This is a genomic window from Paenibacillus rhizolycopersici (assembly GCF_014947195.2).
Lineage (GTDB): Bacteria > Bacillota > Bacilli > Paenibacillales > Paenibacillaceae > Fontibacillus > Fontibacillus rhizolycopersici.
The window spans coordinates 173,015-230,685 of record NZ_JADCNN020000006.1 but is presented as its reverse complement, the minus strand read 5'-3'; the positions used below and the strand labels follow the sequence as shown (position 1 = coordinate 230,685).

The following is a 57,671-nucleotide window of genomic DNA, read 5'->3' as shown; positions in this document are numbered from 1 at the left end:
CTTGATCAAAGGTGATCTTAAAGTAGCTATGTTTAACATCCTTAGAATCAACAAATGATGTACCGCTTTGTCTAGGAAGGTTGATAAATATATCCCCATCCTTATCGATCAGATAGCCATAAAGGTTATCAACGGCTTTCACATCCTCAGAATTGACCATCGAATAAAATACCACCACCGTCCGCCCATCGGCCAGTACGCCGTCGACGGTGACCTTTGTTCCAGCCACCTCTGTCGACTTGTTGATTGGCTGGTATAAGCCGTGTTCGGCGGCTCTCTCCATCTCGGAGGTCATCAAGGATGAGACATAGCTTGGAATGACTTTATTCGGACTGGCTGTTGTGGAAAATAAGAATGAGCCAACAAACGGGCTCCCACTTGGCCAAACGAACAGCAACAACAGGCACACGGCCAGCGTCCCTGCTGCTCCGGCTGTCCAGGCCAGACCCCGGCGTAGCTGCCATTTGCCGCGTAGGCTTCTTCCCTGTTCCAAGCCGCGCCGGATCGCCGCGTCCAGTTGCTCGTTTCCGATCTGCTTCTCGGCCAACCGAACCCCGTCAAAATAACGAGCCAATCGCTGATCTTCCTCCCGATCAACCATAATACAATTCACCTCCCACATCCATATGGCGGCGTAGCTGCTTCAGGCCCTGATGCTGCCAGGTCTTGACGGTCCCCTCTGGACAGTTCAGCACCCGGGCGATCTCCGCCAGGGTCATGTCTTGATAATACTTCAGCGTCAATACATGACGGTATTTGGGCTTGAGCCGATCCAATGCCGAATCTAGATCCATTTTGAATACGCTGACCATTTCTCCAGTTGCCTGCACCGTTTCCGCCACGTATGGAAGAACTCTTTTCCGCCGTTTGAGCTCATCGATGCAGCAGTTGATCAAGATCCGGATCAGCCAAGGAATGAAGGCCTCAGGATCCTTTAGGCGCCGGCATTTGATCCAAGCCTTGCACACCGTTTCCTGAATCGCCTCCAAGGCGTCCGCTTCGTTGCGCAGATAGCTGTAGGCGATGCCGTAGAGCTTTCGCCGATGGATGGATATCAACTGATAAAAGGCTTGTTCGTCTCCGCTGCAGGCAGCGGCAGCCCATTCTCTCTCTTCCAATTCGGGCCCCTTCCTTCCCATATGAAATGCAGCGAATAGGGATTACCGGCCGGTAATTTCATTCCCTGTAGTTAAAGACGGCGAAGAAGGTCAAACGGTTTTACGATGGACCAACTTCTGGTATAGTGAAAAGAGCACACGATAGAAACTTTTGCCAAAAACGGGCGTCTAGTACATAAATAAGGCTTCTTCTTAATTATGAATAGGGGTTGGTTGAGTGAGCAAGGTGGTCAAAGAGCGTTTGCCGCAGCTGGACATCTTTCGGGCATTAGCCATCATCAGCGTGATCCAGGTACATGCTTCCTCGTTCGCGGCGGCGGAACAAGCGTTGAATTCACCGGTCTACTACTTTTATAATTGGATGAACATTTTTTTCAAAATCGGAACCCCGTCGTTTATCTTCCTCAGCAGTTTCGTGCTCTTCTACAATTACTACGATCAGCCGATCAGTCGCAAGTTGGTGGGCAAGTTCTACAAGAAACGCCTAACTTATATCCTCTTGCCATATGTATTGGTCTCCTGCTGTTATTTTCTGCTTGTGGCGTTCTACCGCCATGATTTCATCAATAATTCCAAGATGTACGAGCTAAAGTCGCTGGGGACGGCGCTGCTGACCGGCACGGCCTACACCCATCTCTATTTCGTGTTTATCAGCATTCAGTTTTATCTGTTGTTTCCGCTCTTCTTGTGGTTATTTCAATCCTTTCGCAATCACCGCGTGCTGCTCGCTCTGATTCTCCCCTGCGGTCTCGCGCTGCAATGGGGATTCGTGTTCTTGAACAAATACGAGCTGCATTTACCGAATAAAGCAAGCTTCGCGATTTCTTATATGGGTTATTACATGCTTGGTGCAGTATTGGCCATCTATTTTGGCAAAATCAAAATCTGGCTCACGATGGAATGGAAAGCGCTGCCGAAGCTCCAAAAGGGATGGACGGCTGCTTTATGGATGGGATGGCTGGCAATCGCCCTGGTTCATGTCCAGCTCTGGTATTCGTTCCGTCAGGGCCTCAGTTCGCCGAACTCTCTTTGGTTTGAGTTATTATGGAACGTTCACTCCTTATTTTCCGCATTGGTATTAATGAAGGCGGCATTTTATATCCAGCGAAAAGGCTCAGACTTCTGGACCCGATCGCTAACCCGACTGGGTGAGCTCTCCTTTGGCATCTATTTGTTTCATCCGTTTGTCCTGTTCGTTTATCGGCTTTTCTGGAGCGAACAAAGGCTGCCCGGCGCTGCGTTCGGCTATCTCTTCTATATCGTAGTCGGCTCGTTGGGAGCGTTGTTCTTATCCTGGGCGTTCGTGCAGTTCTGCTTCCGGCGGTTGCCGTTCGCTGCGTGGTTTCTCGGGAATGTGCCGGCTTCCTTGCGCAAAAATAAACCGTCCGGGCGGCGGGAAAGCGGCCAAAGTTCCTCGGTTGGCGTAAATATGTAACTTTGAGCATCCTCTGCCGGTCTGGGTTACCAGACCGGTTTGTTGCGTTTTTTCGGCAAGGAGCAAGGGTTTCGGCACCGGCTTGGGGAATACTTTAGGGAAGGACATAGAGAGGAAGAAGCGATTGACGGTCCAAAAGAAAATATGATAAAATTGGGCTACTCTTTACTTTGGTAGTATGGTAGCACTTTAATATAATAAAGAAAAAATTGATGTATGACAGAAGAACGGTGAGGTGAAACACTTGTCGAAACCAAAAGGCTTTGAAAAACCGGCGGGTGTCCGCGACTATCTGCCTTTTGCCGTGGATAAACTGCGGGCCATCGAACGGCGCGTGCTGGATTGCATGGCCGGTTGGGGTTACCGGCAGATCATGACGCCAACAATGGAATATTACGATACGGTAGGCGTAGCCAGCTCGACGTCGGATCAGAAACTGTTTAAATTGCTGAATAATCGGGGCACCACGATGGTGCTCCGTTCCGATATGACGGCGCCGATCGCCCGTGTCGTCTCTTCTTTGCTCAAAGAAGAACCGCTGCCGCTCCGCTTGTCATATCACGCCAACGTGTTCCGGGCGATTGAGGAAGAGGCGGGACGGGAGGCGGAGTTTTTTCAAACCGGAGTGGAACTGGTCGGAGATGATTCCCCGGATGCGGACGCCGAGGTGATTGCCTTGGCGGTAGCTTCGCTGCAGGCCGCTGGCGTAAAGTCGTTTAAGATCGCCGTCGGGCATGTCGGCTTCCTGAACGGCCTGCTGGAAGATGTGGTTCCAGGCCGTGAAGATATTCAAGAGGCGCTCAAAGACGGGCTGCTGCACCGCGATTACGTCGGTTACCGAGAGACGCTGGCGGAATTATCCCTGTCGCCGCAGCAACGTGACGAGCTGGAGGGAATTCTCCGCTTGCGCGGTGGGAAGGAAATCTGCGGCCAAGCGTTGGAGCTGAGCGGAAATCCGCTCGCCCAAACGTCGATCCGCCATCTCTGCCAGGTGTGGGAGGCGCTGGAGGATTTTGGTGTAGCCGAACATGTGATGATCGACCTCACGATGATCGGGGACTTTTCCTATTATACAGGCATGACGTTTGAAGGATATGCGGCGGAGCTGGGTTTCCCGGTGTGCAGCGGCGGACGGTACGACAATTTGCTGCAGCAGTTCGGACGCCCCGCGCCGGCGACGGGCTTCTCGCTGAAGACGAACCGGATTCTGGACGGAGTGGGGGGCCTTGCAAGCGAACCGGAGTTACCGGTCTTGCTGCAGTATGATGCGCCGAACCGGAAGCGGGCGTTCACCGAAGCGGAACGGCTGCGCGGAGAAGGTCGCAGCGTGCTGATGCGCCGTGCCGAGGGTCCGGAGGATTTGCTAAGTGCGCCGGAATCCGCACGAAAGGCAGGACCGCTCGGAGCATCGTACGGCGATATCCTGACGTTTATTAGCTTTTGACTCAAGGCAAGATAGTGCCTGCAAGGAGGTCGCAATCCATTGAAACAGATCATCAAAGTCGCCATGCCCAAGGGGCGTATTTATAAGAAAGCATCCGCCTTGTTCCGCGAGGCGGGCATTCAGATTCCGGACGATGTGGACGAAACCCGCAAGCTGGTCATTCCACTTCCGGACATCGGCATGGAGTTTATTCTGGCGAAGCCGGTTGACGTGCCGACTTATGTGGAATATGGGGTGGCCGATATCGGCATCGTCGGCAAAGACGTATTAATGGAGGAGAACCGGGACGTTTACGAGTTACTCGATCTCGGCATTGCTCGCTGCCGCATGTCGGTCATCGCGCTGCCGGATTGGAAACCGGGGATCCAGCAGCGAGTCGCGACGAAATATCCGAACGTGGCATCGCAATTTTTCCGTGAGCATGGGCAACAGGTTGAAGTGATCAAGCTGAACGGCTCGATCGAGCTGGCGCCGTTGATCGGTTTGGCCGATCGGATCGTCGATATGGTTGAAACCGGGCAGACGCTTAAGGAGAACGGGTTGGTCGAGATGGAGAAGATTTTTGACATCACCAGCCGTTTGGTCGCCAACCGCGTCAGCTACCGGATGAAGAACGCCGAGATCCAAGCCGTATGCGATGCGCTGAGCAAGGTGATTCGGCGGGATGAGGTCAAGCAGGCTTAAGGTGCGACGAGAAACGATATAAGTGAGGAAAGCAGGGGGATGCCGGATGATGAAACTGGTATCGGCAGAGGAGTTTGATTTGCGGCGGGAAGTGGAATACGGATCGCCGGAACAGAACGAAGCGGTGAAGACGATCGTCCAGACGATCAAAATGGAAGGCGATGCGGCGTTGCTTCGTTACACAGAGCAATTTGACGGCATGAAGCTGGAAGCGTCGGGGCTGCGTGTGACGAAGGAGGAGCTGAAGGCGGCTTATGACGTGGTGGAGCCGTCGTTCGTTACCGCGATTCAGGCAGCGGCCGCGAATATTCGGGCGTTCCACGCCCGGCAGAAACGCAATTCCTGGATGGATTTGCAGCCGGACGGGAGCTTGCTGGGACAAATCATCCGGCCGCTGAAGCGCGTCGGGGTTTACGTTCCTGGCGGGAAGGCGGCCTACCCTTCCTCCGTGCTCATGAACGTGATCCCCGCGCAGGTGGCGGGCGTGCCGGAGATCGTGATGGTGACGCCGCCGGCGACGGGCGGCAAAGCCGGGATCGACCCGTATATCCTCGTGGCCGCGGCGGAAGCCGGCGTGCACGAAATCTACCGGGTCGGCGGGGCTCAAGCGGTTGCCGCGCTCGCGTACGGCACCGACACGATCCGGCCCGTCGATAAAATCTGCGGGCCGGGCAACATCTACGTCGCGTTGGCGAAACGCGAAGTGTACGGCGTCGTCGATATCGACAGTATCGCCGGTCCTAGTGAAATCGCCGTGCTAGCCGACGACAGCGCCAATCCCGCCTATGTGGCGGCGGATCTGCTGTCCCAGGCCGAACACGACGAGATGGCGTCGGCGATCCTCGTGACGCCGTCGGAGGCATTTGCGAAGGCATGCCAGGCCGAGCTGGAGCGGCAGCTGGCCGCGCTGCCGCGCAAGGCGATTGCCGGAGCTTCGATCGAGCGTTACGGCGCGATTCTACTCGTCGATTCGATCGAAGAAGGAATCGACGTGATTAATCAGCTGGCGCCGGAGCACTTTGAACTGATCGTAGAGAATCCGATGGGTTATCTGGGGCGGGTGGAGAATGCCGGGGCGATTTTCCTCGGGCCGTACAGCTCGGAGCCGGTTGGCGATTATTTCGCCGGACCGAACCATATCATTCCGACCAACGGCACGGCACGATTCTCGTCGCCCGTCGATGTGGACGATTTTATTAAGAAATCCAGTTTGATTTACTATAGCAAGGAAGCGCTGCTGGAGAACGGGGCGACCATTATGGAGCTGGCGCGGCGGGAAGGCCTGGAAGGCCATGCCCGGGCGATCGAGGTCCGGCTACAGCAGGAAGGAAAGGCGGGGAACGAACATGGCTAATTTGAATAACGAGGGAACGGCGGCTCGACAATCGAGCGTCAGCCGCAAAACGAATGAAACCGATATCCAGTTGAGCTTTGCGGTGGACGGTAGCGGGAGCGCTCAATTGGAAACGGACGTGCCTTTTTTGAACCATATGCTCGATTTGTTCACCAAACACGGACATTTTGATTTATCGGTCCAAGCACGCGGCGATATTGAGATCGACGACCATCATACGGTGGAGGATATCGGCATCTGCCTGGGTCAGGTGATCCGGGAGGCGTTGGGCGACAAAAAGGGAATCAAACGCTATTCGAGCGTGTTCATTCCGATGGACGAAGCGTTGGCCCAAGTGGTGATCGACGTTAGCAACCGGCCGCATTTCGAATATCGCGCGGAATATCCTTCCGATCGGGTCGGCAGCTTCGATGTGCAGCTCGTGCATGAGTTTCTGTGGAAGCTGGCGCTGGAGGCGCGGATCACGCTGCACGTGATTGTGCACTACGGTCAGAACACGCACCACATGATCGAGGCGGTGTTCAAAGCGCTCGGGCGGGCGCTGGATGAGGCGACGAGCATCGATCCGCGAGTCAGCGGGGTGCCGTCGACGAAAGGAGTGCTGTAACGCAATGAACATCGCCATCGTCGATTACGGGATGGGCAACCTGCATAGCGTTAGCAAAGCGGTAGAGCGCCTCGGCTACGAAGGCCGCGTCACCGCGGACGAGGCGGAGATCCTGGCGGCGGACGGCGTGCTGCTGCCGGGCGTTGGGGCTTTCGGCGACGCAATGGAGCATTTGCGCGCGTCGGGTCTGGACGCCGTGGTGCGGCAGGCGGCCGGTCAAGGTGTGCCGCTGCTCGGCATCTGCCTCGGGATGCAGCTGCTCTTCGGCGAAAGCGAAGAGCATGGGCGGAACGAGGGGCTAGGCTTGCTGCCGGGCCGAGCGGTGCGGTTTGCGGGCACCGAAGGGTACAAGGTGCCGCATATGGGCTGGAACCGGCTGGCGTTCCGGCAGCCGGAGAACCCGCTGCTCGCGGGGCTGGAAGAGGGACATGTCTACTTCGTCCACTCCTACCACGTGTTAGCCGAGCAGCAAGAGGATGTGCTGGCCGTGACCGACTACGGCCATCCGGTGACCGCCATCGTCGGCCGCGGCAACGTGTTCGGGATGCAGTTCCATCCCGAGAAGAGCGGCGAGCTTGGCATGGCGCTGCTGCGCAACTTCCTGACGTTGGTGGAGCGGCGGCAGGTGGAAGCGTAGGTTTCACATTGCATCCGATCCGTTTTTAACGGTAATTTATGGCTTTGTTTTTGCGGGTCGGCAGGGTTTGCGGGTGATTAGCGGTATATAGTGGCGTTATTATGGGGCAAGTTACTTCAAAACCAGCGATTTGGCTTAAATAACGCCAGAAAATACCGCTATTTTCGCTCAAACTGCATGAACGCGCCGAAATAGCGCCATAAATTACCGTTATTGCAGGTGTTGCTTCAAATCCGATTATTGCTGTCACCACATCAATTCCTACGATTGCAGTCAACGCAATCATTACACGATTACATCGCAGTTTTCAGATCAACTACGACGGGAGGTCGTTTTCATCCATGTCATCTTTTATGATTTATCCAGCTATCGATATTCGCGGGGGGCAATGCGTGCGTCTGGTCCAAGGCGATTACGATCGCGAAACGGTGTATAATGCCAATCCGGTGGAAGTGGCCCGTTCCTGGGAAGCGCAAGGCGGGTCGTTTATTCATTTGGTCGACTTGGACGGCGCCAAGGCCGGACATCCGGTCAACGACGAGCTGATCGGCGAAATTGCCCGCAGCGTGCAAGTGCCGGTGCAGGTCGGCGGCGGGCTGCGCACGTTGGATGACGTTAAACGCCTGCTGTCGCTGGGCGTAAGCCGGGTCATTCTCGGCACGGCGGCGATCGAAGACCGCGCGTTTACCGAAGCGGTGCTGGGCACTTACGGCGATCAGGTCGCCATCGGCATCGATGCCCGGAACGGCCTTGTCGCCACGCGCGGCTGGCTGGAAACATCCGAGGTCCAAGCCGAAGTGCTGGCGAAGGAGTTGGCCGCCAAAGGGGCGGAGACGTTTATCTTCACGGACATTTCCCGCGACGGGATGATGCAAGGTCCTAACGTTGAAGCGATCCTATCGCTGGCTCAGGCATCCGGCAAAACCGTGATTGCCTCCGGCGGGGTGACGGTGCAGGACGATTTGCTGCGACTCGCGGCGCATGCGGATCAAGGGATCGGTGGGGTGATCGTGGGCAAAGCGCTGTACACGGGAAACATCGATTTGACCCAAGCGATCACGGCGATTGGATCCTTGAAATCCTCGAACGTAGAATAGATAGAAAGGAAGTCGAACCAGCATGCTCGCAAAGCGAATTATCCCCTGCCTGGACGTGAAGGACGGGCGGGTCGTCAAAGGCGTGAATTTTGTGAACCTGCGTGATGCCGGCGACCCTGTAGAGCTGGCGGCGTTGTATGATCGGGAGGGAGCGGATGAGCTCGTGTTCCTGGACATTTCCGCATCGCACGAAGGACGGGCTACGATGGTCGAGGTCGTGAAGCAAACGGCAGGCGAAATTGCCATCCCGTTTACGGTTGGCGGCGGGATCTCCCAAGTCGATGACATGAAGCGCCTGCTGCGCGCCGGAGCCGATAAGATCGGCATTAATACGGCGGCGGTGGTGAATCCCGAGCTGATCTCGGATGGGGCACGGCGCTTCGGTTCCCAGTGTATCGTGGTGGCGGTAGATGCCAAGTTTAACGCCGAGTGGGGCGAGTGGGAAGTGTACACCCACGGCGGACGCAAGCCGACAGGGATCCGCGCCCTCGCTTGGGTGCAAGAAGCCGAGAAGCGGGGAGCCGGGGAAATTTTGCTGACGAGCATGGACGCCGACGGCACCAAGGACGGATTCGATTTGCCGCTGACGAGCGCGGTGAGCCGGTCGGTAGGGATCCCGGTCATCGCCTCCGGGGGGGCCGGAAAGGCGAACGATTTTTACGAGGTATTTACCGAAGGACAGGCAGACGCGGCGCTGGCGGCGACGATTTTTCATTATAAAGAAATTGCGATACCGGATTTGAAACAAGAGCTGAAAGCCAAAGGGGTGGAAATACGATGACCGTAGGAAATGAACAACCGCTGCAATTATCGCTATCTGTAGAGGGACTGGAGCAAGCGGTGAAATGGGATGCATCCGGGCTGGTTCCGGCGATTGTGCAGGATGCGGGCAGCAAGGACGTGCTGATGCTAGCCTACATGAACCGCGAGTCGCTGCGAAAATCGGTGGAAACCGGATTAACCTGGTTCTGGAGCCGGTCGCGCGCTGAGCTGTGGAACAAAGGGGCGACCTCCGGCAACACCCAGCGGATCACGGCCTTGAAATACGACTGTGACGGAGACACGCTATTGGTCGAGGTGATTGCGAATGGGCCAGCTTGCCATACCGGGGAGCCGACTTGCTTCTATCGCACGGCAGCTGAGGCTGAGATAGCGGCAGCTTCAACTGGGTTAAATGGCGGGGCCGAGGATCGCTTCAAGGTGCTCGCAGAGCTGGAACAGCTGATCGCCGAGCGTTACGCGGAACGTCCGGAAGGGGCGTATACCACGTATTTGTTTGAGAAAGGTCTCGATAAAATCCTCAAAAAAGTCGGCGAAGAGACCGCCGAGTCGATCATCGCGGCCAAAAACGGCGATAACGACGAGCTGCGTTACGAAGTGAGCGATCTGATCTATCACTTGCTGGTGCTGCTGCGCGAACGCAACCTGCCGCTCGATGATATCATGCAGGAGCTGGAGCGGCGTCACGAACGGCCGCGGCGCGACTAGAGCGGGGTGCATAAACGGATGTTGATCGATTACCATACGCATCATGAACGCTGCGGACATGCCGTTGGCGCGTTGGAGGAGTACGTTCGCCGGGGGATCGAAATCGGCTTGTCCCAGCTTGGCGTCTCCGACCATATGCCGCTGCTGCATGTCGATCCGGCTACCTATTATCCGGAAATGGCCATGCCGATGGAGGAGTTGCCTCGTTATGTCGAAGAAGCGTTTCGGCTGAAGGAGAAATACCGCGGGCAAATCGATGTTCGGGTTGGTCTGGAAGGCGACTATATTGAAGGCTGGGAGGCGCGCATCGAGCAAATCATCACGGCTTATCCGTGGGATTATGTGATCGGTTCGGTGCATTTTCTCTGGGAATGGGATGTATCGGATTTCCGCCAGGTTCACAACTGGGAAGGCCAGGATGTGTTTGCGGTATATGAGCGGTATTATGATGCCGTGACGAAGGCCGCACAGACAGGATTCTACGACTTCCTCGGCCACCTCGATGTGATCAAGCGGTTTGGTTATACGCCGGGACCCGAACGGGAAGAAGAGACGATCCAGTTAGAACGTAAAACTTTGGCTGCCGTTAAGAAAGCCGGGATCGCGATGGAGCTCAACGCCTCGGGATTATCCAAGCCGTGCGCCGAGATGTTTCCGAGCGAAAGGATTTTGCGGGCCGCGATTGAGCTGGGTATTCCGCTCACCATCGGGTCGGATGCCCATGATCCGCAGAAACTGAGCGAACACCTGGATCAGGCACGTACCCTGCTATATAACCTGGGCGTACGGGAGTTGGCGACCTTTGAAGGACGTCGGCGGACGATGATTCCTCTGGAAGAGGGAAGTCGTAAATAAGGATTCGGGAGGATATTATGGAAGCCAAAATGCGTGTGTTTTCCGGTTCGTCCAATCCGAAGTTGGTGTCAGATATCTGCGGCCGGTTAGGTGTCGAACCCGGAAAAGTGAAGTTATCGCGATTCAAAAGCGGAGAAATTTATGTGCATTATGAAGAGAGCATCCGTAATTTCGATGTGTTTCTCGTTCAGTCGTTAGCCCATCCGATCAATGAGCTGTTCGTTGAGCTTCTGGTGATGATCGATGCGGCGAAACGGGCCTCTGCTCGAACGATCAACATCATTATGCCCTATTACGGTTACGCCCGGCAGGAACGCAAGTCTGCGCCGCGGGAGCCGATTTCGGCCAAGCTGCTCGCCGATGTGCTGACGACGGCGGGGGCGAACCGGGTGGTGACGATCGATTTGCACGCGCCGGCGATTCAAGGCTTCTTCAACATCCCGGTCGATCATTTGACCGCGCTGGACTTGATGACCGACTATCTGAAGGCCCAGCAGATCCCGAATCCCGTGATCGTCTCGCCGGATGCGGGACGCGCTTCGATGGCCGAAAAGCTGGCCAATGGGCTGGATTCGCCGTTCGCGATCATGATCAAGAAACGCCCCACGCACAACGAATCGGTGATCACGCACGTCATCGGCGACGTCGCCGGGCATACGCCGATCATTATCGAAGATTTGATCGATACCGGGACCACCATCGTTAACGTTGTGGAAAGCCTGAAAGAACGGGGGGCGGCGGACCCTTACGTGTGCGCGACGCATGGGCTCTTTTCCGAAAATGCTCTGGATAAGCTTCAGCACCCGAACATCCGCCAGGTGGTGGTCACCGATTCGATCGCACAGCCGGAGCTGCATTCGCCCCATGTACAGGTGCTCTCGGTCGCGCCGATGCTGGCCCGGGCCACGCAGTTTATCCTGGAAGGCGGATCCATTGCCGCTTTGTTCAAGGATCGGGGAATTTAGTCTAAACCGATTCGAGTAAATGCCGCCCTAGGGGCGGCTTTTTTTATGTTCTAACGTTTCTTCGCGGCTTTCTCTTCCGCGATCCGTTGGTTTTCCGCCACGCGGAAGAGAACGATGCGGCGAATCAAGTCCAGCGGCAGCGGCTGATTCAAGGGGAACTGTACGGACCCTTTGCCGCCCTTATAAACGGACAACTCCTCTGCAAATTCCTCCGTACCGCTAGGCGTTGGGTAAAAGCCGATATGCTTCTTAAAGGCCGCGAAATGCACCAGATTTTTGCCATTCGTTTCAAACGTCGGCATTTGGTAGCTGATTTTCTCTTTCGCGTCAGGCGCAACCTCCCGAACCAGCTTGCGGATTTGCTGCAGTCGGTCCTGAATCTCCGGCTGGAATTGGGCGATATATTCATCGATTGTGGCAAACGAGGGGTTATTCGCTTCCATCGTTTTACAAGGCCTCCTTCTCATGATTGCAGATATAGGGCGGTTTTTATTTTCGATGTCGCATATTTCTGAATATGGACCAGACGGCAAAGACCACAAGAGCGAGTGCTAATGCAGCAATGATCATGTTCTCCCAGACGAACCCCATGATGGAAATAACTCCTTTCTCTGCAAATATCTTATTTATTCGGCTGTGAGAGGCGGTTTTCCTCCCCCGCTTTGCCACATCCGTTATTTTCCGGCAGGATTCCCCGTGGGAGGACAGCTTCTCCTATGTTATACTGTGGAATGGAGAGTTTACCTGAGTGTACGGGAAGTAGACTTATCAGAAAAGAAATCAAAGGAGGTGCCTTGCTTGAACGAAAAAAAGCGACCAGCCAAAACCAAACGGGGAAAAGTACTGCCCTTCTCGATGGATGCGGGGTTTTTCTTTGAGAGAGCTGTCTCTTCGTTGGACCGCTATCGCTATGACAAGGCATTGAAATATTTTCGCAAAGCCGTGGAATACGAGCCGAGCAACCCGGTGAATCACTGCAACATGGCCGGGATTTTATCGGAAATGGGAGATTACGAGGCTTCCAATGAGGTGCTGCAGACCGTTTTGGAAGAGGTTGACCCGGCCATGACGGAATGTTATTTCTACATGGCGAACAACTATGCCAATATGGATATGTTCGAAGCGGCCGAAGAGGCGCTCGTCAGTTATCTGGAGCAGGATGAGAGCGGCCAGTTTCTGAGCGAAGCCGAAGAGATGATCGATTTGCTGCAATACGAGCTGGATCGACCAACCAAGCTGAAGAGCATCAAGTCCCGGCATGGCGTCTACGAGCATGATCAGGCTCGCGCGTTGCTGGAAGAAGGCAAATTTGCGCAAGCCGTGAAGATGCTGGAGGAACTCGTGCGAAACCGGCCTGATTTCTTAGCAGCCCGCAATAACTTGGCCTTAGGGTATTACTACCTAGGGTTGTTCCGCAAAGCGTTGGATACGGTGGGAGAGGTATTGGCACAAGACCCCGGGAATTTGCATGGTTTGTGTAATCTGGCGATTTTTTACCAGCATGAAGGAAACCACGAGGCGTTGGAGGAGTTGGCCGGACGATTGGAAAATATCGTGCCCTTCCACCAGGAGCACGTATTCAAGCTGGCGACGACGATGGGCATTTTGGGCCGTCACAACGCGGCCTTCGGCCATTTCAGACGGCTGCTGCGCGGGGAGGATGCGTCCTTTGAAGCGAGCCTCTATCACTACGCGGCCGTGGCAGCGTATTATACCGGACGGCGATCTGAAGCGGAACAACTTTGGAATGCGGCCAAAAGGCTGGACCCCGGCTCGAGCGTGTCGGACTATTATTTAAACTGTCTCGCCCAGGAGCGTGAGCATCCCGAAGCGGGGCCGTTTCCGGTGAATTATCAGTACCTGCTGCCGTTTGAGGAGCAAATGAAGCGCTGGGAGGTCACGGATCAAGGCATCCCAACCGAGTTGAAGGAGAATCCGTTGATCCGCTCTTCGTTCTTCTGGGCACTACGCCACGGGGATGCGAAGACAAAGCTTCAGGTGATTCAGGCGTTGGGCCTGATCGCTGATCGGGAAGTCGAGGAAGCGTTGCAAGGCTTTTTGCTGGAGCCGGAGGAAGATGCCTATCTGAAGGAAATGGCTCTGTTCGTGCTCCGGAATCTCGGCGTAAGCAATCCACTGCCCGTTCGAACCGGGGCGACGACGACCATGGTCGATCCCAGCCGTGTGTCGACAGAGCTACCGGTATGGCAGAACGAATGGCAGGCGGTCGTGGATTTGGCGATGGAGCGGATGAAGCGGAGCTTCGATCTTCAACAGCAGCATGATATGGAGACGTTGTGGGCGGATTTTCTCACCCGGTTATATCCGGATACGCCAACGATTTCCCATTTGGAAGGTTGGGCTGCGGCACTCGAGTATTTGACGGCCAAAATGCACGGCCTGGCGGTCACCTACGAACAGGTAGCGCAGAATTACAATATTTCGGCATCGACGGCACGCCGTTACGTTCAACGTGTGGATGAGGTGTGCGGGGTGAAAGAGAAGATTGAGGCGATTTTTCCGTCGGTCCAATAGTTTGTTTGCGGGTAAAGCGGGTCCAACTTGGGGAAAATTTGATGGAGCATTCCATTTACATAGGAATCGAGAGGTCGAGCAAATTCCTAGGAACCAAGGAGGTACGAACGAATGCATAAAGTGTTGGTGATTGGAACGGGGCCAGCCGGACTGACGGCGGCGACTTATTTGGCGCGGGCGAGCTTGAGCCCGGTGGTGATCGAAGGCCTGGAGCCCGGCGGGCAACTGACCACGACGACGGAAGTGGAGAACTTTCCAGGCTTTCCGGAAGGCATTATGGGGCCCGAGCTCATGGACAACATGCGTAAGCAGGCGGAGCGCTTTGGCGCTGAGTTTAGGAACGGTTGGGTCGAGGCGGTTGATTTCTCGAAACGGCCGTTTCAAGTGACATTAGAGGGCGGCGAGAGGCTGGAATCCGAAACGGTCATTTTGTCGACGGGAGCGTCGGCTAGGTATTTGGGGATTCCCGGCGAGCAGGAGAACGTTGGCCGGGGGGTCAGCACCTGCGCAACTTGTGACGGATTCTTCTTCCGCGGCAAGAAGCTTCTCGTTGTCGGAGGCGGCGACTCCGCGATGGAGGAAGCGAACTTCTTGACCCGATTCGCCACGGAGGTGACGATCGTGCATCGCCGGGGAGAGCTGCGCGCTTCGAAGATTATGCAGGATCGGGCCAAGGCCAACGAGAAAATTCGCTGGGCCTTGAATCGCACGCCCCTGGAAGTGGTGACGGAAGACGGCGGCAAGGTGAAGGGCCTAAAAGTACGCAACAATACCGGCGATCAGGAACAGCTGCTGGAAGCCGACGGGGTGTTCGTGGCGATTGGCCATACCCCGAACACCAAGTTCCTCGGCGGCGCGGTCGCGACGGATGAGCACGGGTACATCGTCGTCAAGCCGGGAACAACGGAAACGAATGTACCCGGAGTCTTCGCCTGCGGTGACGTGCAGGATACGCGGTACCGCCAAGCGATCACCGCGGCCGGGTCTGGATGCATGGCGGCGATGGATTGCGAGAAATTCCTCGAGGGCAGCATGGTGCACGATTGGAGCGGTCCGACGGGGAGTTGAGCGAGTGAATGGACAGGGGCGCAGAGCAGATTGTGTTGTTCTGGTCAGAATGTATGCGAAAAATCGATTACAATGTGGGAGTTTTCGGCGATTTCAAAGGAATGTATACGAAATTTCATACAGATTTAGGCAACCTCTAAACGAAGTCCTAGAATCTATATGAAAAACCGAATATATTTCGGACTTTTCGTCGTCTGCGCCCTATTGTATGCGAAAAATCGTATATAACTTTAAAAGGACGCCGATCTTCGGCGTCCTTTTGTGTGTCTTCGTGTCCAGCGAGCTGCTCAAATCCAGCCGTTCTCCTCCGCGAGGCGTACCGCTTCAATACGGGTTTTGACCTCCAGCTTGTTCAAAACTTCCGAAATATAATTGCGGACGGTGCCGTAGGACAAGTGCAGGGATCCGGCAATTTCCCCAGCGGTACGGCCTTCGGCAGCCAGCCGCAGGATCTCCTGCTCGCGAGCGGTCAGGGGGTTATCCCGGCGGAGGCTGCCGAAGACAAGCTCCGGCGAAGCTTCGCGGTGTCCGGCCATCACCCGGCGGATCGCTTCCGCCAGGCGATCGCTGGACTCGTCCTTGAGCAGATAACCTTGAACGCCGGTCTTGACAGCTCGCTCGAAGTAACCCGGCCGGGCAAACGTCGTCAGAATGATCACGCGGCACGGCGATCCCTGAGCTTGCAGCTTCTCGGCAACCTCGAGTCCGCTCATCAACGGCATTTCGATGTCCATCAGGCAGACATCCGGGCGCAGGGTCTCGATAAGCGCCAGCGCCCCGGCCCCGTCTCCGGCCTGGCCGACGACCTCAAGGTCGTCCTCCAGATCGAGCAGAGAGGCTAGCGCTCCCCGCAACATGCGTTGATCCTCGGCAATCACGATGCGGATCATGCTGTTTCCCCCTCTTTGTTGGCTTCCTTCACGATGAGCGGGATCGCGATCCGCAGCCGGGTGCCCCGGCGGGAGCCGGATTCGGGAGTGTCCGAGCGCCCCGGGACTCCTGGACCAACGGTTAATGCGCCGTCGATCAGCGACAGCCGCTCGGCCATGCCCTTCAGGCCGTTGCCCGCGACGCTGTCGCCCGGCGGCGTGAACGGCCCGTCGCCGTTGCCATCACCATCGCCCGCGTTCCGCGCGGCCAACCCAATGCCGTTGTCCTCGATTTGGAGCCGCACCTCGGCCGGGGCGATCTCGACCGTGACGGAGCATCGCGTAGCCCGGCTGTGCTTGACGATGTTCGTCACCGCCTCTTTGATGCAGAGGCTGACGATGTTCTGCGTCAAGTCCGACACGCCGGTTAGCCGTGGATCGCCCTCTACGTCAAAGGCGATGTCGGCCGCCCGCAAGATTTCGCCGGCTTCGGCCAGGGCCTCCGCAACCGTAATCGTCCTCATGTCGGAGACGAGCTCCCGCACCTGACGCAAAGCCGCTCGGGAGGTTCGCTGGATTTCACGCGCTTCGGCCTGGGCCCGCTCGGAGTCTTTGCCTGCGAGCTTCTCGACCAGTTGGCTCTTCAGCGTGATCAGGGACAAGGTATGCCCCAGCGTGTCGTGCAAATCGCGGGCGATCCGCATCCGTTCCTCGCGCTTGATCAGCTCTTTGATTTGTTCGTTTGCCCGGTCAAGTTCCTGCTCCAGATGCTGCCGTCTTGCCATGGAACGGATGCCGTACGGCATCACCAGCATGATGAGCAGAAAGGGCACCAGGAACGGTAGGTCAGTAACCAGCAGATCCCGGGAGCCAATCAGGAGCGACAGCAATTCCACTGCAGCAAAGCAAGATATCGCGATATTAAATTTCTTATGGTCGGTGTACCAGCCGATAAAGTTCGAGGTGAAGAAACCCAGATAGAAATTGTATGGACTATAGAATGCGCAGAGCGCGAGAATCAACCCTAATTGAAGCGCAAGCCATAAGTTAAATGTTTGACCGGTAGCCCAGTATAACTGGCGGTACGTCACCGCAAAGAGGGCAATCATGGCACAGCCGATAAACAGTTTGACGCCTTCCTCTCCGCGAATATTAACTATGGGAAGAGCGAGATAAATCGGCCAAATGTAAGGAAACCAGCCGTATTTTTTCGGAAATAATTCGAACTTGCCGAACCTCATGTGAAATTACACCGCTTCCTGTTTTTTTCGGATATATGTGGATAGTACCATAAACAGGAAGAGGTAGCCCAGCAAAATCAACACGTTGCGCCAGCTCGGTGCAACGCCCTGAACGATCGACCAGGCACCGCCGCCGAACTGGTAGGAGGGTAGCCATTTGCCGATGGCCTGCATCGCTTTAGGCAGCACTTCGATTGGCATCCACATCCCGCCCGTGACAGCTAGTGCGAGGTACAATACGTTACTGACACCGCTCGCCGTATCGACGCGTTTCATCAGACCGACCAGTGTGCCCAACGCGAGGAAAGGGAGCGAAGCCGCCACAATCCAAAGTCCGCTGTAGATCCACAGGTGCCAAGGCAACGATACCCCGTTAATCAAATACCCTGCGATAAAAATAAACACGACGGAAAACAGGTGCATCATCGTTTGGCCGAACATTTTGCCGAAGAAGTATACCGGCCCGGGGAGCGGCGTGATTCGCATGAAGGTGGACCACCCTTGGGTTCGCTCCTGTACCAGCCGGATGCCGAGTGTCATGATCGCAGAACCCATGACGCTGAACGTTGTCATCGACATCAGGTAATGCGCTTGCCACTCGCCCGGATTGTCGGCTCCGGTATTGACGACCCGAGTGAAGATAAAATAGAACATGACCGGCATTAGCAGCGACCAGAAAACATAATAGGGATTGCGAAATACCCGTAGCATTTCCGCTTTGCATTGCATCGTTATCGTGCGCATCGTTAGACCGCCTCCTCTTCATGATTGGCCGTAAGCTGCTCGAATGCTTCGTCCAGACGACCCTGTTCGATTCGTATGTCGTGGACGGGAAGTCCGGCTGTAAACAAGGCAGCGAGCGCCGCATCCGTGTCGTCCGTCGTCACATGGATTCGGCCGTCTTTGTTGAAGCACTCCGCGACTGGGGAGAGCGCCAAAAGCCGGCTTCGCAGTTCGGTACCGTCGCCGTCGGTGAGGAAGGAAACGGAACGCTTGACGATACGCGATTTAATCGCTTCCGGCGTGCCGTCCGCAACCAGGCTGCCCCGGTTAAACAACAGGATCCGATCGGCGATATCGTCAGCTTCCTGCAAGTAATGCGTCGTGAAGACGATCGTCTTCCCTTGCTCGGCCAGTTGACGGACGCTGTCCCAGAAGCGCCGCCGGGCAGTGATATCAAGCCCGACAGTCGGCTCGTCGAAGAACACCAGCTCGGGGTTGCCCGCCAAGGCGAGGGCGAAGCCCAGGCTGCGTTTCTGTCCGCCGGACAGCTTCTCGGCATATCGGTTCAAGTCAGCCGCTCCAAGCCCGGTCAGGCGGACCAGTTCAGCCAGCTCCATCGGATTCGGGTAGTAGCTGCGGATTAGTTCCAGCACCTCGCGTACCTTTAGCCGGTCCATGACGCTGACCTCTTGCAGCATGGCGCCGGTCTGCTGACGGACCGTCCGGTCCTTTGGTGACTTACCGAACAGCTTTACGGTTCCAGCGGTAGGCTCGAGTAAGCCGAGAAGCATAGAGACTGCGGTTGTCTTCCCGGCTCCGTTCGGACCGAGAATCGCGGTGATGGAGCCTTTGGGAATGCGGAAGGATAGGTGATCGACCGCCTTTTTATCTTTGAAACTTTTGCTGACGTCGTGCATTTCAATGATGGATTCCACGTTAATTTTCGCCTCCAATTTCTGGTTTTTTATCGGTTAACTCTAGGATAATGGAACGCTCCGAACCTCGTTAGTAAGGATTGTCATGAGTTAAAGATGACAATTGTCACAAGGGGTTAAGCGGTTACAGGCTTCCTCCTGGCAAGACCCAAAAATAGTTGAACTTTTCCCAATAAGCGCTTACTTATGGAGAGGGGCAAGATGTATTAAAATATGAATGCGGTTACAAAATACCGAGTAGAAAACAAAAAGGGGAGGCAAAGCATGAAACGCATGAAACGCATGAAACACCTGTTGATCGGGATCTCTGCATTGCTGGTGATGACGACAGCCCTCACGGCTTGCGGAGGCAACAACTCCAAGAACGAATCGTCCTCGAATACGAATACGCCGACGGAATCGAATTCTTCCGCGGGTACAGGTTCTAAGGGTGAAAAGGTTACCATCAATCTGTGGAGCTTTACGGATGAAATTCCGAATATGACAACAAAATATTTGGAACTGCATCCAGATGCAAACGTTGAATTCAAAACCACAGTTATCGCTACTACTGATGGCGCTTACCAGCCTGCGCTTGACCAAGCTCTGGCCGGCGGCGGCAAAGACGCTCCGGACATCTATGCGGCTGAAGCAGCATTCGTCCTGAAGTATACGCAAGGTGATGCTTCCAGTTATGCGGCAAACTACGCTGACCTGGGCTTGACTGACCAAATGGTTAAGGACGCAGGCATCGCTCAATACTCTGTAGATATCGGTAGTAAAGAAGGCGCGTTGAAAGGCCTTGGCTACCAAGCAACTGGCGGCGCGTTCATCTACCGTCGTTCGATTGCGAAGGACGTATTCGGAACAGACGACCCAGCTGCAATCAAAGCTGAAGTTGGTCCTGGTTGGGATAAGTTCTTCTCGGCAGCTGAGAAGCTGAAAGCTAAAGGCTACGGCATCGTATCCGGTGACGGCGATATGTGGCATGCGATCGAGAACAGTTCCGAACAAGGTTGGATTGTAGACGGCAAACTTCATATCGATCCAAAACGTGAAGAGTTCATTGATCTCTCCAAAAAGTTGAAAGACAACGGTTTCCATAACGATACACAAGACTGGCAAGAAGCTTGGTTCGCGGATATGTCCGGAACCGGCCCTCAACCGATCTTTGGTTTCTTTGGTCCTGCTTGGCTCATCAACTACACAATGAAAGACAATGTAAAAGATACGAATGGTGACTGGGCAGTTACTGAACCACCAACAGGCTTCTTCTGGGGCGGTACTTGGCTCTTGGCTAACAAAGATGTAACCAAAGACGAAGCGAAGAAAAAAGCAGTTGCAGACTTTATCAATTGGGTAACGCTTGACTCTTCCGAAACGGGCCTCCAATATCTGTGGGCTAACGGCACGATGAAAGAGGGCGAGCAAGGGACGAAGGATAGCGTAGCTTCCTCCGTAGTTATGTCGAAATCGAATGGCGAAGTTCCATTGCTCGGCGGCCAGAACATGTTTGACATTTTCGTACCGGCTAACGCGAACGCTTCCGGTAAGAACTTGACGCAATACGACGAAACAATCAACAAACTCTGGCGCGATCAAGTTCGTGATTACACGGCAGGCAACAAATCCCGTGACGATGCGATCAAAACCTTCAAACAACAAGTGAAAGACCAACTTGGCATCGAAAGCGAATAAGAAGTTATAAGCGGTAGATGCGAAGGGGCGGGGTGTTTCCCGCCCCTTTATATCCATTAAAAAGAGGTGAGAGCCATGCGTCACAAAGGAGTTAATTATTCGAGATACGGGTATATTTTTTCTTTACCCTTTATTTTGATTTTTTTAGTTTTCTCGCTGTATCCCATTGTGTACACTCTAATCATCGGTTTCACGAATATGCAAGGTATTATCCCAAAACCGCTTGAAATTCTCGATAACCCTTTTCAAAACTTTAAAGATCTGATCCTTGAGAATGCTTCATTTAAGAAGTCTCTCGTTAATACAGGGCTGCTATGGGCTATCAACTTTGTCCCACAGATTGGCCTAGCACTCTTGCTCACCGCTTGGTTCACTAACAAGCGCCTAAATATTAAAGGACAAGGTGCATTCAAGATCTTGCTCTATATGCCGAATATTATCACTGCAAGTACGATTGCAGTGCTTTTTAGCTCCCTGTTCGCTTATCCAATGGGACCAATGAACAGTCTATTCCAAATGTTCGGTTGGTCCGATGCGCCGATCTTCTTCCTTCAGGACAAGACGACGGCGCGGGGGATCGTGGCATTCATCCAGTTCTGGATGTGGTATGGGAACACCATGATCATTCTGGTAGCAGGCGTTATGGGCATAAATCCTGCTTTATTTGAGTCCGCGGCAATTGACGGCGCGAACGGTTGGCAAACCTTCTTCCGCATCACGTTGCCAAGTCTTCGTACCATCTTGCTCTACACATTGATTACATCGATGATTGGCGGTTTAACGATGTTTGATATTCCGCAATTGTTCCTGCAAGGTGGACCTAGTGATGCTACACTTACGACTTCCGTCTTTATCTACACGCAAGCGTTCAAGGGAAGTTATATGTACAACAAAGCTGCAGCAGCAAGTATGATCTTGTTCTTGATCGCGGCCCTCTTGTCCGCAGTCTTGTTCTACCTCATGCGTGATCGGGATGCGGCGAAATTGAAAAAAGCACTGAAACAGCAGAAAAAGGCTGATCGTGCAGCTCAAGGGGAGGTGTAAGCCGTGGAAAAAATTAAAGAGGGTAGTGTCGTCGCGTTAAGAGTGAACCGGACGATTATTTATATCGTGTGTATCTTGTTGGCTCTACTCAGCATTCTTCCTTTCTGGATCATGTTTGTGAACGCTACACGTTCCACTCCTGAAATCCAGAGCGGCCTCTCGTTGCTTCCTTCATCTCATATGATGAACAACTTGCGTGTGCTGCTGGACAAGAGCTTTGACCCGATTCAAGGGTTCGTGAACTCGTTTACGATCTCGGGTGCTGCAACCATCCTGACGGTGTATTTCTCGTCCCTGACGGCTTATGGTCTTGTGGCTTATAATTGGAAGTTGCGTCAACCGTTCTTTACCTTTATTATGTGCGTGATGCTGATCCCAGCCCAAGCTAGCTCCATCGGTTTTTATCAGTTCATGTATAAATTACATTGGACCAATAACTTCCTTCCGCTGATTTTGCCAGCGATTGCAGCACCGGCTGTGGTATTTTTCATGCGTCAGTACTTGCTTGCTACGTTGTCGTTGGAGATCGTCGAGGCAGCACGTGTAGACGGTTCCGGCGAATTCAAAACGTTTAACCGAATCATTCTGCCACTGATGATGCCGGCGATCGCAACTCAGGCCATTTTTGCCTTCGTAGCGAACTGGAACAACCTGTTTATGCCGCTCATTTTGCTGACGGATAAGAGTAAGTATACGATGCCGATCATGGTAAGCTTACTTCGCGGTGATATTTATAAGACGGAGTATGGTTCCATCTATATGGGGCTAGCGTTGACCGCGTTACCATTGTTCATTGTGTACTTCCTATTGTCCCGGTACATTATTGCCGGTGTCGCTTTAGGTGGCGTCAAAGAATAACCTGGTGTTTTAGCATTTCATAATACCCCCCCTATAAATAGAGGCCTCTAGATTGGCTTGGATGAGTAATGGCTCATCCGGCTAATCTACAGGCCTTTTTGTAGTTGTGTGTTCCTACACCGCTTTGCGTCGGAAGTACAGCAGGCCGGCTGCCAGGAACAATAGGAAGCTGCCGAGAACGGTGATAAACAGGCTCTCATACGGCAGATTAAAGGCGCCGTAATCCGCCTGACCGCGCGGCATCATGGCCAGTAGCGGCTGGGCCCATGGGTAGTATGGGCCGATTTTAGCCGAGTTGATGATCAACAGGTTCGGAATCGTCAGCGAGACATTGACCGCGAGTGGGGCGGCAAAGCTGGTCCAAACCAGCGATACGCCCATCTGCAAGGCGACAAGCGGCAAGCAGGCAATTAGACCGCCGAGAAGACTCGTAGCGATCATTCCCCAAGGTAACGGGCCGGAAATGCCCTGGACCTGCGCCACGATCAGGAGAGCGGCTAAGAACAGCAACTGGGAGACGGCTAGCAACCCGAAGACAACGGTGAACTTGGCCATGTATACTGCGCTGCGTGAGACAGGTAATACAAGCAGCTGCTTCCATCCGCCGCCGGTATGCTCGTAGCGGCACAGGAACGACGGGAACAAGCCGGACATAATAGGCAAGAACAACAGCCCGTGAAGCATTGACATACCGCTGATCAAGAGCGGCCAGGCGCTCGCATCCAAGCCGTCCGGAAGATCGATCAAGACGCCGATCAGGGCGGATAAGGCCGGGCTGGCTAACAGGACGAGCCACACGCGGGATCTCGCCATTTTTAGGCGTTCGGCGGCCAAGACGTTCAGAAAGGTTCTCATCTTAGTCCACGTCCTTTCGGTTGAAATGAATTAACCCGATCAGGAGGATGACCGCGCCGACGGCCAGGCCAGCCGCCACGAACCATTCGCGGTGCGGTCCGAGGAGCCCGAACATCGGCCAGTTCAGGGGGAACCATTCCGACAGATTCATCGTAAACGGCGAGATGATCGAAATGGTCACACCAAGGGACACCGGAAGCGCTTGGTTGCGATAAGCCAGTGAAAGCCAGAGCTGCAAGGCCAGAAGCGGAAGTACGGCAAACAGCGGATAAAATCCCAGGCGTGCCAAATCCGGAAAAGGGATCGAGCCGGGTTTGAAGCCGAAGGATACCCCAAGAATCACTGTGGCGATTGATAACAACACGCACGATACGCATAGCAACAGGAAGCACAGCAGGAACTTGGCGCTGAACACCGCGGTTCGGGAGATCGGCAGAGCGAGCAGTTGCTTCAAAGAGCTCACCTGATGCTCCACATTGGCGACCAGCGAGCTAATCAGCGTGCATCCGAGATAAAGGGCAATGGGAACAAAAAACGAGATGTTCTCTAATAATCCGCCCCATGGATCACTCGCATGCTGCTTCATCATCCAGTCAAAGCGCAGCCCATAATTGAGCGCCTGCATGACGATCAGCCCGATCGGAGCCAGGAAAATCAAGAACCAAATGCCTTTGCGTCGAATCTTCAGGAAGTCGGAGGATAGGGAGCGCAACATCATAACGCTGCCCCCTCCCCGATCACCTGCATGAAGATGTCCTCGAGCGATTTTTTCTTCTGTTCAACGCGATAAACGGAATGTCCATTTTCCACCAATCGTTTGACCAGATGGGCCACCTGGGCATCAGCCATGCCCGGAAACGAGAGGGTTCCGCTCTGCAGCTTGCCGGCTGCGCCCAGATCGCGGGCAATCCAGAGCGCCTCGTCCGGCTCCGATACGACGAGTTCCATATCATGCGCCGATCGGAGCCTCAGATTGTCGATCGTATCCTGAAACACCATCCGGCCTTCGCGGATGATGCCCACTTTACTGGCCATCAGTTCCATTTCGCCGAGCAGATGGCTGGATACCAGTACGGTGATGCCGTACTTCTGAGGCATGCTCTTGATTAATTCACGAATCTCGTGAATGCCGGAAGGATCCAGCCCATTGGTCGGCTCGTCCAGGATGAGCAGCTCAGGATTACCGAGCAACGATGCCGCGATGCCAAGACGCTGCTTCATCCCGAGGGAGAAGCCCTTCACGGGCCGGCGTGCTTCGCTGGTTAGCGAGACGATCTCCAGCACCTCGTCGATCCGCGATTTCGGCACCTGCAAAATGCGGCGAATCGCCTCCAAATTATCAATCGCGCTAAGATGGCCGTAATAAGACGGGGATTCGACCAGCGAGCCGATGCGGCGCAGGATGGCCAGCTTGTCTCGTTGCAGCTCGCGGCCGAAAATGTGGATCGAACCAGAGGTCGGCTGAATTAAGCCAAGCAGCATGCGGATCGTCGTTGTTTTCCCAGCGCCATTAGGCCCCAGGAACCCGTAGATGTCTCCTTTGGCGATCTCCAGGTTTAAATGGTCTACCGCGGCGCGGCCACGGTATTTTTTCGTTAAGCCTTCTGTTTGAATGATCATTTCATTCACGATCTATCACCTCGGAAATGATCATATCGTCCGGAGTTTAAAGACATAGACAGAGGAAGTTTAAGATTCGTTTAATTTTATGGACGGATAAATATATATCTTCGTTCCCTCATCCGTGGATACCGTGTCCCGGGTAAGCCCCATTTCCCGCAGCAGCAGATCGACGATCTGCAGGCCTAGCCCAGCTCCTACAGCGGCTGAAGCGGACTCCATCCCAGGGCCGCGGTCCCCGATCACGAGGGCTGTAGCATCGCCACGAGGCTCTACTGTAATCCCCGCATAACGTCCGGAACCCGCATGCCGTACGAGGTTCTGGAACAGGTTATCCAGCACGCGGCGGAAGCCCTGGGCATCAATGTTCCAGTAGAGCGGCTGCTCCGGCAACTCGACATCGGCCGTGATCCCGGCCTTCTCCCAAACGGGATACCAGGCGGCGGCACTCTCCCTTACCAGCCGCATAACATCAAGCCGCTCCAAGGACATGGCATAACGCCCGCTGGAGAGCAGGTTATACGATAATAGATGGTCCATCAGGCCGGACAAATCGCTGATTTTGGTCTCCATCAAAGTTAGCGATTGCCGGCCCTGATCACTTAATGACTCTTGGCGGAGCGAATACAAATGGCTCCCCAGCACAGTCAGCGGCGTACGCAGGTCATGCGATAAATGGCTGATCAGGCTCTTGCGCAGTTCTTCTTCCTCGCTTTCGCGCTGGCGGCTGTCCTTCAGTTCGAACACCATGTGGTTAAAAGCTTGCTCCAACCTGCCGATTTCGTCCGGTCGCCCTTCATGGATAAGAGAGGGAAGCCCATCGGGGCCCGGACGGGTCATGCCGGCCTCCAGGAGCAGCAGCCGTTTGCGAATATCGCTGAAGAACAGATAGGACAGCAGCACGAACGCCCCCAGCAGAATCGCTAAAAAAACGCCGTAGAAACGGCTGTCGCTTTGCCGGTCCACATCTTGGATCACCATAAATTTACGCGGTAGCTCCAGTACCATGAAGCCCTGCTTGGCCCGTTCGTTCCCGCCAATGAAAGCGACGACCGTAAAAGGGTCGGCGTCCACGCGTTGCTTCATGAAGGCGATGGTGTCTTCCAGGGACCACTGCTTCGGCACCGTTCCCTGTTCCGGCAGCTGCAGACGGGTTTGTCCGGCTGTGTCGACCCAATACAGCGCGGCGTCGGGATAACGCTTCTTCAGCTCCTTGAGTTTCCCGTCGATGGTTTCGACAGAAGCTCCTTTCAGCCCGGCGGCAGCCTGGTGCCAAGTGGTCTCGATGTCCATACCCGTCCCGTAGGGGCGTTTGGTTTGTTGCCATAAATGTCCCGGATTCATCAGCAAATTGATACTCCAAGACGCGAAAAAACTAACCGGAATAAGAACGGGGATGAAGACAAAAGCGATTACCAGGATCAACACGTATCTCGTGAGCAGCGATTTGCGGAACTTGCGAACCGGACGGAATCTCATGCTCTCACCCGATACCCGATCCCGCGAATCGTCTCAATGACTTCGGGATTCGCGGGATCGCGTTCCAGCTTCTCGCGCAGGTGGCGGATATGGACCATCAAGGTTTTGTCCCCGTCCAGATAGGGTTCATTCCATACCGCTTCGTAGATCTGCTCTTTGGTCAGGATTTGCCCGAGATGGCGCAGCAGGTAGGCAAAAATATGAAACTGCTTACCGGTCAACACGATTTCTTCGCCGGTGTTCTGATCGATGATCCGATTTTCTTTTTCATACACAAGCAAATGTTTAAGGCGCAGCGGCTCCGGGTCGGCGGAACCCCCGCTGCGGCGCAGCAGCACCTCGATCCGGGCCGCCAGCTCGTCGGGGTGGAACGGCTTCGTCAAATAATCGTCGGCGAATTTGAGCCCCTGCAGCTTGTCGTCGATTGAGGTTCGGGCCGACAGCATCAGCACCGGAAGCTCAGGGTACTGCTGCTTTAAACGTCCTCCTATGGTGAAGCCGTCCAAGCCAGGAAGCATCACATCGAGAATGACCAGCTGGCACTCGGCAGCCTTCTCTACGGCATGTTCCCCGCTCTTCAGCCAGGTAACGGCGTAACCGCGCTCCTGCAAATTTGTGCTGACCCATTCGCCGATTTCGAGATCGTCTTCAATATATAGCAAATTTGTTATAGGCATGATGGCATTCCTCCTCCTTCTATTTTGGCAAAAGACGGAGAAAAAAGAAACGGGAGGAGCCATGATTCGCTCGGAATATTTGTGATTGCAATCACAAGTCGGCGATTTTCCCTGTGCTACCTTGTTCTTGAGAATGGTTATCAGCGAGAGAGTCGGAAGAGACAGAAGTTAAACCCTATAAGGAGGGACTGGACCATGAGTGAATTGATCAATAATCGGGAGTTTGGCGCTCCGGAACTGAACCGGCGTCAGCAACTGCTGAAAGAAATCATTAAAGAGCTGCATCAGGGCAAGAGCGTAGACGAAGTAAAGGCGCGGTTTGAAGCGGCGGTCGGCGACGTGACCGTATCGGAAATCTCCGCGATGGAGCATGCGCTGATGGAAGAGGAAGGCATCCCCGTTGAGGAGGTGCAGCGGTTGTGCTCGGTCCATACGGCGATATTTAAGGGCTCGATTGAAGATATTCACCGCTCGTCCAAGCCGGAGGAACAGCCAGGCCATCCGGTGCACACCTTTAAGCAGGAAAACCGAGAGATCGAGCGACTGGTCAATTTCAAGCTGCGGCTGCATCTCGACAAGTACCGGAGGGAAGCCGGCGAGGAGCTGGTATTCAAGCTGTTGGAGGATTTAAGCCTGCTTCTGGACCTGGATAAGCACTACAGCCGCAAAGAAAACCTGCTGTTCCCGTATTTGGAGAAGTACGGCGTCTACGGACCGACGAAGGTGATGTGGGGAATTGATGACGGAATTCGCATGATGATTAAGGAAACAAAGGGCAAGCTGGCGAACGGCAGCGCAGATCAGGAGACGATCCTCCTGGATCTCGAACGGATCATTAAGGAAGTCAACGAAATGATCTTTAAAGAAGAGAATATTTTGCTGCCGATGGCCCTTGAGAAGTTAACGGAAGACGAATGGGTCAGCATCGCCAGGGAAAGCGAACAAATTGGCTTCTGCTTGACGGCACCGGAGCACGAATGGATTCCGGAGCGTGTGCCGCTTCAGCTTTCAGACGGCGAATCGGGAGCAACTGCGGCCGAAGCCGGGGGAACCGCCCCAGAGGGGACGGCAGTCCCGCAGGGCTTCGTCAAATTCGAAACCGGCATTCTGTCGATGGAGCAGCTGGAGGCGGTGATGAACCATCTCCCGGTCGATTTGACGTTTATTGACGAGAACGATGTCGTCCGTTATTTCTCTCACGGTAAGGAACGGATATTTGCCCGGACGAAGGCGGTCATTGGTCGAACCGTGCAAAATTGCCATCCGCCGCAAAGCGTCCATGTCGTCAACCAATTGTTGGAGGATTTCAAAGCAGGGCGGAAGGATGCCGAGGATTTCTGGATTCCGATCAAGGACAAATTCGTTTACATCCGCTATTTTGCCGTTCGCAGCGAAGATGGCCGTTATTTGGGAACGCTAGAATTCACGCAGAATATCGCTCCCATTCGTGAGTTGGAAGGGCAAAAACGGATTTTATCCTAAATCCGCACGTCACGCGACATACCCCCGGCATTCGTATTGCGAATGCCGGTTTTTTTATGGGCATTGTTGAGGTGACGAGGTCAAAGGGAATTAGTGGGTTTTGGGGTCGCATCCACCTGTCTGTGATCTACGTCATTTACGCAAAATCCCTTATCGTTACTGGGATTGCCGTTTCCCCCCTTCTCTTGACCGAACCGAAGGGTTCGCTTATAGTTGGTACGTAGGAGTAAACTACTTGCGAAGGCGTTTTCAGTCATGGCGCGGTCAGCGTGGTGATGGATAGAGAATGGCCTTTTTGCACGTATGGACACGTAAATTATCTATTATTTAAGAAAAAGGTGGCTTGTGAAAATGTCTGAAAAAATCTACATTGGCGTTGACTTGGGCGGTACGGCAGTCAAGGTTGGCATTTGCAATGAAGAAGGTCAACTTCTTCATACGTATGAAGGCCCAACCGAAGTCGATAAGGGCGCGGATACGATCGTCGCGAACATCGAGAAGTACGTCCGGCGCGTCGTGGAAGAATCGCCGTTCGCCTGGGAGCAGGTCGCGGGGGTAGGCGCTGGCGTGGCTGGGTTTACGAATGTCCGCGAGGGGATTATTATTTTGGCGCCGAATGTAGGTTTGAAGGATTTCCCGATTCGTGAGATTTTGGAACAGCGACTGGGCAAGCCGATCAAAATAGACAACGATGCCAATGTGGCGGCGCTGGGCGAAGCCTGGGGCGGAGCCGGCAAAGGAATCGAGAACTGCGTATGCTACACGCTGGGCACTGGCGTTGGCGGCGGCATCATCATGAACGGTAAAATTTATCAAGGGTTCTCCGGGATGGCCGGCGAGCTTGGGCATATGTCCGTCGTTCCGGACCTGGAAGCGATCGGCTGCGGCTGCGGACAAATGGGCTGCCTGGAGACCGTCTCTTCGGCTACGGGCATTATCCGTATGGCTAAGGATGCCGTGGCACGCGGGGACCGGACGTCGCTGTCGCATGTGGAGAACATTATGGCCAAGGACGTCTTTGATGCGGCTAAAGCCGGTGACGAGGCGGCGATCCGTATCGTGAACCGTGCGGCCTATTATCTGGGCAAATCGATGGCGGCGGTTGCGGTCGTTCTGAATCCAGAACTGTTTATCGTCGGTGGAGGGGTATCCAAAGCAGGCGACATTCTGTTTAACGAAGTCCGCAGCGTATTCGCCAAATTGACGCCGGAGCCGGTGCAAAGAGGCATGCAAATCGTACCGGCTACGCTGGGCAATGATGCGGGGATGGTTGGTGCCGCCGGCCTCTTCCTCCGCTCCTAATTATTAAGGAAGTTCAAAAAGTCGTCTTTCCATCACGAAGCTGAGTCAGTGCGGTGTATGCCTGCAGGCTAACGGACACCAGAGACGCTATTCGTCCGTTGCAGACCCACTGCGGATTCTAACGGACCGAGGGTACCCTATTTCAGGCAAATGCAGCGAAATGGCCGACCTACGAGCCCAATAAGGTCTCTAAGGTCCGTTACAGCGGAAAACCGCCGGAAAATCGGCCAATAAGGTCATTACGGTCCGTTAGGATCAGTGACGTTCAAGCAGGCCTGGCTAATGGTTCGCTAAGGAGAAAAAAAGAACATGGGACAAGGAGAAGTTTGCGAGGAGGGACAACAATGCCGGAGAAGGAAACAGGTTCGGTCGCCAATCTGATCATTATCACGGGCATGTCGGGGGCAGGTAAATCGCTAGCCGTACGGAGTCTGGAAGATCTCGGATTTTTTTGCGTGGATAATTTGCCTCCGGTGCTGATTCCCAAATTCGCCGAATTGATTGAGCAGTCCAAAGGGAAAATCGCCAAGGTCGCGCTCGTCATCGACTTGCGCGGCCGGGAATTCTTCACGGCGCTGTCGGAGTCGCTTAGCTTTATTAAGGAACATTTCACCATCAAGTGTGAAATCCTGTTCCTCGATGCCACCGACTCGATTCTTGTACAGCGGTATAAGGAAAGCCGCCGCCGTCATCCGCTAGCCCCAGAAGGCATGCCGCTCGACGGCATTCGGCTGGAGCGTAAAATGCTGGATGAATTGCGGATGTCGGCAACCCAGGTGATTGATACCAGCAACATGAAGCCGGCGCAGCTCAAGGAGAAGATCATTTCCCGCTTCTCACATCTGGAGAGCAGCAATTTATCGGTAAATATTACTTCGTTCGGATTCAAATACGGCATCCCAATCGACGCTGACCTGGTGTTCGACGTTCGCTTCTTGCCGAATCCGCATTATATCGAGCAGCTTCGTCCGCACACGGGACAAGACAGCGATGTATATGAATATGTTATGAAGTGGCCGGAGACCCAAACGTTCCTGGCCAAACTGCTGGATATGCTGCATTTTCTGTTGCCGCAGTACCATAAAGAGGGGAAAAGCCAGGTGATCATCGGGATCGGCTGCACCGGCGGGAAACACCGCTCGGTTGCGATTGCCGAATACCTCGGTCGGATGCTCGGCGTCAGCGAAACGGAAACGGTTCGCGTGAGTCATCGCGACGAGGGCCGAGACCGTTAATCTAGCTCCCCTGCAAGTATAGAGGCTATTCAGAAGGAGAATCCGATCTCCTTTGAACCCTCATTAAGAGGTGAACCAAGTGATACATCGGGCTAAGGAGAACAGAGTTCCGCGGATCGTCGTGATGGGCGGAGGCACCGGATTGTCTGTCATGCTTCGCGGGTTGAAAGAGAAACCGCTCGATATCACGGCTATCGTAACCGTAGCCGACGATGGGGGCAGCTCCGGGATTTTGCGCAACGAACTGCAAATGCCGCCACCCGGCGATATCCGAAACGTATTAACCGCGCTGGCCGACGTCGAGCCGCTGCTGTCGGATATGTTGAACTACCGGTTTGCCTCGGGTTCGGGGCTGGCCGGCCATAGTTTGGGCAATTTGATTTTGGCCGCGATTACAGACATTTCCGGCGATTTTGTGACGGCCGTTCGCGAGCTCAGCCGTGTCTTTGCCGTGCGTGGGCGCGTACTGCCCGCTGCCGGTCAGGCGGTGGTGCTGCATGCGGAGATGGAAGACGGCACGATCGTGACCGGGGAATCGAAGATTCCCGAAGTGCGGGGCCGAATCAAGCGCATCTTCCTTGAACCGGAGGAAGTCGAGCCGTTGCCGGAGGCCGTTGAGGCGATCCGGGAGGCCGACGCGATTCTGATCGGACCGGGCAGCTTGTATACCAGCATCATTCCTAACTTACTCGTACCGAAGCTGGCGGAGGCCGTATTGGAGAATACTTCTGCGATCAAAATATTCATATGCAACGTCATGACCCAACCGGGCGAGACGGACGATTACACGGTCAGCGACCATTTGCAGGCAGTGTATAACCATGTCGGCAAGCATTTGTTCGACTACGTGATCGTGAATGACGGCGAAATTCCGCCGCAGGTTCAGGATTTCTACGCAGAGAAAGGTGCTAAGCCCGTCCAGGTAGACTGGGATAACGTGACGGGTCAAGGGTACAAGGTCATCGCCGATACGTTGGTGTTGTTCCGAAGATACCTGCGGCATGACGCTGATAAATTAAGCCATCATATTTACCAACTGGTTGATAACTGGATTTTACGAAAGAGGTGAGTCCCTTGTCATTTGCGGCGCAAACCAAAAAAGAGCTGACGATGGTCGAAGCCTCGGACTGCTGCGAGCAGGCCGAATTATCCGCCTTGATCCGGATGAACGGATCGGTGCAGGTTTCGAACAAAAAGATCATTTTGGATATCTCCACCGAAAACGCCGCGATCGCAAGGCGGATCTACTCCTTGCTGAAGAAGCATTTCCAAATTCATACGGAGCTACTGGTCCGGAAAAAGATGCGCCTCAAGAAAAACAACGTCTACATCGTCCGCATTCCGGCCCGGGTTGAGGAGATTTTACGGGAGTTGAAAATCGTCTCCGAAGGGTTTATTTTCAACTCGGGGATTAATCCGGAGCTCACCCGGAAAAACTGTTGTAAACGGGCTTATCTGCGCGGGGCATTCATGGCCGGAGGTTCGGTCAACAATCCGGAGGGTTCTTCTTACCACCTGGAGATTGCCTCGATGTACGAGGAGCACTGCAAGGCGCTAGTCGATTTGGCGAATGAGTTTCATCTGAACGCACGCTGCATCGAACGGAAGAAAGGGTTTATTTTCTACATCAAAGAAGGCGAAAAAATCATCGAGCTCCTCAGCATCATCGGCGCACATCAGGCGTTGTTCAAATTCGAGGACGTGCGGATCATGCGTGACATGCGGAATTCCGTGAATCGCATCGTGAATTGCGAGACCGCTAATTTGAACAAAACGATCGGCGCTGCCGTTCGGCAGATCGACAACATCAAGCTGCTTCAGAAGGAAATGGGTTTGGAGAATTTGCCGGAGAAGCTGCGAGAAGTTGCCGAGGTCCGCTTGGCCCACCCCGATATGAACCTGAAAGAAGTGGGCGAGCTGCTCAAAGGAACGGTTAGCAAATCGGGAGTGAACCACCGGCTGCGCAAAATCGACGAGCTTGCCGAAAAAATTCGCGGGAGCTAAAAAGGTTTTGCTGCTAGTGTCTTACGTACTCCGTATGCTATAATGATAGAAATTATAATGTCTACGAATATGATGATGTGGATTGAATTCGTATAGGGGGTAAGTTTTCATGGTTAAACACCCGGTTACCGTTCGTCTGAAGACGGGGCTGCATGCCCGGCCGGCTGCGCTTTTCGTTCAGGAAGCGAATAAATATTCTTCCGAGATTTTCGTTGAGAAAGACGATAAAAAAGTCAATGCCAAGAGCATTATGGGGATTATGAGCCTCGCGATCAGTACCGGTACTGAGATTTTCATCAGCGCGGAAGGTGCGGATGCTGAGCAGGCTGCAAACGCTTTAATCAATTTGGTCAGCAAAGAGGAGTTGGAGAACCAGTAAACACTGGTTTTGCCATTCGGAACAAGGGGATGTTTCCGTGGATTTACTGCGGAATCATCCTTTTTTTGCGTGAACTGCAACATTTGTACGCGGTTTGCGTTTAGAAGGGTAAATTACCAATGTCTATCAAATAAATGGAGGTCATGAACATGAGAACATGGATGAAGCCTGCGGCATCGCTGCTGGTTGCGGGGACACTGATTGCTGGAGGAATGTTTGTAAGCGGTACCCTGAATGCGCCGACGCCGGTCTATGCGGATGGCGAGATGCAGAAGAATGTGGTTACGGTTGTGGGCAGTGGCGAGTTATCCGTGAAGCCGGATGTAGCGTATCTATCGATTGGTGTAGTGACGGAAGCCAAGACGGCGAAGGAAGCCCAAAGCGCCAATGCGACCAAGGTTGCTGCACTGACCAAGCTGTTGAAAGAGACATGGGGAATTGCCGATAAGGATATCCAAACCGGCCAATTTTACGTACAGCCGAATTATACGTACAGCGATAAGGAAGGCCAGCAAATTAAGGGGTATTCCGCTCAGCATTCGCTTGAAGTGACCTACCGCGATTTGGCGAAGGTTGGACAGTTGCTCGATGCGGCATCGGCGGCGGGAGCCAACCGGATCGACAATATTCGCTTCAGTACCGAAAATCCGGATCAATATCAGGATCAAGTGATCCAAAAGGCGATGAATGACGCCAACAAGAAAGCGGCGTCGATCGCTAAGGCAGCGAACCGCCAGGTGGGCATCGTACTGAGCATCAGCCAGGCTAATGCTAGCACGCCAATCTTCACGCAGAATTATAAGATGATGGAAATGGCCGCGGCCGATTCCGCAGCTAGCACGCCGGTGGAACCGGGCGAAATCGACTTGCAAACGACATTGACCGTGATGTACGAACTGAAATAAACCGAGCAATAGGAACCGCCCCCGATTTCGATCGGGGGCGGTTTTGATTTGACTCCCTTGGTACCCAACAAAAACTATTGTAACCCGCGTCAAAACAAGGTATAGTGAATATGCGAAAAAATGATCTAGGACCCGTTAAGCCATACCAATGGATATGGCTTTTTTTTCTTAGGAAGACAAGCCTACATTGAAGGAGTTGATGCAAAGATGATAGAACTGGCCGCGGTGGAGAAACGCTTTGCGGGACAGGTCGCCTTGCATCCGCTAACGCTCACGATTAAGGAAGGGGAATTCCTCACCTTGCTGGGCCCGAGCGGCTGCGGCAAGACGACGATTTTGCGCATGATCGCCGGGTTCGAGCAACCATCCGCTGGAAAAATCCTGCTCGACGGACAGGACCTGACGAATTTGCCACCAAATCGCCGGGATTTGAACCTTGTTTTTCAACATTATGCTTTGTTTCCTCATATGACAGTGGAAGAGAATGTCGCCTTCGGGCTTAAGATGAAGAAGATGCCAGCCAAGCAGCAGCAGGAACGCGTGCGGGAGGCGGTCGAGATGACGCAACTGACCGCGCTCACCAAGCGTTACCCGCATCAGCTGTCCGGCGGGCAGCAGCAGCGGGTGGCTATCGCGCGGGCGATTGCCAACAAGCCTCGGGTGCTGCTGTTGGATGAGCCGTTAGGTGCGTTGGACCTACAGCTGCGCAAGAGCCTGCAAGGCGAGCTCAAGCAGCTGCAGCGCAGTCTCGGCATCACGTTTGTGTACGTGACGCATGACCAGGAAGAAGCGATGATGATGTCCGATCGCATCGTGGTCATGAACAGCGGTCAGGTGGAACAGATCGGCACGCCGCGGGAAATTTACGCACAGCCGGCCACGTTGTTTTCGGCCACCTTCGTTGGCGAGAATAACATCTTCTCCCGGGACGGGCGGTTGTTCGCCGTGCGGCCGGAGAAGCTGAAGGCCGTGCGGGGCGGTGAGAACGGCGAATCCAAGCGAAGCGGCGAGCTGCAAGACGTGCTGTATCTCGGCGGGGTTCACAAGCTGATTGTCCAGCTCGACAACGAACCGATGACCGTCTCGGTGGTGCTCGACGTAAACGATGAGCGCACGTGGCAAATCGGAGAGACGGTTGGGGTGGATTGGAAGCCAGAAGACGAGGTGGTCATCGGATCATGAAGAAATCTGGCTTGAGCATGCTGCCGGTGCTCCTGTGGTTATGCCTGTTCCTGGTCGTGCCGATGCTGATCGTGGTGGGGATCTCCTTTATGGGGCGCGACGATCTTGGCAATGTCGTGCTGGATTTTAATCTGGATGCCTATGCGTTATTTTTCGACCCGTTATATTTGGGGATTTATTGGGACACGATTCTGTTATCCGTATTGACGACTGCATTATGCCTACTGCTCAGCTACCCTTTGGCCTACTATATCGCGAATGCCGGCCCGAGAATGCAAACCTGGGGCCTGGTGCTTATTACCGTGCCGTTCTGGATTAACTTCCTGATCCGCACTTATGCCTGGGTGCTGCTGCTGCGTACGCAAGGGATTGTCAACGAGCTCCTACTTGGCATCGGGCTGATCTCCGAGCCGCTGCAGATGCTGTACACCAAAGGGGCTGTGTTGCTCGGCATGGTGTATACGTTTATTCCGTTTATGGTGCTGCCAATTTATGTGGCGCTGGAGCAAATGGACAAGAAGTTGCTGGAGGCAGCCAGCGATCTTGGAGCAACGCGCTGGAGATCGTTCTGGCACATTACGCTGCCGCAAACCAAGTCCGGGATTATGACCGGTTCGGTGCTGGTGTACGTATCGACGACGGGGATGTTTGTCGTGACCGATATCCTGGGCGGGGCCAAATCGGCTATGATCAGCAACATTATCCAGAGCCAGTTCCTAGGAGCCCGCAACTGGCCGTTTGGTTCGGCGCTGTCGGTGATCTTCGTGATCACGTCGTTGATTCTGATTGCGCTGTTTAATCGGGCGATGACCTCGCGATATCAAAAGGTGCGGGAGGTGCGTTCATGAAAACCAAAAGCCATCCGCTGCTGGGTGTTCATTCGCTGGTGATGATGATATTTATCTATGTGCCAATCCTGTTTATCGTCGCTTATTCGTTTAACAGCTCTAGGTTGGCGGCGGATTGGAGCGGGTTTACATTCGATTGGTATATTTCGTTGTTCGATAACCGCCATGTCATGGAGGCGCTGGCCAACAGCTTGACCGTGGCAGTTGTCTCGACAGTAATTTCAACGGTGCTTGGCACGCTGGCGGCGCTGGCGATGCGGAAGCTGGGTCGCCGCTTTAAGGCGGGAATGGGCGGCCTGTTGTATCTGCCGATTATTATCCCGGACATCATTATGGGCTTATCCTTGTTGGTCTTGTTCAATCAATTGAATATGCCGCTAGGCAAAATGACGATTATCATCGCGCATATTACGTTCAGCTTGTCCTACGTCTACGTAGTTGTCACCACCCGTCTGTCCGGCATGGGAGGGCAATTGGAGGAGGCGGCACAGGATTTGGGAGCAAGCTCGTGGCAAACGTTCCGACACGTGACCTTGCCGCAAATCGCTCCAGGTATCATCTCCGGGGCGTTGATCGCGTTTACGCTATCGCTGGACGACTTCATGGTGAGCTTCTTTGTCAGCGGGCCGAATTCGACCACGCTGCCGATTTACATCTATGGACAAGTCAAACGGGGTATTTCCCCGGAAATTAACGCATTATGTACGATTTTGATCCTGGTAACGGTGACCTTGATTTTCCTGGCGCAATTTGTGCTGAATCGTGGCAAGGGCCAGAAGAAACAATCCGTGCTTCCGTTCTAGGAGGATTCTTATATTCGGTACGACGAAACAGAAGGGAGATTGGGAATTGAACATAAAAAACAAGAAATGGGCTAGCCTCGTACTAGCAGGATTGATGCTTATCGGGTTGCTGTCCGGCTGCGGATCTTCGAAGGAGACGTTGAACATTTACAGCTGGGCCGACAATTTTGACGAGGAAGTGCTGAAGCAATTCGAACAAGAGTTTGACGTGAAGATCAATTATGACGTGTTTGCGAACAATGAAGACCTGCTGGCCAAAATCAAGGCGGGCGGCGGCGGTTATGACCTGATTCAACCGTCGGATTACATGGTGGCTACGATGATCAAGCAAGACCTGTTGGCGCCGCTGGACATGAACAATATTCCGAACTTCGCTAATGTATCCGACGCCTATAAAGACCCAGCATACGATCCAGGGAACAAATACTCGGTCGTATACACCTCAGGGGTAACGGGGATCGCCTACAACACGAAATACGTTAAAGACGAGATCGACAGCTGGGAGGACCTGTGGAATCCCGAGTACAAGGGGAAGGTCATCTTGCTTGACGATAACCGCGAGGTGATCGGCATGGCATTGAAGAAGGCCGGACGCTCCAACAGCTCCACCGATGAAGGCGAGATCACGGCTGCCGTGGAGGATCTGAAGAATTTGCTGCCGAGCGTTTTGGCTTTTGATACCGATAATATTAAGCAAAAAATGATTCAAGAGGAAGGCTGGATCGCCACCGTCTGGTCGGGCGATGCCTCCTACATCGCACAGGACAATCCGGACGTGGCTTATGTCGTTCCGAAGGAAGGCGGCACCATCTGGTCGGACAACTATGCGATTCCGAAGGATTCGAAGCATAAAGAACTAGCCGAGAAATTCATCAACTTCATGCTCGATCCGGAAGTGAGCGCGAAGAACTACGAATCCATTGGCTACAGCGATCCGAATACCAAAGCGACGGAGTTCCACAGCGAAGAGTATCGGAACGACAAAATGATTAATCTGTCCGAGGACGAATTGTCCCGTACCGAATGGCTTGGCGACGTGGGCGACAAGCTGCAGCTGTATGACCGCTTCTGGACCGAATTGAAGAGCGGACGGTAGGATTTTTACAATGTCATCTCTGAAAAGCGCCAGGCGCTTCCCATTAGGGAAGGCGTGCTGGCGCTTTTTGCGTACATGAAATATTGCCACCAGGGTCATAATTTAGGTATTAACTTGAAGAGGGTGGCGATATCCAATGAAGCGTAACGCGGTAAAAATGATGACATCGCTGATGACCGCAGGGCTGATGGTTTCCGGTGTGGCTGTCGTTCCGACGGAAGCTGCGCCGCAGTCGCCGGTAGAGCTTAGCGGGGAGATGGGGGCGGCGAAGCCGACACTCCAGCAGGAGCAGCAGGGCGTCAAGATCACGAACCATACGATCGAGAAGAAAATCCCCGAAGCCTCGATTAAAGTCGATTATCCGCAAATCAGCGGGTTGAAGAACAAATCGGTCCAGAAGAGGATGAATAAGCTGCTCAAAGAGAAGGCGGAAACGTTTGTGGCAAATGCGCTGAAGGAAGCGAAAGCGGGACAGCCGACGACGCCCAGCGGGAACCCTTACGAATATGTCGGCGTCTACAAGGTGACCTACAATCGCGACGGGGTGCTAAGTCTTTACGAGGATCTGTACTCTTACACCGGCGGTGCGCATGGAATTACCGTGCGGGAGGGTCTGACGTTCCGATTGGATAACGGAAAGCTGCTGACGCTGGACGAGCTGCTCCGGGCGAACCCGAATTACCGCAGTATCGTTGACCCGGCCATTGCCAAGAAGCTGCAGGAAACCGACGGGTATTTCGGCAACTTCAAGACGATCGGCCCGAATCCTTCGTATTTTGTGCAGGATGACGGCGTCACGATCTTCTTCCAGCTGTATGACTATCTGCCTTATGTGTTTGGCTTCCCGGAATTCCACTTTCCGTTCGCCCAGCTGTTGCCGCCGGGAACGAACCCGTTTGATTTCAAAACGCGTTAAGGCGTTTGATTCCTTTACCGTCTTCTTCGGCTGGATGCTGCCGGGAGGGCGGTTTTTGTATGGGGCGAGGCGAGGGCAGATCCTGCATTTTGTATAACAAATTCGTTGGGTTCAGGGCGTTCAAGACCCCATCGTTGTACAAAGTGCAACATCATTGCGGCAGCAGGTCGGAACGAGCTAGGCCCATTCGGGTCAAGTATGTTGCAGGAAATCCAACAGTAATCCCCTCGATGTTGCACACACACGGAGGTTATTGACAACGTCTTCCCAGCACCTATAAATCTCCTTGCGTTTTACCCGGAAACGGTTACAATGGAATCAGCATAATGATGTTAACGTGAACAATAGGAGAGGCAACGATCCAATTGAAGGGAGAATGGGAATATGGCGAAGAAGTTTTTGGGGAAAAATTTTCTGTTGAACAGCGATACGGCGGAGGTGCTGTACCATCAATATGCGAAGGATCTGCCGATCATCGACTACCACTGCCATTTGAGCCCGCAGGAGATCTACGAGAACAAGACGTTCCGCAACCTGACGGAAGCCTGGCTGGGCGGCGATCATTACAAGTGGCGGGTGATGCGGGCTTGTGGAGTCGACGAGGAGCTCATTACCGGCGGGGCAGATGACTATGACAAGTTCCTTGCTTGGGCCAAGGTTGTGCCGCAGCTGCTGGGTAATCCGTTGTACCATTGGACGCACCTGGAGCTGCAAAGGTTCTTCGGGATTCAGGAGCTGCTCAACGAGCAGAGTGCCTCGGCTATCTGGGATAAAGCAAATGCCAAGCTGCAAAGCGAAGGGTTTGGCGCACGCGATCTGATTACGAAGTCCAAGGTCAACGTGGTTTGTACCACCGACGATCCGGCGGATTCACTTGAATATCATTTGAAGATCAAGGAACTGGAGGGCTTCGACACCGCAGTTCTGCCAAGCTTCCGCCCCGACAAGTTCTTAGAGATCAACCGCGATACGTTTAAACCTTGGTTGGCGAAGCTGGAGGCGACGACGGGCAAGCCGATCCCGAATTACGGGGCGTTAATAGACGCGTTGCGCGAGCGGATCGACTTCTTCCATGAAATCGGCGGTCGTGTGTCCGATCATGCGCTAGATACGCTGGAGTATCGCGAGACGACGCTGAAGGAAGTGGAGGCGATTTTCGCCAAGGCGTTGAGCAAGGGCTCCGTGACTCCGGTGGAAGAACGGAAATACAAATCGTATACGATGCGCTTCCTTGGCAAGGAATACGCTGCGCGCGGGTGGGCGATGCAGCTGCATATCCATGCGCTGCGGAACACGAACACGGCGATGTTCAAGCGGCTGGGCCCCGATACGGGCTACGACGCGATTAACGATGGGCCGCTGGCCGAAGCGCTGGCTGGGCTGCTCGACGCCCTGGAGCAGGATGGCGGGTTGCCGAAGACGATCCTGTATTCGCTGAACCCAAATGATTACTGGGCCCTTGCCAGTATCATGGGCAGCTTCCAGGGTGGCGGCGTGCCGGGCAAGATCCAGTTCGGTACCGCTTGGTGGTTTAACGATAACAAGGACGGGATGACTCAGCAAATGCGTACGCTGGCCAACTTTGGCGTGTTGTCGCAATTCCTCGGGATGCTGACGGACTCGCGCAGCTTCCTATCGTATACACGGCACGAGTATTTCCGTCGCTTGCTTTGCGATGTGCTCGGCGATTGGGTCGATCGCGGTGAGGCACCGGAGGACTTCGAATTGCTGGGACGGATCGTTACCGACATTTGCTATGGCAATGCCAAGCGATATTTTGCTTTTCCGGAACAATAGAAAGGATTGACGCTGCTTCATGTCCGCTACGATTAAAGACATCGCCCGGGCGGCGAACGTCTCGCATATGACGGTTTCCCGGGCGCTGAACAACAGTCCGCTCATCAAGGAGGAGACCAAACGCAAGATCCTAGAGATTGCCGAGCAGCTGCATTACGTGCCGAATTATAACGCGAAGAGTTTGGTGTTGCAGCGCTCCCATACGATCGGGTTGTTTTTTACGAGCATGGTCCAGGGGACGTCCTCCAGCTTCCTCGCGGAGGCCATCCGCGGTGTGGGTCAGGAGGTTGGCGTCCAGTATAATTTGTTTCTCCGAGGGATCGATGATTTCGAGGATTTCAGTTCGATTCATCGCCGTCGGTTTGACGGCATTCTGCTGATGAGCCAAAGCGAACTTGATGATGCGTTTATCCGCCATGTACGGGAGCAGGGGATTCCACTGGTTGTGTTGAATCGGAATGTAGGCGATCCTGGCATGATCAATTTTGTGTCCAACGACCGGGAGGGTGCCTACGCGATGACACGCCATTTAGTCGACTCGGGCCATACATGCATCGCTCTGGTGGAAGGGATCGCCGGCTACAAGTCGACGCAGGAGCGCAAGGAGGGGTATCTAGAAGCCATGACGTCCGCTGGCCTGGAGGTCAGGAGGGAATGGATGGTGGAGGGCCGCTACGACGTGGAGAGCGGGTATTTGGCGATGGGGAGGCTTATGGCGCTGTCGCTGGAGGAACGGCCGACAGCGGTGTTCTGCTGCAACGACGATATGGCGATTGGCGCGATGAAGGCGGCCGCAGAGGCGGGATTGCAGATTCCTGCGGACGTCTCGATCGTCGGCTTTGACGACATCGGCTTCTCGCATTACACGAATCCGCCGCTCACCACGGTGCAACGGCCGATCGAGCAGCTCAGCCGGATGGGCGCGTGCAAGATCCTCGAGCTGATTGAGGCACACGCGACCGGCGGGGAGCTGGTGCTGCTGGACACGCGACTCGTGTGTCGTGAGTCGGTTGGGGTGCTGCGCTAATCTGCGGCAGTATGATCTCGATAGGCCGGTCATGCAACGTGCTCCACGGATCATTGTAAGGGTCATGCTAAAAACCCGCCAGAAGGAAACCTCTGGCGGGTTTATTTAGGGTTGGGTACGTATGGTTCGCGGCTTTAACCGGTGCTAATCGATTTCCACCGGAACGAGCTTGAACTCGTTCACTTCGGCCAGGCCGCGGTTGGTGATACGCAGCTCGGGAATGACTGGCAAGGCGATCAGCGAAAACGTCATGAACGGTGCGTTCAACTGGCAGCCGAGTTGCTTCCAGGCCGCCTCCAGACCCTTCACTTGGGTGACGACGGTCTCCAGCGGCTGATCGGACATCAGGCCGGCGATAGCCATCGGCACCGCTGCGAGCACCTGGCCGTCCAGCACGGCAATCATGCCGCCGCCCAACTTCGCCAGCTCGTTTGCCGCGAATGCCATGTCCTCGGGATTCGTACCCATGACGAGCAGGTTGTGGCTGTCATGCGCGACCGTGGAAGCTACGGCCCCTTGCTTCAGGCCGAAGCCCCGCGCGAAGGCGAGCGACAGCTCGCCGGACCCGCGATGACGGTCGATGCAAGCGAGCGTCGTGATATCCTGCTCGGCGGCCAGCCGCACGATTCCGTCCCCGTCAACCTTGACGGTTGCCGTCCCCTTCGCCGTGCGGGCGCTGTTCTCGATCACGTCAATGACGTGGATCGTCGTTTGCTCTTTGCCGCTGGCGCTGCGGTAGAGGAAATCGGCGGCGGTCAGCGGACGCGCCAATTTCACCGAGGCACGCGCCTGCGGCGGATACGGGTACGCCGGGAACGGAACGCGGAGCTGTCCGTCGTCGTAGGCGACCTTGCCGTCGGTGATAACCGTCGACGGCTCCATCCGCCGCAGATCGCCGATCAGCAGCAGGTCCGCGCATTTACCCGGCGCGATCCCGCCCAAGTCGCCGTCGACCTTGAAGTACCGCGCCGTATTGATGGTTCCCATCTGAATCGCGGTGACCGGATCGACGCCTTCTTCGATGGCTCGGCGCACGACATGGTTCATGTGGCCTTGCTCGATCAACGTCTGCGGATACACGTCGTCGGTGACCAGCAGGATGTTCGAAGGGTTCACCTTATCTTCGGTGACTACCTTGATCACTTCTTTAACGTCATGCCAAGCCGAGCCCTCGCGGATCATCAGGTGCATGCCGATACGCAGCTTGGCCAGCCCTTGCTCCCGGGTCACCGTCTCGTGACAGGAGGTAACGCCCGATGCGGTGTAAGCCTGGAGCATCCGCTCGTCATCGCTCGGAAAATGCCCGGTTACCGTTTTTCCCGCCTCCATCGTAGCTTGGATCTCGCCGTGCATTTTCGGATCTCCAAACACGACGCCGGGGAAGTTCATGACTTCGCCCAATCCTTCGACCCCGTCCCAGGTCATCCCTTCGGCAATATCGTCCGTGTTCAGCGATGCTCCAGCATCCTCCAAATGATCGGTGGCCGGCACGCAGGAAGGAAACGTGGTATAGACCTTAAGCGGCAGGACTTGACCTTCCTCGTGCATCCAGCGCACGCCCTCCGCGCCAAACACGTTGGCGATTTCGTGCGGATCCATAAAGATGCCGGTCGTCCCTTTGGCCAGCGCCGCCTTGGCGAACTCGGCCACCGACAGCATGGTGCTCTCAACGTGCATATGCCCGTCCAGAAGCCCGGGAACAATGTGGCGTCCCGCCGCGTCGATCACGACGGTGTCCTCGCCGAACGTGTGCTCGGCGTTCCCCACGAAGGCGATTCGCCCTTCGGCAACGGCGACGTCCGTCTGCGGCAACAGCTCCCCGGTGTAGACATTGACCAACGTACCGCCCTTAACGACCAAATCGGCCTTCGCTTTACCCATGGCGACATTCGCCAACGTACGGCTTACTTCATACAGCTTCTTCCTTGCGGATTGTTTCATCTCCCGATTCACTCCTTTAATTATCCGTCGATTAACCAAGCCAAGTCACACCTAACCATCCCAAGCCGTCCAATGACACAACTAAATGGCCATCCCAACCGTCGCACCTGAACTAACTTTAGCGCTAACGCTTGCCACAGAGCTTAAGTGGGCCAAAATCGCGGTATTCTGAGGCTAACGCTTACCACAGAGCTTATTGTTCATTTTACAGCGGTAAACAGGTACTTTTGATGAAAATAGCGCCGCTCAGCGTCGTTAGAATAGAAAAACCCCCGAATTCGCTAGTATAACGTTTCTCATCAGCGTTAGAGCGGGCGGTGGTAGGATTCACGCTTAAGATCGGCCGGCCCAGCGCCCTCGGCCCGCCCCACGTGCCCTCATGGGCTTCCCCAACGCCCTCGGCTCGCCCCACGTGGCCCCATGGGCTTCCCCGGCGCCTCCGCGCGATCACCGTGGCTGCCCAGCGCCGGGCTGGCTGGTGCCTTCCCTCGCTTTATTTAAAAATAAATATAACAAGAAAGGCCGCCCTTCGAACAGAACTTTCTGTTCGAAGCGCAGCCTTTCGTCTTAAGCCTTAGGCTTTGGCGGTTGGATCCACTTTCTCGATGACTTTGTCGACCAAGCCGTATTCCTTCGCTTCCGCCGCGCTCATGAAGTAGTCGCGGTCGGTGTCCTTCTCGATCCGATCCAGCGGTTGGCCGGTCCGTTCGGCGAGGATTTGGTTTAGCTTATCACGCATTTTGAGGATACGGCGGGCGCGGATTTCGATATCCGTTGCCTGGCCCTCGGCTCCGCCGAGCGGCTGATGGATCATGATTTCGCTGTTCGGCAGCGCATAGCGTTTGCCTGGTGCGCCTGCGTTCAGCAGGAAAGCGCCCATCGAAGCGGCGAGCCCGACGCAAATCGTGGAGACGTCGGATTTAATGAATTGCATCGTATCATAAATCGCCATACCGGCAGTAATGGAACCGCCAGGGCTGTTAATGTATAGGGAAATGTCCTTCGTTGGATCTTCCGCGTCCAGAAACAGCATCTGGGCAATGATGGAGTTGGCGACGACATCGTTCACCTGGGAGCCCAGGAAGATGATCCGGTCCTTGAGCAGACGGGAATAAATGTCGTAAGCGCGCTCGCCGCGATTGCTTTGTTCAACGACCATAGGAATATAACTCACCAATAAAACCTCCTTAAATTTAGGGCGCTCGCATGGAACGACCCACCCAATGGAATAGTCTGCAAAAATCGCCCCAATCAATCTAAGAATTGACGGAAACGAAGAAGATTAATCTCATCATAAACAATTTAATCGAGAAAGTCAAAGAAAGTCAAACTCAAGAGAATAAAAAAAGTCCAATCGACTAAAAGTCAGGACTTGTTCATGTAAATCAAATATAGAATGGCGCGCCCGCGAGGAATCGAACCTCGATCTCAGGCTCCGGAGGCCTACGTCATATCCATTGGACCACGGGCGCAAATTTAGCGAACAAAAATTATTATATGATATTTCAAATCAAAACGCAAGGCGAAATCCTTAAAGTAAAAAAGGCCCAAAAAAAGGATTGTCATGAAAGCGTTTCTATGATAACTTGATGAATATATAAAAACGTTTTTATAGATAGGGTGTATCGAGAGATGGGGAAAGTCACCATTAAGGATGTAGCTAAAGCGGCGGGCGTTTCGATCTCCACGGTTTCTAACGCGTTAAATGACGTGGACGTACTGAACCCGGAGACCAAATCCCACGTGCTGAAGGTTGCCAAGCAACTGAACTACGTTCCGAATTTAAACGGGAAGCAGCTGAAGTCGAAGAAGACGAATATGCTCGGCTTTTTCACGACCAGCGTCTCGGGACCTTATTTCTACATTCTGGTCGAGTCGATGGCGCGTGAGAGCGAACGGCTTGGATACGGTTTGCACGTGATGGTTACGGCCGACAAGCAAACCATTATTAGCAATATCATGGGTCGACGAGTCGACGGCGTCATCATTTACGAGGAATTACGGGTTGATGATCAAGATATCGCAATGATGGAGAAAGACAAGATCAAGGCGGTATTTCTCGATCGGGTCATTCAGAAGGAAACGATGGGAACGGTCATTTTCAATTCTTATGCCTCCTCTTACGAAGCCACTAAGTACCTGATTAGCCTGGGCCACAAGAGAATCGCCTACCTGTCCGGTGTGGATACGATGTACGACAGCGTGCAGCGGAAGGAAGGGTACCTCGCCGCTTTACGAGAGCATCAATTGCCGGTGGACGAGGATTTCATTGTGCAGGGGTATTTTGAAGAAGAGAGCACCTATAATGCGGTTCGGGCTTTTGTTCACAAACATCCGGGCAAAATACCAGACGCGATTCTGGCGGGCAACGACCTGAGTGCGATCGGGTGCATTAAGGCTTTGCGCTCGTATGGACTTGAAGTCCCAAGGGACATCAGCGTCGTCGGGTTTGACGATATCGATATCGCTCAGTATTTTACGCCGCCTCTAACCACCGTACGAAATCAAATTGCTCGGCAAGGGATTTTGGCCGTCAACCATTTGGTGAACATGATTAAGAAGCAAGAGCAGGGGAAGGTGCAAAAACTGGACGGTGAACTGATCGTGCGGGGCTCGAGCCATGTCCGTTTAAGGCGAGACTAAGCTCGAGCCAGCTTGAAAGCGATTAACCATAGGGATTCTTTTGATTAAAATAAAAACGTTTTTATTCCTCCCTGAGGAATAAAGAGAGGAGCGCAAAATGGCGAAGTCAGCTGCGGCAGCCAAGAAACCGGTGGGATTAAGAATGAAGCAATTCTTTATCGACTTCGGCAGGCAGTGGGAAATCCAGTCGATGATCTGGCCGGGGATTATTTTTATGATTATTTTTTGCTACGTCCCTATTTACGGATTAACCATCGCCTTTAAGAATTACACGGTCATCGATACGCTAAGCTCCGCCCCATGGGTGGGATTGGATAACTTCAAGATTATCGCAAGCGATCGGTACTTCTGGGATTCGGTGGTGAACACGCTGGGGATCAGCTTTCTGAAACTGGCGATCGGGTTCGTGATCCCGATTATCCTGGCGATCATGATTTACGAACTGAGCATGGGCCGGTTCAAAAAAATCGTACAGACCATTTCCTATCTCCCGCACTTTTTATCCTGGATCGTTCTTGGCGGGATGTTAATCACTTGGTTCTCGACGACCGGCATGTTCAATCAGCTGCTGCTGGACCTGGGAATCATTTCGAAGGCTCAGAACATCATGTTGGATCCGGGCAAATATTGGTGGATCGCCGTGTTGTCCGATGTCTGGAAAGAAGCGGGTTGGGGGACGATCCTCTATCTCGCCATCATGGCCAAGATTGATCCGACCTATTACGAGGCGGCCAAGATCGATGGGGCGAGCCGGCTCCGGCAAATTTGGAACATCACCTTACCGAACATGAAGATGATTATCAGCTTGAACCTGATCCTGACCGTCAGCGGCCTGCTGGGCTCCAACCTGGACCAGACCTTAGTGCTGATCAACTCCCAGAACCGGGAAAAAGCCGAGGTCATCAACTCTTACGTGTACCGGATGGGGATGACGCAAGGGGATTTCTCCTACGCGACCGCCGTCGGTCTCGGCGTTTCGATCGTCTCCGTCATTCTGTTGGTGTTTGCCAATAAGGTGACCAGCAAACTCAACGATAATCAATCTGTCCTGTAAGGAAGGAGCAGCAGCCATGAATCGAAAGGCGGTCAAACAGGATCTCGACAGCCGAATTTTTGATACCGTCAATGTCACGGTCCTGATTCTATTTACAATCATCATTGTCATTCCGCTCTGGAACGTCATCGTTTCTTCCTTCAGTTCGGGGCGATCGCTGGCGGAAGGCGGGTTCGTCTTCTGGCCCAAGGAATTTTCTCTGGAGAACTACGAGGCGGTGTTTCGGGACGATACGATTTGGCAGTCGTTCCTGATCTCGGTCCTGAAGACGGTCATCGGCGTGGTTACCCACGTATTCTTCTGCGCGATGATCGGTTACGGCCTCAGCAAGAGCAATGTGCGCGGCCGCAAGCTGTACGTGACGATGGGCGTTATTACGATGTTCTTCTCGGGCGGCATGATTCCGACGTACTTGCTCATTAAATCGCTGGGTCTGCTTAACAGCTTCTGGGTGTACATCATCCCGGCTTTGTTCAGCTACTACGACGTCGTGATTCTCATGAACTTCTTCCGGAACGTGCCGGATTCCCTGGAGGAATCGGCCAAGATTGACGGTGCCGGAGACTGGAGAATTTTCCTGAAGATCTTTATTCCGTTGTCGATGCCGGCCATGGCTACCATTGCCTTATTCAACGGCGTGAATCAGTGGAACGACTTCATGACGACGAAGTTGTACATCACCGATCAATACCTCTATCCGCTGCAAATGAAGCTGTACGAAATCATCGTTCAATCCCAGACCCAATCGATGCAGAATGTCGCGGGTTCCGTCGTGATTGAAACGACCACCAAAGGAGTTCAACTCGCAACAATTGTGATTACGACTTTGCCGATTGTTGTGATTTATCCATTATTACAAAGATACTTTATCTCCGGCATGATGCTGGGGGCGGTGAAGGAGTAACGAATCAGCAACTTAGAATTAGGACGGCTACCGCGTGTTGAACTAGTTGTGCTTACAAAAAAAGGGAGGGTACACGAATGTTAAAGTTGAACAAGAGTCTTGCTAGAAAAGGGATGACGGCTTGCGCCGCCCTGCTGACCGCCGCGCTGGTCGTTACGGGATGCGGCGGCTCCGGCGGCGGCTCCAAGGCTGCGAAAGGGGACGTCTCCCTGGAGAACCGTTATACGGTAGACGCCAATACACCGGCATGGAAGCTGGATAAGAAGGAAGAGCCAACCCAGCTGACTTGGTACGTCAACGCCGATTGGTGGAATACGGACTTCGGCAACGATGTGGTCACGAAGAAAATCAAAGAAGATTTGAATATCGACATCAAATTTGTGACTGGCGACGATACGAAACTCAACACTTTCTTCGCGGGAAGCGACATGCCGGACCTGATCACGGTGTTCGATTCGAACTCCGCCGTCGTACAGAAGGCTTCTTCCTGGGCATTGCCGCTGAACGAACTGGCGGAGAAATACGACCCTTATTTCAACAAAGTGGCTGCGCAAGATACGCTCAACTGGTTTAAGCAAGCCGACGGCAACACATACGGTTACCCGAACTACTCCAATACGCAAGCCGATTATGACAGCGGTAACATTCCGGCCAAAACCGCCTTCGTGATCCGCAAGGACGTGTATGAAGCGCTGGGCAAGCCAAGTATTGGTACGCCCGAGGAGTTCAAGAATGTGATGGAGCAAATCAAAACCCAATTCCCGGAGCTGATTCCTTTCGGATTTAACTCGATCGGCGAAGGAACGGGATCCCTGGGCGACGTGTTCCAAGACTTCCTTGGCGTGCCGCTGGAAACCGAGAACGGCGAATTCTATAATCGGAACCTTGATGAAGATTACCTGACTTGGCTCAAGACGCTAAATCAAGTGCATCAAGCCGGCAATATCAGCGACGACAGCTTCGCCGATGACGGTCCAGCCTTTGAAGAAAAAGTGAAATCCGGCAAATACGCAACGATGCTGCTTGACGGAACCCCGCAGCAAGGCGGCAATCTGCAAATCTTCGCCACCGCCCATCCGGATCAAGCTTATCTGGCCATCGACGGACCGCAAAGCACGGTAGGCAACACGCCGAAATTGAACCAATCCGGCATCACCGGCTGGATGATCAGCTTTATAACGAAACAGTGCAAAGACCCGGCGAAAGCCCTCCAAATCTTCACGTACCTGTTGGACGAAGAAGGTCAAATGCTGATGAACTTCGGGATCGAAGGCGAGACCTACACGAAGAACGCGGATGGAACGGTTCAATTTACGCCGGAAGTTAAAGAGCTGCAACAAACGGATGCCGATAAGTTCAAGAAAGAATACCGCATGGGCGAATTCATGTTCTTCGGCCATGATCGTCATAAAGCACTGAGCGCCGATGCTTTCCCTGAGTCCATTAAGCAAATGCAAGAGTGGGGCAAAGGCAAGCTGGTACCTCACTTCATCCTTGAAAATATCAATCCGGACGCGGGATCTCCGGAAGCTCGTTCTTTGACGGCGATCAACACAACCTGGAACACAACGATGGTCAGCTTGATTCGTGCGAAGAACGATGGGGAATTCGAGAGTACGTTGAACAACTATAAGAAATTCATCGAAGACAACGGTTGGGATCAAATCGTGAAGATTCGTACGGAGAAAATGAAAGCCAATAAAGATAAGCTCGGCCTCAAGTAAACTGAGCGTCAATATAGAAGTGGAGGGAACATCATGCGTGAGCTCGAACTTTATTATTCCTCTGGAGAGTCTTCTCTCTTCGTCCAAAAAACGAGAGAGCAGCTGCTGCCGCAGGATTCGGCAGTATCGGATGTTGCCGTCCGATTGGATGAAACCGTGGGCTATCAGGCGATGGACGGATTTGGGGCTTCTTTTACCGATTCGGCAGCCTATTTGATCCACCAAGTGCTTACCGAAGAACAGCGTTTATCCTTAATGAAGAAGTTGTTTGACTCGGAAGAAGGGATTGGCCTTTCCGTATTGCGCAACCCGATGGGTGCCTCGGATTATGCCCGGTTCATCTATAGCTACGACGATTTGCCCGAGGGCGAGACCGACCCGGAAATGGGGCGGTTCTCCATCCGCCACGACGAGGCCGACGTGATTCCACTCTTACAAGAAGCGCTGGCCTTGAATCCATCCATCAAGCTGTTTGGCTCCCCCTGGAGCGCGCCGGGCTGGATGAAGACGAGCGGTTCGATGATCGGCGGGGAACTGAAGAAGGAATATTATGAAGCCTATGCGAACTACTTCGTTCGTTATGTAGAATCCTACGCCGAGCACGGTTTATCGATTTATGCGGTGACGCCGCAGAACGAACCGCTTTATGTGCCGGGACATTACCCGGGGATGTTGATGACGGCCGAGATGCAGACCGATTTTGTGAAAAACTATTTGAAACCGGCTTTTGCGAAACGCGGCTTGACCACGAAGATCCTGGCTTATGACCACAACTGGGATCGTCCGGATTATCCACTGTCCGTATTCAAGGAAGCGGCGGATGCGGTCGACGGCGTGGCCTGGCATTGGTATGGAGGGGAAACTTCGGCGCAAAGCCAAGTGAAGGAGGCTTATCCGGAAAAAGAGGTTCATTTCACCGAAGGCTCCGGTGGAGAATGGATTCCGGCGTTTGAACCGGCGTTCTCCAATGTCATGCGGACGGGAATTGAAATTTTGCGCCATCACAGCCAATCGCTGGTGCTTTGGAATATGGCGCTCGATGAGCAGAATGGGCCCACCGTCCCCGGCTTTGGGAAGAGCACATGCCGCGGGATTGTGACGGTGAACCAGCAGACCCGCGAGCTCGAGTATACGCTGGATTATTATGCGCTGGCTCATTTCAGCAAAGTGATCCGGCCGCAGGCGGTGCGGATTGCCGCTGAGGCAGAGGAGGCTGCGATTCGCTCCGTGGCTTTCCGGAATACGGACGATTCAATTGGCGTCGTACTGTTTAATGATGGGGAAGAAACGAGAAATGTCGCGTTGGAGCTGACAGGAACGGAAGAAGCCCGGTTCCGGCTCGGACCGAAGAGCGCGTTGTCCATTCGTATCCCTAGAGCGTAAGCCTTGCTTGAACGGGCAATTATATTGAAGTGAATCACGCATGCTCCTTTTGCGAGAGTAGACGACATCTATCGTTTATATTTCGCGGAAGGAGCTTTTTTATGGAACGATAACGTACTCCTAGAGGCCCCATGTATAAGTAAAATGGCAAAAGTAAATGATACGGACGTCAGGCTTGCAACCGAACTAAATATTGGTTAAAATATCAGTGGGACTTAAAAAGTTAACCCGGGACATTTTAAGACCAGGAGATGGAGAGAGAAGACGAAGCTTGCAGGAGTGGAAAGCATGCGAAATATATTAGAGATTCAACAGCAGCTTCTTCCTGATCTCATGGACATTCTCAAGAAAAGGTACACTATACTTCACCAGATCATGTTGTCTGAAGTCATTGGCCGCAGAACCTTGGCGAATTCGCTGGACATGACGGAGCGTGTGTTGCGTGCCGAGACAGATCTCATGAAGGCCCAAGGCCTGATAGAAATCGAGAATATAGGCATGAGAATCAGCGACGCAGGACGGCGATTGATTGAGGATTTGGAACCGATGATGCTAGAGTTGTTCGGGCTCTCCAATTTGGAGGACACGATCCGTCAGCATTATGGACTGCGCAAAGTGGTGATTGTACCTGGAGACTGCGAAACCTCACCGCTCGTAAAACGGGAGCTGGGGCGTGCAGGTGCCAAGGCACTGATGGGTGCCATGTGCGGGGATGATGTGGTTGCGGTAACCGGCGGCACAACGCTGGCGGAAGTCGCGGATCAGCTGAATCCACCGCCGAACGTCACGATGAAGCAAAGCTGGTTTGTACCAGCACGCGGAGGTCTTGGCGAGAGCCTGGAAATCCAGGCGAACACCATCGCTTCCGGCATGGCGAAGCGGGTTGGTGCAGGTTATCGCCTGCTGCATGTTCCCGATTTGCTGGGGAAGGAAGCTTATGAGTCGCTCGTTCACGATCCGAACATTCAAGATATCGTGAACATGATCCGCCAGGCACGTATCGTGGTGCACGGGATCGGAGACGCTATGGAGATGGCGCGGCGCCGCAAGCTGGAGCCGGGCATGGCTGAGGAAATCCGCAAGGAAGGCGCGCTAGCGGAATCATTTGGTTATTACTTTAATGAAGATGGCGTCGTCGTGCACAAAATGCTAACCTTAGGCCTGCGTCTCGAGGACATCAAGCGAACAGAGACCGTGATCGGAATCGCGGGAGGCAAGAGCAAAGCGAAAGCGATCCATGCCGTATTACGATTTGGACATGAGGATATTCTAGTGACCGATGAAGCGGCGGCGGAAGAGATCGTTCGTGAGCTCAGCAAGAAATCCGGGAAATAAATGGGTTTACTCATGACGGGTTTTTTCGGGCCTGTCTTGAATAATAAAAAAAATCAAACACTGGGAGGAACTATTCAATGAGCGTAAAAGTAGGGATTAACGGGTTTGGACGTATTGGACGTTTGGCATTCCGCCGCATTCAAAACGTGGAAGGTATCGAAGTCGTAGCAATCAATGACCTGACAGATGCGAAAATGTTGGCTCATTTGTTGAAATATGATACAACTCAAGGCCGCTTCGACGGCGACGTTGAAGTACATGACGGATTCTTCAAAGTAAACGGTAAAGAAGTTAAGGTTCTGGCTAACCGTAACCCTGAAGAATTGCCTTGGGGCGAGCTTGGCGTTGACATCGTTCTGGAGTGCACAGGCTTCTTCACAACGAAAGAAAAAGCTGAGCTTCACCTGAAAGGCGGCGCGAAGAAAGTTGTAATCTCCGCTCCAGCTACCGGCGACATGAAAACCGTTGTTTACAACGTAAACCATGAAATCCTCGACGGCACGGAAACTGTTATTTCCGGCGCATCTTGCACAACGAACTGCTTGGCTCCTATGGCTAAAGCGCTGAATGACAAATTCGGCATCGTAGAAGGCTTGATGACTACAATCCATGCCTACACTGGCGACCAAAACACGCTGGACGCTCCGCATGCGAAAGGTGACTTCCGTCGTGCTCGTGCAGCTGCAGCAAACATCATTCCAAACACAACTGGCGCAGCGAAAGCCATCGGCCTGGTTATCCCTGAACTGAAAGGTAAACTCGACGGCGCAGCTCAACGTGTGCCTGTACCAACCGGTTCTTTGACTGAGCTTGTAACTGTTCTTGAGAAAACCGTTACGGTTGACGAAGTGAACGCTGCTATGAAAGCCGCTTCTGACCCAGAAACTTTCGGTTACACCGAAGACGAAATCGTATCTTCGGATATCGTAGGCATCACTTACGGTTCCTTGTTCGACGCTACGCAAACGAAAGTATTGTCCGTAGGCGACAAACAATTGGTGAAAACCGTATCGTGGTACGACAACGAAATGTCCTACACTGCACAGTTGGTTCGTACGCTGGAATACTTCGCGAAGAAAGTAAAATAAGAAGTAACCCATAAAGATCGATTCATCCCAAAGAGGAGCAACCTAATTTAAGGACTCCTCTTTGGTTCTTGCATGAACTACGACATTCACACACACACCGTTTTTTTATAAATAGAGATAAGTTTCATGGCGTCTTAGGAGAGAAAACAGAATCAAAGCCGTAGATGCGCATCTTTCCCCGCGCATACCGTTAGGAGGAACGTGGAGATGAATAAGAAAAGTGTACGTGATGTGGAAGTAACCGGCAAACGCGTGTTTGTCCGCGTAGATTTCAATGTACCGATGCAAGATGGCAAGATTACCGATGACACTCGAATCCGCGAAACGTTGCCGACGATTAAATACTTGATCGAAAATGGCGCAAAGGTCATCCTCGCGAGTCACTTGGGCCGTCCAAAAGGCCAAGTCAACGAAGACATGCGTTTGACACTGCCAGCGAAACGCTTGGGCGAGCTGCTCGGCAAAGAAGTAGCCAAAGCTGACGAAGCTGTAGGCGAAGCCGCGAAAGCCAAAGTAAATGCCTTGAACAACGGCGACGTACTGGTGCTTGAAAACGTACGTTTCTACCCGGGCGAAGAGAAGAATGATCCTGAACTCGCGAAGCAATTCGCTGAGCTGGCTGATCTGTTCGTCAACGATGCGTTTGGCGCAGCACACCGCGCGCACGCTTCGACGGAAGGCATCGCTCATTACCTGCCAGCCGTATCCGGCTTGCTGATGGAGAAAGAATTGTCCGTTCTCGGCAAAGCACTGTCGAATCCGGATCGTCCTTTCACTGCTATTATCGGCGGGTCGAAGGTTAAAGACAAAATCGACGTCATCGACAACTTGCTCAACATCGCGGACAATGTGTTGATTGGCGGCGGCTTGGCTTACACCTTCTTCAAAGCGCAAGGTCATGAAATCGGCCAATCGCTGTTGGATGACAGCAAACTGGATGCAGCTCTTGGCTTCATCGAGAAAGCGAAGAAGCTGGGCAAGAACTTCGTGCTTCCGGTTGACTGCATCGTCGCTGACGACTTCAGCGCAACAGCTAACCATAAAGCGGTAGATATCGACAGCATTCCTGCAGATTGGGAAGGCGTGGACATCGGGCCGAAGACTCGTGCGATTTATGCCGAAATCATCAAGAACTCCAAGCTGGTCGTTTGGAACGGGCCGATGGGCGTGTTCGAAATCGATATTTTCGCAAACGGGACGAAAGAAGTGGCTGAAGCCTGCGCAACAACAGAAGGCTACACCATCATCGGCGGCGGCGACTCTGCAGCAGCAGCTGAGAAGTTCAACCTGGCTTCGCAAATGAACCACATCTCCACGGGCGGCGGGGCTTCCCTGGAATTCATGGAAGGCAAGGCGCTTCCAGGCGTCGTGGCTTTGAACGACAAGTAAACCGTTTATCAGATCAAAGTTCGTTTTTTGAACTACCTCTATAAAGAAGGAGTGGGTGGTTTCTGTGAGAACACCTATTATCGCCGGAAACTGGAAAATGTTCAAAACCGTTTCCGAAGCCAAAACCTTCTTCGAAGCCGTTAAAGGTAAAGCGGAGGTTGCCGGCGTAGAGAGCGTTATCTGCGCGCCGTTCACCAACCTTCCGGCTTTGGTAGAAGCAGCAAAAGGCACGTCGATCAAAATCGGCGCGCAAAACATGCATTTTGAAGACGAAGGAGCCTTCACCGGTGAAGTCAGCGGACGCATGCTGAAAGAGCTTGGCGTGGACTATGTCATCATCGGCCACTCCGAGCGCCGGGCGTATTTCGGCGAAACCGACGAAATCGTGAATAAGAAGATCCTTGCCGCATTCAAACACGGGTTGACCCCGATTCCTTGCGTCGGCGAGAAGCTGGAAGAGCGCGAAGCTGGCCAAACGAAAGAAGTCGTGAAGGTGCAAACCGAAGCGGCTTTGAAAGGGTTAACTGCGGAGCAAGCGGCGCAAGTCGTTATTGCTTATGAACCGATTTGGGCGATTGGTACAGGCAAATCCTCCACTTCGCAAGACGCGAACGAAGTGATTTCCTATATTCGCAGCCTGGTTCAAGGTTTGTACGGCAACGATGTGGCCGCGAAAATCCGTATCCAATACGGCGGCAGCGTTAAACCGGAGAACGTGAAGGAGTATATGGGCCAAAGCGACATCGACGGCGCACTCGTCGGCGGTGCCAGCCTGCAGCCGGACTCTTACATCCAGCTCGTTGAGGGGGCGAAATAAATGACGGCTCCCAAACCAGTAGCTCTGATCATCATGGACGGGTTCGGTCTTCGCGAAAAAGTCGAAGGCAATGCGGTGGCTCAAGCGAACAAACCGAACTATGACCGTTATTTGAAGCAATACCCGAACACCACGCTGACCGCCAGCGGGGAAGCGGTAGGTTTGCCGGAAGGTCAAATGGGGAACTCCGAAGTGGGTCACTTGAATATCGGTGCCGGCCGGATTGTATACCAGGATTTGACCCGGATCTCTAAATCGATTCGCGAAGGCGAATTTTTCTCGAATGAAACGCTGGTAGAGGCGGTGCGCAGCGCCAAATCGAAAGGCAAGAAGCTGCATCTGTACGGCCTTCTGTCCGACGGCGGCGTGCATAGCCACATTGAGCATATGTTTGCCATGCTCGAGCTGGCGAAGAAGGAAGAGATGCACGAGGTTTACGTGCATGCTTTCCTTGACGGTCGCGACGTGGCTCCGGACAGCGCGAAGGGCTTCCTGGAGCGGCTGATCGCCAAGATGAACGAGCTTGGCGTCGGTAAGATCGCAACGGTGCAAGGCCGCTATTACGCGATGGACCGCGACAAACGTTGGGACCGCGTCGAGAAATCGTACCGGGCCATGGTGTATGCGGAAGGACCGCAATATACGGACCCAATTCAGGCGGTAACAGAATCGTACGAGAAATCGGTATTTGACGAATTCGTGATGCCGACCGTGATTGTCGATGGCCATGGCCAACCGATCGCGCAAGTGGAAAGCGGCGACAGCGTCATTTTCCTCAACTTCCGTCCAGACCGTGCCATTCAACTGTCCAATGTATTTACGAACAAGGATTTCCAAGGCTTCGACCGCGGACCGAAATTCCCGAAAGACCTGCACTTCGTGTGCTTGACCCTGTTTGCGGAATCGGTTGACGGCTATGTAGCGTACAAGCCAAAGAATCTCGACAATACGTTTGGTGAAGTGCTGGTACAGAACGGTAAGAAGCAATTGCGGATCGCTGAAACGGAAAAATACCCGCACGTGACGTTCTTCTTCAGTGGCGGTCGCGATGTCGAGCTTCCGGGCGAGAAACGCGTGCTCATCAACTCGCCGAAGGTCGCAACGTACGACTTGAAACCGGAAATGAGCGCCTATGAAGTGGCGGAAGCTTGC

The 57,671-nt window shown here is 53.7% G+C and carries 55 protein-coding genes and 1 tRNA gene (2 of these 56 running past the window's edge); 40 read left to right on the top strand and 16 right to left on the bottom strand.

Annotation, left to right across the window (positions count from 1 at the left end; translation table 11 throughout):
• Window positions 1-601: the 5' end (the start) of a DUF4179 domain-containing protein gene (locus IM700_RS09255; protein ID WP_193417303.1), read on the bottom strand. The gene continues 797 nt to the left of window position 1, outside the view; only the first 601 of its 1,398 coding nucleotides appear in the window; the start codon lies at window positions 599-601; its stop codon lies off the left edge, out of view.
• Window positions 594-1,118 (bottom strand): sigma-70 family RNA polymerase sigma factor, encoded by a 525-nt coding sequence (locus IM700_RS09250; protein WP_239483724.1) that lies wholly within the window; start codon window positions 1,116-1,118, stop codon window positions 594-596. Before IM700_RS09250 ends, IM700_RS09255 begins: the two co-directional genes overlap by 8 nt.
• 217 nt (window positions 1,119-1,335) lie before the next feature.
• Between IM700_RS09250 and IM700_RS09245 the strand changes: the two genes are divergently transcribed.
• The 6 genes from IM700_RS09245 to hisH all read left to right on the top strand — a co-directional run bounded on the left by IM700_RS09245 (window position 1,336) and on the right by hisH (window position 7,279).
• Window positions 1,336-2,553 carry an acyltransferase family protein gene (locus IM700_RS09245; protein ID WP_193417301.1) on the top strand — a complete coding sequence of 406 codons (1,218 nt, stop codon included), beginning with the start codon at window positions 1,336-1,338 and terminating at the stop codon, window positions 2,551-2,553.
• 244 nt (window positions 2,554-2,797) lie between these two features.
• Complete coding sequence (locus tag IM700_RS09240; RefSeq protein ID WP_193417300.1) at window positions 2,798-3,997, top strand: ATP phosphoribosyltransferase regulatory subunit; 1,200 nt, start codon at window positions 2,798-2,800, stop codon at window positions 3,995-3,997.
• A gap of 63 nt (window positions 3,998-4,060) precedes the next feature.
• On the top strand, window positions 4,061-4,681 hold the full coding sequence (gene hisG, locus IM700_RS09235) for an ATP phosphoribosyltransferase (protein WP_418888771.1): 621 nt from the start codon (window positions 4,061-4,063) through the stop codon (window positions 4,679-4,681).
• 49 nt (window positions 4,682-4,730) lie between these two features.
• Window positions 4,731-6,035 (top strand): histidinol dehydrogenase, encoded by a 1,305-nt coding sequence (gene hisD / locus IM700_RS09230; RefSeq protein ID WP_193417321.1) that lies wholly within the window; start codon window positions 4,731-4,733, stop codon window positions 6,033-6,035.
• Window positions 6,028-6,642, top strand: a complete 615-nt coding sequence (gene hisB, locus IM700_RS09225) for an imidazoleglycerol-phosphate dehydratase HisB (RefSeq protein ID WP_193417299.1) — start codon at window positions 6,028-6,030, stop codon at window positions 6,640-6,642. The genes hisD and hisB overlap by 8 nt, the downstream gene beginning before the upstream one ends.
• 4 nt (window positions 6,643-6,646) lie before the next feature.
• On the top strand, window positions 6,647-7,279 hold the full coding sequence (hisH, locus tag IM700_RS09220) for an imidazole glycerol phosphate synthase subunit HisH (RefSeq protein WP_193417298.1): 633 nt from the start codon (window positions 6,647-6,649) through the stop codon (window positions 7,277-7,279).
• Window positions 7,280-7,304: 25 nt separating this feature from the next.
• Here hisH and IM700_RS09215 read toward each other — a convergent pair whose 3' ends face one another.
• Window positions 7,305-7,565, bottom strand: coding sequence for a hypothetical protein (locus tag IM700_RS09215; RefSeq protein ID WP_193417297.1), 261 nt, complete (start codon window positions 7,563-7,565; stop codon window positions 7,305-7,307).
• Window positions 7,566-7,620: 55 nt separating this feature from the next.
• Here IM700_RS09215 and hisA point away from each other — a divergent pair, with 55 nt between their 5' ends.
• From hisA to IM700_RS09190, 5 genes are read left to right on the top strand one after another with little or no spacing between them, the layout of a single operon-like run.
• On the top strand, window positions 7,621-8,376 hold the full coding sequence (hisA, locus tag IM700_RS09210) for a 1-(5-phosphoribosyl)-5-[(5-phosphoribosylamino)methylideneamino]imidazole-4-carboxamide isomerase (protein ID WP_193417296.1): 756 nt from the start codon (window positions 7,621-7,623) through the stop codon (window positions 8,374-8,376).
• A 22-nt stretch (window positions 8,377-8,398) separates the two neighbouring features.
• Window positions 8,399-9,157, top strand: a complete 759-nt coding sequence (hisF, locus tag IM700_RS09205; protein ID WP_193417295.1) for an imidazole glycerol phosphate synthase subunit HisF — start codon at window positions 8,399-8,401, stop codon at window positions 9,155-9,157.
• Complete coding sequence (gene hisIE / locus IM700_RS09200; RefSeq protein ID WP_193417294.1) at window positions 9,154-9,864, top strand: bifunctional phosphoribosyl-AMP cyclohydrolase/phosphoribosyl-ATP diphosphatase HisIE; 711 nt, start codon at window positions 9,154-9,156, stop codon at window positions 9,862-9,864. Before hisF ends, hisIE begins: the two co-directional genes overlap by 4 nt.
• Window positions 9,865-9,882: 18 nt before the next feature.
• On the top strand, window positions 9,883-10,719 hold the full coding sequence (gene hisJ / locus IM700_RS09195; RefSeq protein ID WP_193417293.1) for a histidinol-phosphatase HisJ: 837 nt from the start codon (window positions 9,883-9,885) through the stop codon (window positions 10,717-10,719).
• 17 nt (window positions 10,720-10,736) lie between these two features.
• Complete coding sequence (locus tag IM700_RS09190) at window positions 10,737-11,684, top strand: ribose-phosphate diphosphokinase (RefSeq protein WP_155606916.1); 948 nt, start codon at window positions 10,737-10,739, stop codon at window positions 11,682-11,684.
• Window positions 11,685-11,734: 50 nt separating this feature from the next.
• Here the strand turns inward: IM700_RS09190 and IM700_RS09185 are convergent, their stop codons facing one another.
• A complete protein-coding gene (locus tag IM700_RS09185) occupies window positions 11,735-12,127 on the bottom strand; it encodes an iron chaperone (protein WP_193417292.1) in 393 nt (130 codons plus the stop codon).
• A gap of 355 nt (window positions 12,128-12,482) precedes the next feature.
• On the opposite strand from IM700_RS09185, the gene IM700_RS09180 reads away from it, so the two are divergent.
• Together IM700_RS09180 and trxB are read left to right on the top strand one after the other, a co-directional pair.
• On the top strand, window positions 12,483-14,219 hold the full coding sequence (locus IM700_RS09180) for a tetratricopeptide repeat protein (protein ID WP_193417291.1): 1,737 nt from the start codon (window positions 12,483-12,485) through the stop codon (window positions 14,217-14,219).
• A gap of 111 nt (window positions 14,220-14,330) precedes the next feature.
• Window positions 14,331-15,287 (top strand): thioredoxin-disulfide reductase, encoded by a 957-nt coding sequence (gene trxB / locus IM700_RS09175; protein WP_193417290.1) that lies wholly within the window; start codon window positions 14,331-14,333, stop codon window positions 15,285-15,287.
• A gap of 287 nt (window positions 15,288-15,574) precedes the next feature.
• Here trxB and IM700_RS09170 read toward each other — a convergent pair whose 3' ends face one another.
• From IM700_RS09170 to IM700_RS09155, 4 genes are read right to left on the bottom strand one after another with little or no spacing between them, the layout of a single operon-like run.
• Window positions 15,575-16,177 carry a response regulator transcription factor gene (locus IM700_RS09170; RefSeq protein ID WP_155606920.1) on the bottom strand — a complete coding sequence of 201 codons (603 nt, stop codon included), beginning with the start codon at window positions 16,175-16,177 and terminating at the stop codon, window positions 15,575-15,577.
• The gene (locus tag IM700_RS09165) at window positions 16,174-17,397 is read right to left on the bottom strand and encodes a sensor histidine kinase (RefSeq protein WP_193417289.1); all 1,224 of its coding nucleotides are present in this window, start codon (window positions 17,395-17,397) and stop codon (window positions 16,174-16,176) included. The genes IM700_RS09170 and IM700_RS09165 overlap by 4 nt, the downstream gene beginning before the upstream one ends.
• Before the next feature lie 6 nt (window positions 17,398-17,403).
• A complete protein-coding gene (locus IM700_RS09160) occupies window positions 17,404-18,141 on the bottom strand; it encodes an ABC transporter permease (RefSeq protein ID WP_193417288.1) in 738 nt (245 codons plus the stop codon).
• 2 nt (window positions 18,142-18,143) lie between these two features.
• A complete protein-coding gene (locus IM700_RS09155; RefSeq protein WP_193417287.1) occupies window positions 18,144-19,055 on the bottom strand; it encodes an ATP-binding cassette domain-containing protein in 912 nt (303 codons plus the stop codon).
• Window positions 19,056-19,319: 264 nt separating this feature from the next.
• Between IM700_RS09155 and IM700_RS09150 the strand changes: the two genes are divergently transcribed.
• From IM700_RS09150 to IM700_RS09140, 3 genes are all read left to right on the top strand, one after another.
• Window positions 19,320-20,732 (top strand): ABC transporter substrate-binding protein, encoded by a 1,413-nt coding sequence (locus IM700_RS09150; protein WP_239483722.1) that lies wholly within the window; start codon window positions 19,320-19,322, stop codon window positions 20,730-20,732.
• 75 nt (window positions 20,733-20,807) lie between these two features.
• Window positions 20,808-21,776 carry a carbohydrate ABC transporter permease gene (locus IM700_RS09145; RefSeq protein ID WP_193417286.1) on the top strand — a complete coding sequence of 323 codons (969 nt, stop codon included), beginning with the start codon at window positions 20,808-20,810 and terminating at the stop codon, window positions 21,774-21,776.
• Between the two features lie 3 nt (window positions 21,777-21,779).
• Complete coding sequence (locus tag IM700_RS09140) at window positions 21,780-22,634, top strand: carbohydrate ABC transporter permease (protein ID WP_193417285.1); 855 nt, start codon at window positions 21,780-21,782, stop codon at window positions 22,632-22,634.
• Between the two features lie 114 nt (window positions 22,635-22,748).
• Here the strand turns inward: IM700_RS09140 and IM700_RS09135 are convergent, their stop codons facing one another.
• From IM700_RS09135 to IM700_RS09115, 5 genes are read right to left on the bottom strand one after another with little or no spacing between them, the layout of a single operon-like run.
• Window positions 22,749-23,489 (bottom strand): ABC transporter permease, encoded by a 741-nt coding sequence (locus IM700_RS09135; protein ID WP_193417284.1) that lies wholly within the window; start codon window positions 23,487-23,489, stop codon window positions 22,749-22,751.
• A 1-nt stretch (window position 23,490) separates the two neighbouring features.
• The gene (locus IM700_RS09130; RefSeq protein ID WP_193417283.1) at window positions 23,491-24,207 is read right to left on the bottom strand and encodes an ABC transporter permease; all 717 of its coding nucleotides are present in this window, start codon (window positions 24,205-24,207) and stop codon (window positions 23,491-23,493) included.
• Window positions 24,204-25,118: an ATP-binding cassette domain-containing protein gene (locus IM700_RS09125; RefSeq protein WP_193417282.1), complete on the bottom strand. Its 915-nt coding sequence runs from the start codon at window positions 25,116-25,118 to the stop codon at window positions 24,204-24,206. Before IM700_RS09125 ends, IM700_RS09130 begins: the two co-directional genes overlap by 4 nt.
• A 60-nt stretch (window positions 25,119-25,178) precedes the next feature.
• A complete protein-coding gene (locus IM700_RS09120) occupies window positions 25,179-26,588 on the bottom strand; it encodes a sensor histidine kinase (protein WP_193417281.1) in 1,410 nt (469 codons plus the stop codon).
• Window positions 26,585-27,265: a response regulator transcription factor gene (locus IM700_RS09115; RefSeq protein ID WP_155606929.1), complete on the bottom strand. Its 681-nt coding sequence runs from the start codon at window positions 27,263-27,265 to the stop codon at window positions 26,585-26,587. Before IM700_RS09115 ends, IM700_RS09120 begins: the two co-directional genes overlap by 4 nt.
• Window positions 27,266-27,460: 195 nt before the next feature.
• On the opposite strand from IM700_RS09115, the gene IM700_RS09110 reads away from it, so the two are divergent.
• The 14 genes from IM700_RS09110 (at window position 27,461) to IM700_RS09045 (ending at window position 42,241) form a co-directional block, all read left to right on the top strand.
• Entirely contained in the window at window positions 27,461-28,747 is a 1,287-nt protein-coding gene (locus IM700_RS09110; RefSeq protein WP_193417280.1) for a DUF438 domain-containing protein, read from the top strand.
• A gap of 351 nt (window positions 28,748-29,098) precedes the next feature.
• Window positions 29,099-30,049 (top strand): ROK family glucokinase, encoded by a 951-nt coding sequence (locus IM700_RS09105; protein WP_155606931.1) that lies wholly within the window; start codon window positions 29,099-29,101, stop codon window positions 30,047-30,049.
• Between the two features lie 344 nt (window positions 30,050-30,393).
• Window positions 30,394-31,284 carry an RNase adapter RapZ gene (gene rapZ / locus IM700_RS09100; protein WP_193417279.1) on the top strand — a complete coding sequence of 297 codons (891 nt, stop codon included), beginning with the start codon at window positions 30,394-30,396 and terminating at the stop codon, window positions 31,282-31,284.
• A gap of 124 nt (window positions 31,285-31,408) precedes the next feature.
• A complete protein-coding gene (locus tag IM700_RS09095) occupies window positions 31,409-32,353 on the top strand; it encodes a gluconeogenesis factor YvcK family protein (RefSeq protein ID WP_155607041.1) in 945 nt (314 codons plus the stop codon).
• A 5-nt stretch (window positions 32,354-32,358) separates the two neighbouring features.
• Complete coding sequence (gene whiA / locus IM700_RS09090; protein WP_155606933.1) at window positions 32,359-33,288, top strand: DNA-binding protein WhiA; 930 nt, start codon at window positions 32,359-32,361, stop codon at window positions 33,286-33,288.
• 109 nt (window positions 33,289-33,397) lie between these two features.
• Window positions 33,398-33,667 carry an HPr family phosphocarrier protein gene (locus tag IM700_RS09085; RefSeq protein WP_155606934.1) on the top strand — a complete coding sequence of 90 codons (270 nt, stop codon included), beginning with the start codon at window positions 33,398-33,400 and terminating at the stop codon, window positions 33,665-33,667.
• A 149-nt stretch (window positions 33,668-33,816) separates the two neighbouring features.
• Window positions 33,817-34,572: an SIMPL domain-containing protein gene (locus tag IM700_RS09080; RefSeq protein ID WP_155606935.1), complete on the top strand. Its 756-nt coding sequence runs from the start codon at window positions 33,817-33,819 to the stop codon at window positions 34,570-34,572.
• A gap of 207 nt (window positions 34,573-34,779) precedes the next feature.
• On the top strand, window positions 34,780-35,754 hold the full coding sequence (locus IM700_RS09075) for an ABC transporter ATP-binding protein (protein WP_155606936.1): 975 nt from the start codon (window positions 34,780-34,782) through the stop codon (window positions 35,752-35,754).
• Complete coding sequence (locus tag IM700_RS09070) at window positions 35,751-36,602, top strand: ABC transporter permease (RefSeq protein ID WP_155606937.1); 852 nt, start codon at window positions 35,751-35,753, stop codon at window positions 36,600-36,602. Before IM700_RS09075 ends, IM700_RS09070 begins: the two co-directional genes overlap by 4 nt.
• Window positions 36,599-37,405, top strand: coding sequence for an ABC transporter permease (locus IM700_RS09065; protein ID WP_155606938.1), 807 nt, complete (start codon window positions 36,599-36,601; stop codon window positions 37,403-37,405). Before IM700_RS09070 ends, IM700_RS09065 begins: the two co-directional genes overlap by 4 nt.
• Window positions 37,406-37,457: 52 nt before the next feature.
• Entirely contained in the window at window positions 37,458-38,501 is a 1,044-nt protein-coding gene (locus tag IM700_RS09060; protein ID WP_280516408.1) for a spermidine/putrescine ABC transporter substrate-binding protein, read from the top strand.
• Window positions 38,502-38,637: 136 nt separating this feature from the next.
• The gene (locus IM700_RS09055) at window positions 38,638-39,417 is read left to right on the top strand and encodes a DUF3298 and DUF4163 domain-containing protein (protein ID WP_155606939.1); all 780 of its coding nucleotides are present in this window, start codon (window positions 38,638-38,640) and stop codon (window positions 39,415-39,417) included.
• Window positions 39,418-39,801: 384 nt separating this feature from the next.
• Window positions 39,802-41,214 (top strand): glucuronate isomerase, encoded by a 1,413-nt coding sequence (gene uxaC / locus IM700_RS09050; protein ID WP_193417278.1) that lies wholly within the window; start codon window positions 39,802-39,804, stop codon window positions 41,212-41,214.
• Window positions 41,215-41,233: 19 nt separating this feature from the next.
• Window positions 41,234-42,241, top strand: coding sequence for a LacI family DNA-binding transcriptional regulator (locus IM700_RS09045; protein ID WP_193417277.1), 1,008 nt, complete (start codon window positions 41,234-41,236; stop codon window positions 42,239-42,241).
• Between the two features lie 144 nt (window positions 42,242-42,385).
• On the opposite strand, the gene ade is transcribed toward IM700_RS09045, so the two are convergent.
• The 3 genes from ade to IM700_RS09030 all read right to left on the bottom strand — a co-directional run bounded on the left by ade (window position 42,386) and on the right by IM700_RS09030 (window position 45,654).
• Window positions 42,386-44,182 carry an adenine deaminase gene (ade, locus tag IM700_RS09040; protein WP_193417276.1) on the bottom strand — a complete coding sequence of 599 codons (1,797 nt, stop codon included), beginning with the start codon at window positions 44,180-44,182 and terminating at the stop codon, window positions 42,386-42,388.
• 574 nt (window positions 44,183-44,756) lie between these two features.
• The gene (gene clpP / locus IM700_RS09035; protein WP_280516406.1) at window positions 44,757-45,356 is read right to left on the bottom strand and encodes an ATP-dependent Clp endopeptidase proteolytic subunit ClpP; all 600 of its coding nucleotides are present in this window, start codon (window positions 45,354-45,356) and stop codon (window positions 44,757-44,759) included.
• Window positions 45,357-45,579: 223 nt separating this feature from the next.
• Window positions 45,580-45,654 (bottom strand) — tRNA-Arg (locus IM700_RS09030).
• A 160-nt stretch (window positions 45,655-45,814) separates the two neighbouring features.
• Between IM700_RS09030 and IM700_RS09025 the strand changes: the two genes are divergently transcribed.
• From IM700_RS09025 to gpmI, 10 genes are all read left to right on the top strand, one after another.
• The gene (locus tag IM700_RS09025) at window positions 45,815-46,825 is read left to right on the top strand and encodes a LacI family DNA-binding transcriptional regulator (protein WP_155606945.1); all 1,011 of its coding nucleotides are present in this window, start codon (window positions 45,815-45,817) and stop codon (window positions 46,823-46,825) included.
• 97 nt (window positions 46,826-46,922) lie between these two features.
• Window positions 46,923-47,879: an ABC transporter permease gene (locus tag IM700_RS09020; protein ID WP_193417275.1), complete on the top strand. Its 957-nt coding sequence runs from the start codon at window positions 46,923-46,925 to the stop codon at window positions 47,877-47,879.
• 16 nt (window positions 47,880-47,895) lie between these two features.
• A complete protein-coding gene (locus IM700_RS09015) occupies window positions 47,896-48,783 on the top strand; it encodes a carbohydrate ABC transporter permease (protein ID WP_155606947.1) in 888 nt (295 codons plus the stop codon).
• A gap of 77 nt (window positions 48,784-48,860) precedes the next feature.
• The gene (locus tag IM700_RS09010; RefSeq protein ID WP_193417274.1) at window positions 48,861-50,507 is read left to right on the top strand and encodes a type 2 periplasmic-binding domain-containing protein; all 1,647 of its coding nucleotides are present in this window, start codon (window positions 48,861-48,863) and stop codon (window positions 50,505-50,507) included.
• A gap of 33 nt (window positions 50,508-50,540) precedes the next feature.
• Window positions 50,541-51,890 carry a glycoside hydrolase family 30 protein gene (locus IM700_RS09005; RefSeq protein ID WP_193417273.1) on the top strand — a complete coding sequence of 450 codons (1,350 nt, stop codon included), beginning with the start codon at window positions 50,541-50,543 and terminating at the stop codon, window positions 51,888-51,890.
• 288 nt (window positions 51,891-52,178) lie between these two features.
• Window positions 52,179-53,225, top strand: a complete 1,047-nt coding sequence (locus IM700_RS09000) for a sugar-binding transcriptional regulator (protein ID WP_155606950.1) — start codon at window positions 52,179-52,181, stop codon at window positions 53,223-53,225.
• Window positions 53,226-53,302: 77 nt separating this feature from the next.
• A complete protein-coding gene (gap, locus tag IM700_RS08995; protein ID WP_155606951.1) occupies window positions 53,303-54,313 on the top strand; it encodes a type I glyceraldehyde-3-phosphate dehydrogenase in 1,011 nt (336 codons plus the stop codon).
• Between the two features lie 207 nt (window positions 54,314-54,520).
• Window positions 54,521-55,702: a phosphoglycerate kinase gene (locus IM700_RS08990; protein WP_193417272.1), complete on the top strand. Its 1,182-nt coding sequence runs from the start codon at window positions 54,521-54,523 to the stop codon at window positions 55,700-55,702.
• A gap of 64 nt (window positions 55,703-55,766) precedes the next feature.
• Window positions 55,767-56,519 (top strand): triose-phosphate isomerase, encoded by a 753-nt coding sequence (tpiA, locus tag IM700_RS08985; RefSeq protein WP_193417271.1) that lies wholly within the window; start codon window positions 55,767-55,769, stop codon window positions 56,517-56,519.
• A protein-coding gene (gpmI, locus tag IM700_RS08980) for a 2,3-bisphosphoglycerate-independent phosphoglycerate mutase (protein WP_193417270.1) crosses the window boundary here: on the top strand, window positions 56,520-57,671 show its 5' portion. 396 nt of this gene lie beyond the right edge of the window; 1,152 of the gene's 1,548 nt are visible here — the first part of the coding sequence; the start codon lies at window positions 56,520-56,522; the stop codon falls past the right edge of the window.

Bases quoted from the DNA above. Each gene is read 5' to 3' on its own strand.
- hisG (WP_418888771.1), top strand. From the start codon at position 4,061: ATGCCCAAGGGGCGTATTTATAAGAAAGCATCCGCCTTGTTCCGCGAG.
- hisD (WP_193417321.1), top strand. From the start codon at position 4,731: ATGAAACTGGTATCGGCAGAGGAGTTTGATTTGCGGCGGGAAGTGGAA.
- hisB (WP_193417299.1), top strand. From the start codon at position 6,028: ATGGCTAATTTGAATAACGAGGGAACGGCGGCTCGACAATCGAGCGTC.
- hisH (WP_193417298.1), top strand. From the start codon at position 6,647: ATGAACATCGCCATCGTCGATTACGGGATGGGCAACCTGCATAGCGTT.
- IM700_RS09215 (WP_193417297.1), bottom strand. From the start codon at position 7,565: ATGATTGCGTTGACTGCAATCGTAGGAATTGATGTGGTGACAGCAATA.
- hisA (WP_193417296.1), top strand. From the start codon at position 7,621: ATGTCATCTTTTATGATTTATCCAGCTATCGATATTCGCGGGGGGCAA.
- hisF (WP_193417295.1), top strand. From the start codon at position 8,399: ATGCTCGCAAAGCGAATTATCCCCTGCCTGGACGTGAAGGACGGGCGG.
- hisIE (WP_193417294.1), top strand. From the start codon at position 9,154: ATGACCGTAGGAAATGAACAACCGCTGCAATTATCGCTATCTGTAGAG.
- hisJ (WP_193417293.1), top strand. From the start codon at position 9,883: ATGTTGATCGATTACCATACGCATCATGAACGCTGCGGACATGCCGTT.
- IM700_RS09190 (WP_155606916.1), top strand. From the start codon at position 10,737: ATGGAAGCCAAAATGCGTGTGTTTTCCGGTTCGTCCAATCCGAAGTTG.
- IM700_RS09185 (WP_193417292.1), bottom strand. From the start codon at position 12,127: ATGGAAGCGAATAACCCCTCGTTTGCCACAATCGATGAATATATCGCC.
- trxB (WP_193417290.1), top strand. From the start codon at position 14,331: ATGCATAAAGTGTTGGTGATTGGAACGGGGCCAGCCGGACTGACGGCG.
- IM700_RS09170 (WP_155606920.1), bottom strand. From the start codon at position 16,177: ATGATCCGCATCGTGATTGCCGAGGATCAACGCATGTTGCGGGGAGCG.
- IM700_RS09165 (WP_193417289.1), bottom strand. From the start codon at position 17,397: ATGAGGTTCGGCAAGTTCGAATTATTTCCGAAAAAATACGGCTGGTTT.
- IM700_RS09160 (WP_193417288.1), bottom strand. From the start codon at position 18,141: ATGCGCACGATAACGATGCAATGCAAAGCGGAAATGCTACGGGTATTT.
- IM700_RS09150 (WP_239483722.1), top strand. From the start codon at position 19,320: ATGAAACGCATGAAACGCATGAAACACCTGTTGATCGGGATCTCTGCA.
- IM700_RS09145 (WP_193417286.1), top strand. From the start codon at position 20,808: ATGCGTCACAAAGGAGTTAATTATTCGAGATACGGGTATATTTTTTCT.
- IM700_RS09135 (WP_193417284.1), bottom strand. From the start codon at position 23,489: ATGAGAACCTTTCTGAACGTCTTGGCCGCCGAACGCCTAAAAATGGCG.
- IM700_RS09130 (WP_193417283.1), bottom strand. From the start codon at position 24,207: ATGATGTTGCGCTCCCTATCCTCCGACTTCCTGAAGATTCGACGCAAA.
- IM700_RS09120 (WP_193417281.1), bottom strand. From the start codon at position 26,588: ATGAGATTCCGTCCGGTTCGCAAGTTCCGCAAATCGCTGCTCACGAGA.
- IM700_RS09115 (WP_155606929.1), bottom strand. From the start codon at position 27,265: ATGCCTATAACAAATTTGCTATATATTGAAGACGATCTCGAAATCGGC.
- IM700_RS09110 (WP_193417280.1), top strand. From the start codon at position 27,461: ATGAGTGAATTGATCAATAATCGGGAGTTTGGCGCTCCGGAACTGAAC.
- IM700_RS09105 (WP_155606931.1), top strand. From the start codon at position 29,099: ATGTCTGAAAAAATCTACATTGGCGTTGACTTGGGCGGTACGGCAGTC.
- rapZ (WP_193417279.1), top strand. From the start codon at position 30,394: ATGCCGGAGAAGGAAACAGGTTCGGTCGCCAATCTGATCATTATCACG.
- IM700_RS09095 (WP_155607041.1), top strand. From the start codon at position 31,409: ATGGGCGGAGGCACCGGATTGTCTGTCATGCTTCGCGGGTTGAAAGAG.
- IM700_RS09085 (WP_155606934.1), top strand. From the start codon at position 33,398: ATGGTTAAACACCCGGTTACCGTTCGTCTGAAGACGGGGCTGCATGCC.
- IM700_RS09080 (WP_155606935.1), top strand. From the start codon at position 33,817: ATGAGAACATGGATGAAGCCTGCGGCATCGCTGCTGGTTGCGGGGACA.
- IM700_RS09075 (WP_155606936.1), top strand. From the start codon at position 34,780: ATGATAGAACTGGCCGCGGTGGAGAAACGCTTTGCGGGACAGGTCGCC.
- IM700_RS09070 (WP_155606937.1), top strand. From the start codon at position 35,751: ATGAAGAAATCTGGCTTGAGCATGCTGCCGGTGCTCCTGTGGTTATGC.
- IM700_RS09065 (WP_155606938.1), top strand. From the start codon at position 36,599: ATGAAAACCAAAAGCCATCCGCTGCTGGGTGTTCATTCGCTGGTGATG.
- IM700_RS09055 (WP_155606939.1), top strand. From the start codon at position 38,638: ATGAAGCGTAACGCGGTAAAAATGATGACATCGCTGATGACCGCAGGG.
- uxaC (WP_193417278.1), top strand. From the start codon at position 39,802: ATGGCGAAGAAGTTTTTGGGGAAAAATTTTCTGTTGAACAGCGATACG.
- IM700_RS09045 (WP_193417277.1), top strand. From the start codon at position 41,234: ATGTCCGCTACGATTAAAGACATCGCCCGGGCGGCGAACGTCTCGCAT.
- ade (WP_193417276.1), bottom strand. From the start codon at position 44,182: ATGAAACAATCCGCAAGGAAGAAGCTGTATGAAGTAAGCCGTACGTTG.
- IM700_RS09025 (WP_155606945.1), top strand. From the start codon at position 45,815: ATGGGGAAAGTCACCATTAAGGATGTAGCTAAAGCGGCGGGCGTTTCG.
- IM700_RS09020 (WP_193417275.1), top strand. From the start codon at position 46,923: ATGGCGAAGTCAGCTGCGGCAGCCAAGAAACCGGTGGGATTAAGAATG.
- IM700_RS09015 (WP_155606947.1), top strand. From the start codon at position 47,896: ATGAATCGAAAGGCGGTCAAACAGGATCTCGACAGCCGAATTTTTGAT.
- IM700_RS09010 (WP_193417274.1), top strand. From the start codon at position 48,861: ATGTTAAAGTTGAACAAGAGTCTTGCTAGAAAAGGGATGACGGCTTGC.
- IM700_RS09005 (WP_193417273.1), top strand. From the start codon at position 50,541: ATGCGTGAGCTCGAACTTTATTATTCCTCTGGAGAGTCTTCTCTCTTC.
- IM700_RS09000 (WP_155606950.1), top strand. From the start codon at position 52,179: ATGCGAAATATATTAGAGATTCAACAGCAGCTTCTTCCTGATCTCATG.
- gap (WP_155606951.1), top strand. From the start codon at position 53,303: ATGAGCGTAAAAGTAGGGATTAACGGGTTTGGACGTATTGGACGTTTG.
- IM700_RS08990 (WP_193417272.1), top strand. From the start codon at position 54,521: ATGAATAAGAAAAGTGTACGTGATGTGGAAGTAACCGGCAAACGCGTG.